Raw genomic sequence first — 57,671 nt, forward strand, 5'->3', positions numbered from 1 at the left:
TCTGCTGGGGTGGATACGGCTACTGTGATGAAGTTACAGCCTTCTAAATAAGAAGATGCTAAACCGTGGGTGTACCATGACGTGACGAAGGTTGTGCCTGTCAGCCAACCGCCTAGTGCTAGGAAAGCGCAGGGGAATAATAAAATTCCTGACCAACCAACAAACACGAAGCGATCGCGCTTCAACCAGTCGTCTAGAACGTCAAACCACCCTCTACTGGGGGCGCGCCCAACTGCGATGGTCATTGAACTAAAATCCTCTTTTTTACTAAAATTTCAGCGTTTCTGAGGAATTAACGTTTTTTTTGACAATTTTCAGCAGCCTGAAAACTACTGATATTCTGAGAATTCACAGCTTATTCAGTCTGTCTTTCTCAGGGTTATGCCATTACCCGTACCATTAGCTAGTAATCTAGTTTGTGGTAACTTAATGATTCTTAACTTATCACATTCCTCCGGGTTTTTGACCGATCCACGCAAGTGAATCAGGTGATTTAACACGAAGCTATTAAATATTATGAATATCAGAAATTTTACAATCTGACACAAGTTTTCTCAGAAATCTAAACAATTAGTATTGGAAATTGGGTATTGGGCATGGGGTATGGGGCATGGGGCATTGGGCATTGGGCATTGGGCATTGGGCATTGGATATAAAGCCTAGAGATAATCACACAGAACCTGGAAACAACTGACAACTTGCAATAGATACTGCTCCAATGGCAGACTTTTAAAGGGTATATGTCACAGGCCAAGGTAGTTCTATGACGGCATCAACAATTAACAAAGGCGATTCATCTAATGGCGATCGCTCTAAGGCACTGGTTCTGCATCAAAAAGTTTTGGGTTCTCGTCGGTTAAGCAACTACTGGTGGGCAACGGTCGTTACCCTAGGAGCCACAGGCTTTGTATTAGCTTCTGTCTCCAGTTACCTCAACGTTAATTTACTCATAGTTACCGACCCCACACAACTGGTTTTTGTCCCCCAAGGTCTAGTTATGGGGCTATACGGAGCAGCTGGCTTACTTTTGGCTATTTATCAGTGGTTAGTAATTTTATTGGATGTAGGCGGCGGATATAACGAGTTTAATCAGGAAACAGGCACAGTCAAAATCTTCCGTAATGGATTTCCTGGAAAAAATCGGCGGATCGAGGTAGAAAATCGTATTCAAGATGTACAATCTGTACAACTCACCGTGAAAGAAGGGCTTAATCCTCGTCGCGCACTCTACCTCCGCGTTAAAGGACGGAGAGATATTCCTTTGACCAGAGTCGGTCAACCTCTACCTTTAAAAGATTTAGAAATTCAAGGTGCAGAGTTAGCTCGATTTTTGGGCGTACCTCTAGAAGGACTGTAAAGAATTTTAACGATTGACAATTGTTAATGGTCAATTGTTCAGTTGTCAGTTGCCCAGAAGCTAATAGGCAATAGTTATTTGCAGTCTTCTTCCCTGCGGGTTAATCAAGTCCTCAACGAGTAAATTCAAAATCTATAATCGTGGGGTAACGATAAGATACTCTGGTTGAGTCAGTAATTGGTAATGCGGTTAAGATTTCCACGATTTTTGGTTGTATTTGTAATTGTTGGAGCGTTGGTTTTAGGTGGATGTTCAACACAACAAGCTGTTTCTCCGGCTTCTTCTCCATCTGAAACAACTACTTCAACAGCAACCGAGGCAAGCAGGACAAGCACTGAAGCAACGTCCGTATCAGAAACTACTAGTGAGAGTATTCCGGGAATGAAAGATTTACCACGCCTCGAAGGTCAAGCTACTGTGGTGATGACGGTGAAAGGCTCAGAAATTACTATCGAGTTAGACGGCACTAATGCTCCAATTACAGCTGGTAATTTCGTAGATTTAGTCCAACGGGGTGTGTACGATGGTACAGCTTTTCATCGCGTAGTCCGCGATCCCCAACCATTTGTAGTTCAAGGGGGAGATCCCCAAAGTAAAGACCCAAAAGTTCCAGCAAACAGGTTAGGAACAGGTGGCTTTATTGACCCTAAAACTCAGAATGAGCGATACATACCTTTAGAAATTAAAGCTAAAGGTTCAGATACACCGATTTACAATAAAACTTTTGATGCTAGTGCTCAAGCTGTTGTCTTACCCCATAAACAGGGTGTAATCGCAATGGCGCGATCGCAACAACCAGACTCTGCATCTTCTCAGTTTTACTTTGCTCTAGCAGATCTGAGCTTTTTAGATGGAAACTATGCTGTATTTGGCAAAGTTACCCAAGGCTTTGATGTTATCAATAAGATTCAGCAAGGCGATCGCATTGATTCTGCTAAAGTCACCAAAGGCGTAGAAAACTTAAAAACCTCCGGTCAATAGTTAGCAATTGGGTAATGGGTAATAGTTTTTTCTGATTACCCATGACCAATCTCAAATCCCACATTCCTAAGTCCAAATTGGTTAAGGTTGTTGTCACTGGTATCGGTTTAATTTCAGCTTTAGGAGAAAACTTAGAAACTAGCTGGCAAAGGTTGATAGCAGGTAAGTCTGGCATTAAGCTACATCAACTGTTTCCAGAACTGTCACCCTGTCCTTTAGGATTGATTGGTCAAAAACCAGCTTCATTAAAAATGCTGACAGAGTTGGTAGTTGCTGATGCATTAAAAGATGCTGGGTTATCGCCGCCTTTACCTGATTGTGCTGTAGCGATCGGCTCAAGTCGCAGCTATCAGGCTGAGTGGGAAATGCTAGCAAGAAAAATTTACAGTTGCGATCGCCTTTCATCCCCTCTCCCAAACGGGGAAATGGAGAACTGGTTAGAAACATTACCCCATATGAATGCGATCGCCGCCGCTAGACAAATTGGGGCAATTGGCAGCGTTTTAGCACCCATGACAGCCTGTGCTACAGGAATTTGGGCGATCGCTCAGGCTACAAGTTTAGTGCAAACTGGACAATATCAACGAGCGATCGCCGGTGCAGTGGAAGCCCCAATTACACCCTTGACTTTGGCAGGATTTCAACAAATGGGTGCTTTGGCGAAAACAGGGGCTTATCCCTTTGATTTACACCGTGAAGGCTTGGTGTTAGGGGAAGGCGCAGCTATATTTGTGATCGAATCAGCAGAGTTAGCCAAACAGCGACAAGCAAAGATTTATGGTGAAATTCTTGGTTTTGGCTTACTTAACGACGCCTATCATCAAAATGCCCCCGATCCGGAGGGTAGAAGTGCGATCGCATCTATTAAGCAATGCTTAGAACGTAGTTACCTCACACCAGCCGAGATTGATTATATTCATGCTCATGGTACAGCCACACAACTCAACGACTCTGTGGAAAGCATGGCGATTGAGCATTTGTTTAACCAAAAAGTAGCAGTCAGTTCCACCAAAGGAGCTACAGGCCATACTCTCGGTGCATCAGGGGCTTTAGGTGTAGCTTTTTCCCTGCTAGCCTTGCAACAGCAAATTTTGCCACCATGCGTAGGGTTACAACAACCAGAGTTTGATTTAAATTTAGTCAAAGTAGCGCAGCAACAAAAGATTCAGTATGCTCTTTGTTTGAGTTTTGGCTTTGGTGGGCAAAATGCAGTTATAGCCTTAGGTAAAGAGTTTAATGAAGAAAATAATTAAATATTTACCCATCTAAGGACTAAATTGCTGTTAGGGAGAGCTAAAGCTCTCCTTAATTTATTCGACTTCAACGGAGTTTAGTTCCACACTGGTGTAGTAGTTAACGGGAACAATACTAATATGTTTTCGACTGATATCACAGGTAAAACCTGTCTTCAGGTAATACTATATTTTATTTAGCTTCCCAATAATCCAGTACTTTTATAGTCTATTGATTGTTTCGATTAATAGCTGCCAGACTCTTAGTTGAGCAAAAACTAAGGCAGTTCTATGGTTATATAACTAATTGAGAGGAGATTCAGACATGAAATGGATCGCGCAGTCTATCAGTTTAGTAGCATTTTCCATACCGATGTTTTTGGAACTGGCTACTATTCCTAGTTTAGCGGCACAAGCACAAGCCCAGGTTGACCCAACATTGCTGACTCAACAGCAAAAACAGCCTTGGTTAATTAGTCAAGCATTTAAACCACCCCAGCGAGGAACAGCACCACCTAGTGCGGGTGGTGCTACCCGTGGCTCTTATTGCGTCCAAAAAAATCAGTTATTAACCCCTTTACTACCTAAAGAGAATATCGGCTTAACCTTTTCAGAACGTCCCACCTTTTTCTGGCATGTGCCTGCAAATACTGTGAAAACTGCTCAGTTTTCTATCTTGGCGGAAGGAGATGAGAATAGCATAGAGGACGATGTAGTTTATGAAGCAACTTTAAATGTACCCAATAAAGCCGGAATTATGAAATTTACTCTGCCAGAGGGTAGCTCTCCTTTAAAAGTAGGTAAGCGCTACCACTGGTATCTGACATTAATTTGCGATCGCCAAAATCCTCCGAGAAATCCAAGTACAGAAGGATGGGTTGAACGTACACAACCAGAAGCAACTTTATCAAAAGCTTTAGAACAAGCAGACATACGCAAACGCCCAGCTCTTTATGCAGAAGCAGGAATTTGGCATGAAGCACTAACTAGTTTAGTGGAGTTACGTTGTGCTGAACCAAATAATTTCAAGGTTACATCTGATTGGAGAAGATTCTTTCTCTCAGTTAACTTGAGTCAGTTTGCATCTGAACCCATTCTTGATTGTTGTAGCAATAAGCAATAATTGTTTGCACAGTGCTGGTTAATTTGCCAGTGAAATAGATATAATCCTGGGGGCACAAGATATTGTGCCCCTATCTATGTAATTTATAATCGCAATAGAGGCTGTTATTAATAGATATGTCTTTTCAATACAGCCATTCACTCTATGTTTTAGCATAACCCAGGATAACAATCTCTCTTCCCTCGCCCCTAGTCTAAGCGCCCCTATTCTCAAGACAGAAATATAGCCGTAGCCAGATAGATTAGGAAATTAAGCTAAGATAAAATCTTGACAATAAAAGCCTTTCGAGTCAGTCAACAGTCAATAATCAACAGTCAACAGTCAACAGCTATTAATAAGCTTTGCAAAGAAAGCAGAGATAAAATACAACAACTGGTGACTCTAAGTTTTTTTTGATGCAAAATAGTGTTCCCTAGTTTTAAGTATATTGGTGTTAATATTTCAAATTAATTTATATTTCTTAATATAAATTGACATTTCGAGTCGTTTTCCGGCGAAATTTTCGCGCTGGCTTACTTGGATAAACTAAAATCAACTCAGATAATTTCTCCTTCAAATTTCAACAGTAATTGGCTGCAATTACTTTGAAGATGAATTTAGTAACTTAATAAATGAGTTTTGGTCGAATAGTTAATATTAAAGACTTAGGATTTAATATGATGCGGGCGAAGCTAAAACAGCTAATATGGCAATGGCGGGGAGTTTTTCTAGCAGTGCCCAATGTAACAGCTATTGTGATTGCGCTGCGGTTTACTGGCTTGCTGCAATTATTAGAATTAGCAGCATTAGATCAGTTTTTTATTTTACGTCCCAAAGAAACTGTTGATGAACGCATTGTTATAGTTGAGATTAATGAACCAGACATTACCAAGCTAGGTCAGTGGCCGATATCTGATGGTGTACTTGCTAAAGTTTTGGATAATATCAAACAACAAAAACCTCAAGCAATTGGTCTTGATATTTATCGAGATTTACCTGTAAATCCTGGTCATGAAAAATTAGTAAGAATATTTCAAACCACACCCAACTTGATTGGCGTACAAAAAATATCACATACAGCTGATAGTTTTCATGTGGAAGCGCCTCCAGAATTGAAAAAGCGACAACAAGTGGGAGCAAATGACTTACCTATAGATGGGGATGGTAAAATCCGTCGTGGTTTGTTATATGTAGGTTTGAACGATCAGGGCATTTTAGAAAGCTTTGCTTTAAAACTAGCATTGTTATACTTAAAAGACGAAGGTATTACCGAAAAACCAGCAAAAAATAATCCAAACTTCTTGCAACTTGGTAAAGGTATTTTCCCCAGTTTTGAATCTAATGATGGTGGCTATATGGGGGCTAATGCTAGTAGTTATCAAGTACTCTTAAACTATAGAGGAGCAATAAATCATTTCCACAAAATATCTATTACTGATGTTTTGGAAAACCGGATTCCTGCTGGGTTAATGCCAGGTAAAATTGTTTTAATTGGTTCCACTGCTGAGAGTTTAAAAGATTTATTCTGGACACCCTATAGTAGTAATTTATTTACCTCTCCTGAACGCATGGCTGGGGTAGCAATTCATGCTAATTTAATTAGTCAAATCTTGAGTTCTGCTTTGCAAGGAAGACCAGAAATCAAAACTTTGCCGGAACAGTTAGAGTGGTTGTGGATTTTATTTTGGTCAATTTTTGGTGCTACTTTGTGTTGGCAACAAAGACATAGTAGTACTGAGAAAAGACATTTACCCTTCATTGCTAATGGTACTGGTAGTGTCTTTATTGTCGGCAGCTGTTTGCTGGGTGGAAGTTATCTGGCGTTTATTTTTTCTTGGTGGATTCCTGTAGTACCTTCACTGTTAGCTTTAACTGGTTCAGCGATCGCTGTTACCCAGTATATCGCTCGTAGTGCAGCCGAAATGCGCCGCACTTTTGGGCGCTATGTCACAGATGAAGTAGTGGCCAATTTACTCGAAACTCCTTCTGGGCTAAAGCTAGGCGGAGAAAGAAGAAAAGTTACTGTTTTAATGTCTGATTTAAGAGGTTTTTCTGCCGTATCAGAACGATTAGCGCCAGAACAGGTAGTAGCGATTCTCAACGTGTATCTGGGAGCGATGGCAGACGTAATTAATCATTACAATGGAACGATTAATGAATTTATTGGCGATGGCATCTTTGTCATGTTTGGTGCGCCAGTCAGCCGCGAAGATGATTCTCAAAGAGCGATCGCTTGTGCTATTGCAATGCAATTAGCCATGAAGCCTGTCAATGAGCATAATCAGCAGATGAATTTACCACTTCTAGAAATGGGAATTGGGATTCATACAGGTGAGGTTGTAGCTGGAAATGTCGGCTCACAAAAACGTGCTAAATATTCAGTAGTTGGTAGTCATGTGAATCTTACCGCCCGGATTGAATCTTATACAGTAGGCGGTCAAATTTTAATTTCTGAAGAAACCATTAAAGATGCCAACATTGACTTAAAAATTAATGGAGAACTACGGGTAGAACCTAAGGGAATTAAAGCACCGATTACTATCTACGATATAGGTGGGATTGGCGGTAAGTATAATCTGCATTTGCCTCAATCTGAGGATAATATGCTGCAATTAACGGAGGAAATTTTCCTAGAGTTTACAATTTTAGAAGGTAAACATGCAGTAGGAACTATATTTAAAGGTGAGCTAGTTTATCTCTCAGAAAATGGCGGGCAATTGCGATCGCAACATTCACTGGAGCCTTTAAGTAACCTGAAGATGAAATTGTTAAATGCACCAGAAATTGCTCCCGGAGATGGCGATCTCTATGCTAAAGTGCTGAAAAAATCTCTGGATGAGCACCATTTTCTGATTCGGTTTACAGCTGTCCCCCCCAAAGTGGCTGCCATACTTGATACATCACGGCAATCTGCATCTTTAGGGCATGGTGCATAGGGCATTGGGCATTGGGCTTATTGCATCAGTGGGGAAAAGGTAAGGGGTAAAGGCTAAGAAAAAATCCTTTGCCTTTGGGCTTTCCCCCATCTTGTCAAGAGATTTGTGCCAGAGGTCTATTGATGAAGAGCAATTTTCATTTATCTTTCTTGCTTCCCTCTGCTCTACAGGACTGAATTTGTGAAGTTAATAAAGTATTAAAAAAATAAGTAATATAAGTGATTTTACAGATATTCTATTCCCAGAAACGTGTTTAATCTCTCTTGAAAGATCTGTCATGATGAATGGAATGGAGTGCCAGTAAATGCAACGGCGATTTTTGCCAGGTTTTACCGATCGCACTCTCACTTTATTACTCACTCTGATGTGCTTCTCAGAGTCTGTGGCTTTAGCTAGGGTAAATAGCCGCCAACTAGCTCAAAATAACCCACCTGCAACACAAAATACTAATTCCGAACAACAAAAAGCTGATCAACGAGTTAAACAACTCTTTGATGAAGCGGAGCAACTCCGTAAACAGCAAACCCCAGACTCGCTCAAACAGGCAATGCAAAAGTATGAAGAAATACTGCAAATTGCCCGAAAATTAGGCGATCGCTTCTTAGAACATAACACCCTCTATGTGATTGGTAGCGCTTACTCAGAGCGCAGCAACCACGAGAAAGCGCTGACATATTATCAGCAAGCGCTCAATATTATTCAAGAACTGAAAAAACCCATACCGCAAGCGAGGACTCTGTGGTCAATTGCTAGCAGCTATTCCTATTTGTGGTCAAAACAAAAAGCCCTGGAATATTATAACCAAGCACTATCAATATTTAAAGCCGAGAAAGCAACTGATATGGTTGCGATCGCGCTTTTAACTATGGGTATAGTTTATGAAGATGTGGGTGAAAGCGCCAAAGCATTAGATTATGTCAATCAAGCTTTAACAATTCAGCGCGAGCAAAACGATCCTCAGGCTCAAACTACAACCCTTTCAGTGTTAGCAGGAATTCACAACTCTCTAGGGGAAAAACAAAAAGCACTCTCTTTCTTAAATCAAGCTTTAGATATCCACCGTCAAAGCAATAATATAGATGGTCAAGCCGAAATTTTCACTAATATGAGTACTGTTTATGTCTCCTTGGGTGATTATCTCAAAGCCAGAGAATTATTAAACCAAGCACTGAAACTTAGTCAACAAGGCTCGCAAACTGACTTTGTAAATCAAGTAAGAATTTTCATCAGCTTAGGTGGAACCTATTTTGTCGAAGGTAATTATCAGCAGGCTCTAGATTACTATAATCAAGCGCGATCGCTCTCGCAAAAGATAGTTAGACCAGATTTAGAAGCTACTATACTTTCCCAAATCAAACATATTTATGAAGCCTTAGGACAAATAGATAAAGCCCTAGCTTATTTACAAGCTGCACAAAATTTACAGCGTAAAATTAATAATCTTTCCGCCGAAGCCAACACGTTAAATTCAATTGCCAATCTCTATCAATCTCAAGGTGAATATCAACAAGCACTGAATATATATCACCAAGCTTTAGAGATTCAACGTCAAATTAAAGACCTACCGCAGGAAGCAGAAACCTTAGGTAATATAGCTTACCTCTATAGACTACTTGGTGACTATCAGTTGAGTTTAGACACCTATAACCAGGTGTTGAAAATCTATCAAAAAATTGACAATAATAGTAATATAGCCCAAATTTTAACAGAAATAGGCTTGACTTATTTAACAGCTAAAAATTATGCCAATGCTCTTAAATATTACAATCAAGCCCTGACTTTGTGGCGGCAACAAGGGCAAGTTGATGGCGAAATTCTAACTTTAGTTGGCATCACTAAAACCTATGATTACTTAAAGGATTATCCCCAAGCATTAGCAGCAGCTAACCAAGGCTTGTCTATAGCCAGAGAAAAAAATAATCTTTCCTTTGAGGTGACTATGCTTGGTTATCAAGCGATGGCTTACCGAGGATTGGGAGATTATCAAAAAGCTCTGTCTTTAGCTCAAGCAGCTTTAACGAAATCCCAAAATATAGGTGCGCGTCAAGTCAAAGCAAACACTTTATATGGTTTAGGTGATGCCTATAAGGATTTAAAACAATATGAGCAAGCAATTAATGCTTATAAACAAGAACTAACAATTAGACAAGAAATAGGCGATCGCAATGGACAAGCCCATACACTATATAGAATTGCAGTGACTGAACGCGATCGCCAGCAGCTAGAATCTGCCCGCAGCCAAATAGAAGCAGCAATTGCGATTCTCGAAAATATTCGCACTAAAGTTACCAGCCAAGACTTACGCACCTCATACTTTGCCTCAGTCCAGAGATATTATGAGTTCTACATTGACCTATTGATGAGGTTGCACAAACAGCAACCATCTCAAGGCTATGACGCCCTAGCATTACAAGCTAGCGAACGCGCCCGCGCCCGCACCCTTTTGGAATTGCTGAAAGAAGCAAATGCAGATATTCGTCAAGGTGTCGATCCTCAGCTACTAGCAGCAGAACAAAATTTGCAACAACAGCTTGATGCTTTAGAAAAGCGAAGGCTGAAATTACTCAGCGGTAAACATACTCCCAGCCAGGCGCAAAACCTGGAACAGGAAACCGCCGCAGTTCTGGCACAGTATCGCCAACTGCAAGCCCAAATTAGAGCCACCAGTCCCCGTTATGCTGCGCTCACCCAACCGCAAACCCTCTCACTTGCACAAATTCAGTCTTCCGTACTCGATGACAACACCTTACTACTAGAGTATGCCCTGGGGGAAGAACGCAGCTATCTCTGGGCTGTAACCAAAAACAGCATTACCAGTTACGAACTGCCCAAACGTGCCGAAATTGAAGCCGCAGTGCAAGCATTCCTGAATATTTTAAACGCACCCATTCCCAGGAAACCAGACAAAACAGCGATCGCTTTATCACAGTTAATACTTGCACCAGTCGCCCAGCAATTAGGACAGCGTCGTTTAGTTATCGTTGCTGATGGGGCTTTGCAGTACGTACCCTTTGCTGCTTTAAACGCACCTCGTTCCGCTAACAGCAGATATGAACCATTAGTAGTCCATCACGAAATTATCACCCTCCCATCAGCCTCGACAATTGCCGTAATCAGACAAGAAACCAGGGGACGCAAACCCGCCCCGAAAGCATTAGCTGTAATTGCTGACCCCATTTTTTCCACTAGCGACGAAAGAGTCAAGGTTAGAACTGCAAATCAACAAAATAGCAGCCAAAACCTAGATTTACAACTTTTGAGAAAGTCTGCAAGAACTGCAAACATCGAATTTGAGCGCTTACCATTTACCCGCCAAGAAGCCGACACGATTCTCTCCCTCGTACCAGAAAAACAGCGCCGACAAGCCTTTGACTTTGCTGCTAATCGAGCTGCGGCTATCGATCCCCAATTAAGTCAGTATCGTATAGTACATTTTGCTACTCATGGCATTCTCAACAGTCAACATCCTGAATTATCGGGGATAGTGCTGTCGTTGTTTGATGAAAATGGCAAACCCCAAAATGGCTTTTTACGTTTACATGATATTTTTAACCTCAAACTACCCGCCGAACTAGTTGTACTCAGTGCTTGTGACACTGGCTTAGGAGAGGAAGTCAAAGGTGAAGGATTAATCGGCTTAACTAGAGGATTTATGTATGCAGGTAGTCCGAGAGTTGTAGTCAGTTTGTGGAGCGTCAATGATGAGGCTACCGCAGAACTGATGAAAAAGTTTTATAAATTTATGTTGCAAAATCAGTTAAAACCTGCTGCGGCGCTAAGAGCCGCACAAATAGAAATGTGGCGCGATCGCAATTATAATTCACCATTTTTCTGGGCTGCTTTTACTCTCCAGGGAGAGTGGCAATAAGCAAAATTTAATTTTTAAGTTCGTGGCAAATTACAGTAGGTTTAATGTTTTGTTTTCTTATTTATTATCAAATATAAACATGTGTTTAATTTATTTTAAAATCGCTATATTATAGATATCTATTTTATCAACCGCAGAGATTGTAAATCTTACTCCGCAAAGGTAAATTCATCGATGTGATCAGAGTTAGGGGCATTTATCAAATTGAAAATATAGCTAAAATAATGCCTGCTGGAGATTTCCAGGAAAAGTTGCTGGCAAAGATGATGCTTGCGCCAAATTATATTAATAAACCCCAAAAGGAACCGAAAACTCATGCAAAGGCGACTTGGATTAAATTTTAGCCAACAGACTTTTGTTGTCTTTGCCAACATAATTTTATTGTCTGAATCTGTAGGGATGACAGCCAAGGCAATAAATGTAGAAATAGTGCAAAAACCAACAATTAATAGCCAAAATCTTAGCCCTGCTCAACAAAGAGCTGACGCACAAGCAAAGGAACTATTACAAGCAGCAGAGAAACTCATCCAACAGGGAACACCAGCCTCTAGACAGCAGGCCCTAGAAAAATATTTGCAAGCGTTAAAAATTAGGCAAGAAATAGGCGATCGCTCTGGAGAAGCGACTGCGCTTTTAGCTATCGGCACACTCTATTATCTCCAAGGCGAAAACCCCAAAGCTTTAGAATATTACAATCAAGCTCTATCTATTAGGCGGGAACTCAAAGACAAGCTAGGAGAAGCTGTCATGCTTCAGTCTATTGCTGGAGCCTATTCTAGTTTGGGAGAAAAGCCCAAAGCCTTAGAATATTACAATCAAGCTCTGTCTATATTTCAATCTGCCAAACAATCCTATTTTGTTGCAGCTGCTTTAGTGGGGATTGGCAGAATTTATTTTAGTTCCGGTGAGACGAGCAAGGCACTAGCAGCCTACAATCAAGCTCTAGAGATTCATCGTGCTAGTGGTAATCTAGATGGGGAAGCTGACATTTTAGGAACAATCGGTCAAGCTTACACCTCTTTAGGTGAATCGCAAAAGGCTTTAGCAGCTTTCAATCAAGCATTAAAGATTCAGCGAACAACAAAGAATCTAGCCGGTCAAGTTGAGACTCTGACAATCATCGCCACCCTCTACAGTTCCTTGGGCGATAATCAAAAGGCTAGAGAATCCTTAACCCAAGTATTAGAACTACAAAAACAGTTACCGCAACCAGACTCTGGCAGACAAGCGATCGCTGCTATGGGGATAGGTACAATTTATGTAGCGAGCAGCGATTATCCACAGGCACTAGCATATTTTAACCAAGCGCGATCGCTGTTTCAACAAGCTGGCAATCCCAATCTAGAAGCCGAAGTTCTGACACAAATCAGCTTTATCTACAATCAATTAGGACAACAACAAAAGTCTCTGGATGCATTAAACCAAGTCTTACGTATCCAGCGTGCCCAAAAAGACAGATCCAAACAAGCCTCCACACTCAACAATATTGCGGGAATGCAAGCAGCAGTAGGAAATTATCAACAAGCCTTGGATTCTTACAACCAAGCGATCGCCCTACAACGTCAGGTAAAAGACCTACCAGGAGAAGCAGCTACAATCATTAATATCGCTAAACTGTATCAGTCATTAGGCGATTATCAGTTAAGTATTGATACATATACTCAGGCGCTAGATAAATTCCAAACTATAGGCGATCGCGCTCAAATCGGCCAAATCCTCGATAATATGGCTAGCGTTTATCGTACAGCACAACAGTATCAAAAAGCCTTGGAATATTACGACCGAGCAATTAAGTTGTGGCGCGAACAGGGGGGATTATTCCAAGAATTTAGTACCCTCACCGGTATGATTCGCGCTTATGAGTCCTTAAAAGCATATCCCCAAGCATTAGATACCGCTAACCAAGCGTTAACCTTGGCGAAAAAACAACAAAGTCCTCTTAGCGAAGCTTCGGCGCTGGGTTTATTGGGTAGGGTGTACTTAGCCGCCGGAGATTATCAAAAATCCCTAGATTTTTCTACCCAAGCAAACGCACAATTTCGCGCTTTAAGCATTCCCCTTGGTGAAGCCAATACACTACGTAATATCGGTAAAGCTTATAATTCTCTCAAGCAGCACCAGCAAGCAATTGCTAGTTACGAACAAGAACTGAAACTGTTGCGGCAATTAGGCGATCGCACTGGGGAAGCAGAGACTCTATATAATATGGCAGTGAGCGATCGCGATCGTCGCAATTTAGAGGCTGCTCAAAGGCAAATCGAATCAACAATTAAAATTGTCGAAGATATTCGCACCAGAGTTACCAGTCAAGATTTACGTACCTCTTACTTCGCCTCAGTCCAGAAATATTATGAATTCTACATCGACCTTTTGATGCAGTTGCACAAACAGCAACCATCCCAAGGTTACAATGCTCTAGCCCTCCAAGCCAACGAACGCGCCCGCGCCCGCAGTCTCTTGGATTTGCTCAACGAAGCTCGTGCAGATATTCGTCAAGGTGTAGAGCCGCAGTTACTAGCAAGCGAACGCAACCTACAACAACAACTTGATGCTTTAGAAAAAAGGCGGCTGAAATTACTCAGTGACGAATCGAGCAAAGCCCAAGCAGAAAAATTTGAACAAGAAACCGCAGCCATTCTCGAACAGTATCGCCAACTGCAAGCCCAAATCAGAGCCACTAGCCCTCGTTATGCAGCCCTAACACAGCCGCAAACCCTCTCCCTCGCCCAAATTCAATCTGACCTATTAGATGATAATACTTTGCTATTAGAATATGCACTGGGAGAAGAACGCAGCTACCTCTGGGCAGTGACTAAAAATAACATTACTAGTTACGAACTGCCCAAAAGTGCAGAAATTGCGGCAGCAGTGCAACAATTCCGGCAGGTTTTAACCTCCCCAATTTCTAGAAGCAAACCAGGTGCAAGCGCCAATGTTCTCACAAAGATGATACTTGCACCAGTAGCCCAGCAATTAGGACAACGTCGCCTAGTTATCATAGCTGATGGAGCTTTGCAATATGTACCCTTTGCCGCTTTGAACACGCCTCGTTCCACTGACAGCAGATATGAGCCATTAGCAGTCAATCACGAAATCGTTACCTTACCATCAGCCTCGACAATTGCCGTACTCAGACAAGAAACTTCTAAACGCAAAACTGCGCCGAAAGCATTAGCTGTGATTGCCGATCCGATATTTTCTCCTAACGACGAGCGAGTTAAAGTCAGAGGGAGAAATTCCCAGAATCACAATCTGAATCTAGATTTACAACAACTCAATCGATCTGCTAGAGTTGCCAACATTAGTTTCGATCGGTTACCATTCACTCGCAAAGAAGCCGAAACCATTCTTTCTTTAGTACCGGCGAAAGAGCGCAAACAAGCCTTTGACTTTGCAGCTAATCGTTATGCGGCGACTAATACAGACTTAAGTCAGTATCGGATAGTACATTTTGCTACTCATGGCATCCTCAACAGTCAACATCCAGAGTTGTCAGGTGTGGTGCTATCCTTGTTTGATGAAAATGGTAAACCCCAAAATGGCTTTTTACGTTTACATGATATTTTTAACCTCAAACTACCCGCTGAACTAGTCGTACTCAGTGCTTGTGACACTGGTTTGGGTGAGGAAGTTAAAGGCGAAGGATTAATTGGCTTGACAAGAGGGTTTATGTATGCAGGTAGTCCGAGAGTCGTAGTCAGTTTGTGGAGTGTCGATGACGAGGCTACTTCCGAACTGATGAAGAAGTTTTACGCTTTCATGTTACAAAATAACATGAAACCCGCAGCGGCGCTGAGAGCAGCACAAACCCAAATGTGGCGCAATCCCAACTATCAATCACCCTATTTCTGGGCAGCTTTTACACTCCAAGGTGAGTGGAGGTAAATAATTCATTTATTTGGAATTTTCTTCAAATAATTGCCAACTAAGTAGTATTCCCATTGGCAATTTATTGAACTATATGTGTCCCCCTTTAAGAGGATGTATTAAAAATTTTTGGTATTGTATTTAAAGCTTGTAGATCACCATAAATCCCCTTTATTAAAGGGGAATTATAGATAATTTATCCCTCCTTAAAAGGAGGTAATCAGCAAAAATATTTAATAATTCAAGAGACATTCTCTAAACTAAACTGTGCTCTATTCGGAACACAACATCATTAAAATCTCTATCACCACCGCCTAATAAATCCTCAAAACCGAAAACATTATCTCCTAGCTTACGAATATGTCCCACACCATCAGGATTAACACCTAAGTAAGAAAAATAGGCTGCTGGATTACTGGGATTATTATCAAAGAAATCTTGGATTTGACCATTAGCAATCAAAACAGGTGCATACAGATATCCACCTGTTAATGTTGTTTCAAAACCTTGGACTTTTTGCATATCTTGACTGCTAGTATTAAACCCTGACCCAGATGCTTGAATCAGACGCAGAGCAGCTTCAACATATGCTTGCCGATTTTCGGCTTTTGCTTCTATCAGTTGACCTGTCAACGGATCGCGTACACTCCCTGATAGATTTTCAATGCGGTAAAAACCAAAAACATTATTGTAAACAGCTTCTCTATTTACAATTGGTAATACAGTTTTTACAATGCGTCCTTGCAAATTATTGCCCTGCAAATCGGAGCGCAAATCAACCAGCCCTAAATGTTGCTGTTGTTCAGATCCTTTAAAAGTGCCTAAAGGAGATTGAGAGTTAGTAATTTTAACATTCAATTCAATATCATTAAAGTCACTATTACCCAAGAAATCTTCAAATTTAATGCCGATAGAACCATCGGTTACGGCTTGCATTTGCAAAGATTGGTTCTTACCCGTGTTAAAGGCAGAACCAAATAATACTTGTGATGATAAGTTTCCATTATTCAGTACATCCTGAATTGTGGCCTTTTGAATTAAGACAAAAGCTAGCTTATTTCCTTTAAAACCCTGACTAATGGCATTTTGTCCTTCAACTGCTTTAAATGTATCAGGAATAACAGAAAAAATTAGTTTAGCCGATCTCAGCGCAGCTTGTAAATAACCTGCTTCTGTTGGCAGAATCCCATCGACTGCACCATTGTCATCAACAGCAAATACTCCTATTTCATGTACGTGGCCTTTGCCAAGATTTTTATTAGTAACTTGGAATTGAAGCTTAGTAGTGTTAGCATTACCATTAATTACTAGCAAATTTCTTTGACTATCGATGGAAAGAAACGGCGAATTGTTTGCGCCACCGTCATCGTCACCATTACCAGCATTACTATCCGGATCGAATGTATCTGCAAAAGAAAAGTTTTTCTGGGATAGGTCAGATAATTTAACATTTTCTAGAATACCTATAAGCTGATTCTGACCACGGATGATCACATTTTGTTGATCTTGCTGGAATTGTAGATCGCCATAGGTTAGGCCTAATCCACTAATAATTAATATTTCTCTTTCTGGATCGAAATCCTTAACAATATTTGTACCTTCAGGAAATGCTCCGGCCGCTAATACAAAGTTATCTATGCCTTCATTACCTGTAAGATTAGCACCACCTATACCAGCAACTAAAATATCATTGTCTTCGCCACCAAATAATTGATCAGTACTACCTGCAATCAGGACATCTTTTCCTAAACCGCCATAGAGAAAATTACCACCTCCACCTGTACTCGCATCGAGGGTATCATTACCACCCTCCCCAAAAGCGCGATCGCTAATGCCAACAATTAATTCATCATTTCCCTCACCACCATAAAGTTCATTACCACCGCCATCGTCGATTTCTGTACCTTGAAAGGTATCAATAATATCATTACCAGCCTCGCCATATAAGCGATCGCCTTTTGCTCCATATAGCTCATCATCTCCATTACCACCATAGACCTGATTGCTACCTGGTTCACTTTCGGAGATATCGACAATATCATTGCCATCGCCAGCAGAAATTGAATAAGATTTGTCTGGTTCTGTGAGATTATCAATATTAATTTCATCATCTCCAGGAGTACCGGAAAACACTGGTTTATCCACGAATTTAAATGCTCCAATATCAAATTTAATTTTTTGAGGACAATTCAGTCTTAATTACTGCACCATTGCGATTAAAAATAATTTCACTGCTGATGGAAGGTAGACTGTTTTTCATCAGTGGTGTTATCTAGAATCTACTAAATTATAGATTAGATTACTAGTTAAATTGATAACATCTAAACCCAGATTTTTGTTAGCAGTTTTAATTGCAAGAATTAATTCTTTAACAGTTGTTGCAAGTAACTCAGCCATTTTCAGATTCTATTTTGTTGAAATTTTGAAGGATTTAGACGTTGCTGATTGTTGGTATAAATTAAATCAGTTCTAGATGTATTCAGGCAAGTAAATTTTTTTAAAGTTAAGCTATTCTACTTTTAAGTTGCATAATAAATCGTGAAGGATGTTAACTGTTGACCGTTGACCGTTGACTGTCAACAATTAACATCCCTGATTAGTAGTTATGCAATTTAGACGCGCATTAGCTTACAACATGACTGCTGTACCTTTAACAGGACTATTGACCTCTCGAAAAGCAATTAGTAGACGGCAAGTAAAATCTGAGCAGCCGCACTGGGGCTACCGTCGGGAAGACCCAAATTACCTTGAGCCATATCAGCCATCCAGAAGTCTTCAAACTGGGCACCGATACCATCTCGGTCGAAGAACATCCGTCCAGCGTTGGGGCTGTAGTAAAAAGTTGGCTGGAGATCGTCGTCAGCAGGGCCATCGCTGGTAGGTACAGTACTGGTTGCAACTTTTAACTGACCGTTTTTGCCGGCAGCAGGCCCAGTTCCATCTCCAGTAATAATGGTGCCTGGTTTGAGGAAACCTATATTTTGACCGTTGAAATTACCATCATTAATACCTCGGTTAAATGCTTCGGAATTAATGAAGAAAATATCAGGCCCAGTTTTACTAGTAAAGGGATTTTCTGCTCCAGTTAAAGGATCTACTAATGGAGTACCATAAGCTTCTTCTTCGCGAATATAACCGATGCGAGCATCAGGAACGGCATTACTGATAGCATCTTCTTCAACTTTATCGCGATCGCGGAAGTCCAAAATCGAGTCAAAGATGATGTAATCGACTCCTTGGCGACCAACTACAATATCTTGACCAATTCCCGCCCAGATCAAGTCTGTACCAGGGCCGCCAACCACAATATCATTACCTGGCCCAGTAATGATAAAGTCATTACCTGGCCCACCAATGGCGGTATCATCACCCGTTGTGGTTGGTACAGGGCTACGAGTAAATTTACTTAAATCGACTTCTCCCTGCTCATTAAAGGCAAAACTGAAAGCGTTTTGTGGTAGCAAAGCTGTCGGAATTGTCCCAATGATTTTCTTGGCTTCTAGTTCTGCACGTTTTTCTGGTGTGAGGTTGGGATCGTCAGTACCGGGGAGTGTAATTCCATTGGGGAAAGCCTGAGCAATTTTTTTCAAGGTTGCGGCGATTTTTTCATTGGAGACAAAGTCGCCTGTAATCAAATTGTTCTCAATGGGGACATTTGGCTGACCGAAATTCAAATCGCCAAGTACAAAGTTACCGACACTTCCACCTGGTCTGACTGGGAAGTTACTATTCAAACCACCGACTACGTAGTCATAGGCACCAAATTGAGGTATTTTGGTTAAACCCTGAGTTGTTTCATTGAGTGGCTGACCGTTAACTTCTATTTGACCTTGGGTCATTAAGGCCCCAGGAGTAATACCTTTGAGGGTGATGGTTTGCAGGGTTTTAGGTACAAAGGTTCCATTGCCAGAAGCACCAGTACCGGGTTCAACATTGATGCGATCGCTAATAGTAATGACTGTATCTCCAGTCTGAGTCCCGTTGATGGCAATACCAGTACCATTATCGAGATTTCTCAACCTGATAATATCTCCAGAACCAGCTCGGGCCTGGAAATCTTCAATCACATCATTACCACCGTAGCCACCAATTGTCAGATTATTACCCTTAACTGTGACCGCAAATTCTTTTTGAAAGACAAAGGCATCATTACCATCGCCACCATTGAAGGTATCATTGCCTAAACCGGCGACAAGCACATCTGCTCCAGGGCCACCTTTGGCTGTATCTCCACCTTTACCTGCGTACAGGTTATCATCGCCATTTTTGCCGTCAAAGGTGTTTCCACCACCAGTATTACCGTAAAGGTTATCTGCTCCTAATGTTCCTGTTAATGTTTGACCTCCCTGTGCTGATGCTACTTGCTCGCTACTGGCGGGGGTTTGACCACCATTATTGTTACCGCCACCATTATTGTTACCACTACCTGTACCACCACCACCAGAGGTTTCCTCAAAGGAGAAGTTTGTAGCTTTGAGGTCGGCTACTTTCAGATTTTTGATGACGCCAAGAGATTTACCATCAGCTGTAATGACAACATCTTTGCCATCTTGAGTTAAATCTAAATCTTCCAAGGTTAAATCTAAGCCAGCAATGACTAAAACCTCGGTTGCGCTATCAAAGTCTTTAACATTATTGGCTTGTTCTGGTAGTTCTGCTTGAGTGAGTACGAAGGTATCTACACCCCCGCCACCTACGAGAGTAGCACCACCACGACCAGCAATTAGGGTATCATTGCCATCTCCACCGAATAATTGGTCATCACTACCAGCAGTTAGCTCATCGTCTCCGTCCCCACCATAAAGACGATTTTGACCTTCACCTTGGCTCGCATCGATAGTATCATTGCCTTTGCCGCCAAAAGCCCGATCTTTGAATCCGACATAAATCTCGTCGTCGCCATCGCCGCCATAGGAACGATTTTTACCACCGCCAGAGCTTCCAGTCCCTTGGGTGGTATCGATGATATCTTTGTCTGCACCACCAAATAAGCGATCGCTCTTACCACCTGTCAATTCATCTTCGCCTTTTGCACCATAAAGCCGATTACCGCCAAATTTACTTTGGGATGCATCAACAATATCGTTTCCATTACCAGCAAACACAATATCTGCGCCGTTCGCTTCTATTGCTGAATTTACAGTACTATCGTCATCATTTTTGCTACCAAACCTCAGCAGAAAATCTGGCTCTTGATAAGTGAGTAAATCCAGAGAAACAGTGTACTCCCGATGATCGGCATCGTAAACAATACTGTATTTTTGGGGATATAAACCCGCTTTAGCAAATCTTTCTGGTTGCTTGATGTCGAAGGTGATTTTCTTTGTTGTCTTGGTTCCATCTTGAGCTAAACCAAGCTCAGCTAGGAACTCTTGGGTAATCATCGGTTCCCAGAAGTTAACTTTGCCAGCATAACTGCCAAAAATAAATGTCTGACCAAATTCTCCACCATTCAATTCTGGAGTATTCTTATCTACCCAGTGAACTCCTTGGAGCGCATCAGCAGTCGCCGGAATATTGCTATTGGGAATGGTCGGTGCGAGATAGTCTGAATTTAAAAATCCCTCTGGTGGTAAGTTGGCGTATTCAGAATTGGTACCTCCTGGTGCGCCTACAGGATAGCCAGTGATTTGATTACGTTCTTCTAAGGGAATGGTGAAGAAGTGAACATCAAGATGGGGGGTGTCATATATATGTGTCGGCGCATGTCCCTCTGAGTTGGCGTAAAAACCCATGTGGTTAAATGGGGTTTTTTTCGACACTTCATTGGGAAATACTAGGTCAAATACCCGAGATGGATCGTATTGATTATTATCATTGGGAGGCTGACCATCTTTAGTACCCAGGTGAGGTACTAAACGCGGAAATCCATTTGCACCTGCTGCTGCTGAGAAGACATCATTTAAAGCTTCTTCTGTGAAGCTGATACCAATAGACAAGGGTTGTTGACTATCATTAAATGCACCCCATGTGTAAATCCAAGCGCTGGGGTCATTACCTATTTGTTGAGGATTGGTGGAAATGATCTTGCCTTGAGTATACTCATTACCATTGAGGATACTGGCAGGAAAATCATTCTTATAACCTGCATACAAATCGACATACAAGTCATCAAAATACTCGCCTATTTTTGGTACATAGTTATTTTTGGTTTGTGATTCGATGCCTGTCACTTTCGTGTCTCCAAAATTTTTGATAGAGAATTCTTGACCTGGTGAAATATACACAAAAGTATCCGGTGTTGCCAGTTCTGGTTTACCGTCTATCAGTAGTGATAACTTTCCTTCCGTAACATATATGGTTTGATGATCAGAGCTAACTATGGGTGCGGCAAAGTCCTTGCTAGTGGCAACAATCTTACCTGCAATTTCTCCACTGGGTTTACCAACAGTATGAACATCCACAGACAGTTCTGTAGACTCTCCGGGTAAGCGGTTAGTGAATACGTCAGGTAGAGGTGCATCTGTCGGATTCCACACACCGCTAACTGTGGTGGAGTTATCCGAATTCTTGGTAATTTTTAAGTCCGGATCTTGAAGAATATTAAAGACTCCTGAACTTTGATGAATTTGGACAGATGTCACATCATCTTGAGTATCAGGAGTTTGGGGAGCATTACTCAAAACACCAAAGTCAAGCCCTGTCACTTTCAGGCTGTATTCTAAGGATGTGCTAGTTGGTTTGAATGTGAAGTTACCTAAACCTTTAGCTGTTGAAGTATTAGGTGCTATTGCCTCTAAGTTAGCTAAAAATAAATTAGGAGTAGAATTGACTGTTTTATCGAGGGAAAACTTCGAGTAGGCAAGAATTCCATTAGTCTCGCTGAAATCGACTAAAGAAGTATTTTGTGTGCCAAATGCTCCTGTAAATTTGCGACGTTCACTCTCTTCATATACCTTCACACCTGGTACTGCTTCTAAGGCCTCTAATTCACTATCAGGTACAGAATTATCTGGTACAACTACGACTCTATCCAGTAATCCTGGTGTTGGTGGTGTGGGGACTCCAGGAATGACTAATTTACCACCATAAGTTTGATTAATTTGTGCAACTTTTCCTAAATCGACTTGTGCTTGTAAAGTTGCTAAATCAGCATCTGGAGGAGCAATTCTATTTCCTTGAGCATCAATTAAGGGCACACCTGCTAATTGATAGTAATTTGCCCCTGGTATTGCTGAAACCAGCATTCTTGCAGGTTCATTTTCTGCGGTAAATCCCATTTGTGTACCAATGGCATAATAGACAAAGGTGCCCGTTGGTGCATCAAAATTAGCAGTGCCAAATTGAAAATTGACCTTTCCTTTTAGAAGATATTTAGCTTCTGCTTCATTGGCATGAATATGCTGAGGGAAAACATCATGAGGCGGCACATAAAAGTCTAGAACTGCTAGCGGGCCTCCAGTATTTTGTGCAGAAGCTAATACTGTGTATATATCACCCCCAACATAATAAGACGGATTATCAGGATAGTAAGCATCACCTTCTTTTTTAACTATTAAGTATTTGGCTCTATTGGCAGCTACTGGTGGAGGGGTGTTTCCATGTGAATGTTCTCCACTTCCGTGTGAATGATCTCCACTCATAATTAATATCCTTAAATCAGATAAATTGAACTGGGTGAATTAAATGAAACTAAGATGAATATGGCAATGCCCTTTAGGGTATCGCCATATCATCAACACTTACAGGGTATTTCAGGTAAATGAATTACATTGCCAGGACGCATCTTCCCTATAGTTGATGATGATCTGTAGTTCACTCCTTTGCAATCTGTTGTTGTATGTACAGATGTAACGATATGAAGTAGCCTTTTTTATCTATATAGCAACAGTTCCATTCTGTAGGCGGTTCACAAACTTGGTGGAGTAATTGCTAAGACTAGGCATTTTAATTCAATGATTTTGCCACGCTTTCTTGCTCAGTTATTTATAGTAAATATACCAATCAAATCAAGGCTGATAATATGAAATTTTTATGAAATTTTTCCATTACTTAAGTGATGATACTTAGTGATCAAAAACAACTGTTAGCCCGTTGCTATTACTTCCATAAAATAAAAATCCGAGGGTTTATTTTATGAGCTTTTGATCAAGCAGATATCTGATATATCAAGTATACATGTATAAGCACCACAATCTTCTCCCCAGAAACTCATTTCGACATCACTTTTTGGCAATCTGCGGTAAATTTTAGGAGAGAGGCGCAAAAAACTCCAGTATGTAACGAAAAATCAAGCTACAATTCTTGATTTCGCTTAAGCAAGCTTGGCTGAAAATTAGTTAAGAAATTCTGTTATGAATAACTGTTGATCTTACATCCCTGTTAACCTATCGGTAAGTTTTATCAGAACCTATTAAGATAAAAAAGGAGACAAACTATATTGATTGTCTCTCATTTTCCCAATTTATTCAGTGAGATGTTCACGAATAAAAATGATGTTGACTTTTTGTGAATAAATTTAAAGCCACTGTGGCTAGACAAGCAGCAGCAACTAGGGCAATTAAAACTATAGGGGGTAAACTCATCCCAGCAATAGCCAGGAATAAAATAAATCCTCCCGACCCCAAAAGATAGAGGCTGAAAATTCTTCCTTGTCGAGTTCTTTCTAAAATACCAGTTGTAAAGTTAATCAAAGCTAAAATTATCAAACACAGAGTCACAGCACCACACAAAAGCCAACGTTCGGTTGCTGGCAGAATATTAGCTGCACTTTTGGTAATGATGTGTTCTACTCCCACCCCTGTGGCTGCTAGACCAATAGCGAGAAACAGGTGAGAATAAAGCCAAGTAATAAAAATGTTGATTTTCCCAGCTTTCATAGTCTCTAGTGGCGATTTATCTACACTTTCAAAGTAAAGCCACCACAAGCTAAAAGCTATAGTCATTCCTAATAAAGCAGCTAAGACTGATGCGGTATCCCATTCTTTACCAGCTACGCCTTTAACTACTGCTGCGACTGACTCACCTAAAACAATGATTGTAAATAGCCCCAAACGTTCTGGAACGTGAGAAACATTGGGTGGTATTCGCGCTGCTATGTGACCTGTACCTAGAGGAGTAAGCAATTCTAAAATCAAAGCTATACCCCAAATTGCAAAACGCCAGTCACCTTGTACCAGCAGCGATACTAACCACAAGGCTGCGCCTAAACTAAAACCTCTAGCGTACCAATTAGTTAAGGGACGAGCTTCGGGGACAAAATAGCCCGCAATCAAAAACTGTAGGATGAGAATGCTACGAGCAGCTATATAGGCGATCGCAAAACCATGAGACGATGTACTCATTCCATGATGTACATTGACTGTCAGCCCTGCCACAATAGTCATTTGTACTAAAGTTAACAAGCGATCGCTCAGATCATCAGTATCAAAAAGCGTGGCGTAGAATGTAGCACCTAGCCAGCACCACCAAATTGGTATAAATAGCACAATAAAGCCGATAAATCCTTGCAAAGTTACATCCTTGCTCAGATTGTGTGCTAATTCAGCGATCGCTACCACAAATATCAAATCATAAAAAAGTTCGAGCCAAGTGGCACGTCTTTCTTCCTCTTCTTCAGCAACCCTTAATTTAGGCGCTTGCCACAAACTTTTTTTCATTCGATCAGCTACTAAAAATTACTAACCGAAAACTATTTTACGAGCTTGCAGATACATTTTACCTAAAAGCTAGACTTTGAGCTAAGATGTCCCTGTATCAAAAAAATTCCCAATCAATACCCACAGCAGACAAGTTTAATTGTTACAGAATATACTATATATTTACCCAATTCTTATCAGTATACAAAGTAAATTATTTTACAAATTGTCCAATTAATAGCATCTGTGGTTGATAGTCTCATCAAGACGAGTCATTGCTTTTTCGTTCTCATTATTTCAAACGCTATTGTTGCTAGGAGATGATTGAAACATGACTGAGATTCCTAATAATCTGTTAGATAAGTACATTATTGGTGCAGATAACTTAAACGCCTGGAGTAGCAATTTTGATAAATCCGGCTATTTAAAAGTTTTACCCCAGCATAAAACTCCTGTTATCTTTAAAGACCCTTTTAGTGATTGGCAAAAAGGTTTACAAACCAATACCTATTACTCTAGTTGGGGTCATGGTTCAGATACTTTAGACATCACACTGACAATGACCGACCTAAGCCAAATCACAATTGATGGCTTCGGGACGCTCAAATCAGGAGATGGTATAGTTCCCTGGTTGAATAATGCAGAAACTCCCTACGAATTTTTAAGAGCTTATAATGGCTTGATTCCCGGGCCTTTCATCATTACTGAACCTGGGGACACCATAAACATCAAGCTCATCAATGATTTAACCAAGGAAGTACAAGGTAAAAAACAAGTAAGTAACTTACATACTCACGGACTACATGTTTCACCTGTAGGACATGGAGATAATGTACTGCTAGCCATCGAACCGAAGAAAGAAAGTACAGAATCGGATCATCACAGTACTGAAGCGGATAATAGCTGGCAGTACAGTATTAAAATCCCAGACAACCATGCAATTGGCACCAATTGGTATCACCCACACCTGCATGGATTAACAAATGAACAAGTTGCTTCCGGTTTAGCAGGTCAGTTACTAGTATTAGCTCCGGAAACTCTACCAGATATCAATCTCTGGAATCCCAAAGAACAGCCCATGCATTTCATGGCGTTGAACACTTTTGGTATTCAGCAAATCAACAGACCAGGTAGCACTAGCGATCCTCTCAATCAAAGTAACGCTCCATTGCCTGCGGGTACACCCTTAGCAGTAGAACTAGATGCTAACGGCAATCCCATTTACACTCTATCAGATGCCGTTTTTACGGGTTACAATGCCTTACCAGCAGTTTATAGTCCGGCAAATCCACTGGGCAATCCTCCGCCTAACTTAACCTTTCCTTATGGCGGTGGTATATTAGCAGAACCTGTGGAAAACGTAATTCACACGGTTAACGGTCAATACAATCCTACCCTGGAACTAGAAACTGGTGAGTGGAATGTGTTCGGCTTCACCAACATGAATACCAATGCTTTCCACAATATTCAGTTGGTAAAACTGGAAGCCGATGGGTCATTGACTCCGCAAGAAGTTAGACTAATTGGGACAGATGGAGATTTAACTGGAGCAGTAGCTTCTAACACCGAAATAGTTACTGAAATACCGATTTTAGGGCCAGGACAGAGATATACTATTCAACACTGGTTTGAGGAAACAGGTACTTACTACTTTTTATCGAATGGGACAAAAGAAATTTTAGGGGATAAGGCACCCACTGCCATTGGCAACCAAAAAGGTTTTAATGATGGTCACTTAATTTGGGGGCCACAAGTCTTAGCCACTGTTACAGTTACAGGTGATACTGTCACTACTGGAGCAGCGCCCGAAGCATATCAGCGCCTCAAAGATAAAGCCCAACAACTCGATCAACTCATTGCTGAAGCGCAACAAGGCAAATTCCGGGAACGTACATATGTCTGGTCAACTAACATTGCTGCCGCCTTGGCAGCACCCCCATTTGTACCTCTGAGTGATTTAGATCCTAAGAGTTTCCAAGGTGCTTTTCTCATTGATGGGCAGTATTTCTCGGAAAACTTTACAGATGCTATGGTACCCCTGACAATGCCGATGTTAGGTACTAAAGAGATCTGGAATATCCGCAACACATCTACAGAATGGCATCCTTTTCACATTCACCAAAATGAATTTACCATCTTAGACATTAATGGTATCCCTGTTAACCAAATCGCAGGTTACCTTGATGGTGTGTTAAATGATACTGTTAATCTACCGCCAGCTTACGCCGCCAATACTCCACCTACTCCAGAAAACCCCTATGGTTCACCACCACCTAATCCAACTATAGCCAGTACACCTTCTGAAGTCAGCGTTTTGATGCCCTTCGATGACTACCCAGGTACTTTTGTTAACCATTGTCATATTCTGTTCCATGAAGATGCAGGGATGATGGCCCCTGTACGGGTAATTCTGAACACAGCAGATACCTGGATAGGTTTGGCAGCAACTGAGGAGAGTCGGGGAGAATTAACACTCATTAGAGCCAATAATCTTAAGCAAGACATCAATCTGGCTGCCTATGGAAATAACTTCCGCAAAGGCATAGATGTGGCGATCGCAGATGTGAATTATAAAACAAAAAATAATAAAAATGTCACAGACAATGTCACTGATGTTGTTACTATTCAGCGTTCCTTAGATAATTCTGGCGGTCAATTCATAGTTAAAGTCTTTGATGGCAAAGCACTAATCGATCAGCAAAATGCAGGTAAGAAAAAACTTGATGGTTCAGATGCAACTCTACTACTTAAAGAGTTTAAACCTTTCGAGGATAATAGTGTTTCATTAGAAACACAGCAAAAGCAAACGACATCAATAGCAGTTGGGGACATTAATGCCGATGGCTTTGCAGATATTGTTGTGGGTGTAGGTGGAACAATCGCCCCCAAAGTGAAAATTTTTAGTGGTAAAGATTATACTTTGTTGGCTAATCTTGACCCTTTTCATCACGGTTATCAAGGCAAAATCAACCTAGCAACAGGAGATATAGACGGCGATAACTTTGACGATATCCTTGTTGGTCAAGGTAGTGGGGGCGGCATAGAAATCTATAGCGGCAAATCAATTGAAGCTATGGGTACTAGTGCGATCGCAAATGGCAAAGATACTGCACATGATACAGCTTTGTTAACCGATTACAAACCTTATGGTGAAACTTATACAGGGGAAATTGAGGTTACTTCTGGTTATATACTCCAAAGACCAAAATTACCCAATAGCAAGGCTGTTCAAAGCTATCGTGCCAATATCACCACTCTCGCTAAGGATGTGCCTAATGGTGAGCAGCAAAAGGTCAAGGTATTGACTTATGTGGGTGGAGGCGGACACCACGGAGGAAGTGAACAATCTACTGGCGATCCACTTCGCTTAGATGCAGAATTAACTTTTGATGATGAAGACAAGATTAATGACTTTTTAGGCAGTTTTGCCGATCTCACATCAGCTCAAGGGGAACCAGTTCTCTATACACGTAAACAAGAGGGTGATTACGAATTAGTTCACCTCAAGGATGAAAACATCCCAGAATACCTAAATTTTCCCAAACTCTTCAAAGAATCGAATAATGATATCTTCACCTTCAAAAATTACAGTGGTAAGACCAAGCTCAAAGTCACGCTCACAGAAAAAAGTTCTTCGGTTGTCAGTGAAGTAGGAGTATTTATTACCGACAATGAGCAAGGAGATATCAATGGTATTGCTCCAGGAGCCTCTGGTTATACACAAGCAGCTCTCAAACGCAGTCAGGTAGTTTTTTCCTCCATTGCCAATACTCCTAACGGTTTCAGTCCCCAAAACTTGATACGCTTGTTGGAATTTAACTCTAATGTCAATCTGAAATTTTTCTTAGTAAAAAGTGGCAGTATAGATTCTGTTCAAGCTGGATTGATTTCAACCCAAGAAGTCTTGTTTTCGGATTCCTTAAAAATTACAGACTTGGCATCTAATGAATTCTCTCTCTCTTGGAAGGATAATTCAGGCAATAACGCTAATGCTTTTCAAAGTTTGATTGTCAAAGTTCAAGTAACAAATACTGAGATATCTTTAGGGTCAAAACTTCAAGGAAATGCCCAAAGCGAAATTGTTGATTTGAGTGGTTTGACTGGTCAGGTTAATGCTGAATTTCAGGTCAACAGTGAAGCCGCTTATCGTAACTTTGTCGGTTTCTATCAGATTGTCTCTTCAGATGGTGGGATTGATACCACTGGCGATGGTCAAGCTGATTTACGTCCTGGTGACCCAGGGTATGCCCAACAAGCAGTTCGCAGACGAGTTGAAGGCATTGATTTGACCGTAGGAAATCAAGTTACAGCAAACCACCGAGGAACTTTCCAGGCAGGTTCTTTATTTGCACCATTTATTATTGCTAATGGTCGTCCAGAGGCAGTTTTAGCAGGAAATAATCCTCCGCAAGTTTATTTTGCCTTCTTGGGAGCTAACTCAGATCGGATGGATCACATTCGCCTCTTAGGTGATAATGTTTTTGGTTTTGAAGATTTAGCCAATAATGGTGATGCCGACTTCAATGATATGATTGTGCAAATTAATTTGAATGTAGCTTAGTTATAGTAAATTAAAAAGCCGCTAAGTAGCGGCTTTTTAATAGCAATGTTATTTAAATAAAGATGAAAATTTCAATCAACAGTCAAATATTTCATTTAAGGCACCAAAACAACCAGCAGCTTTATTAAAACCTGCATAAACACAGGTAAATAAAAGTAGTTCTTCAATTTCCTCTCTGGTTGCTCCTTGCTGAAGAGCCATATTCACATGGGCTTTAAAAGGATTACCTGGCCCTACATGATCTTGGTTGACAACATCAATAGCAATTGTAATCAAAGCCTTGGTTTTTTGATCTATTAATGGTTGACCCCACGCTTCTCCAGCTACCCGAGTCACAAAATCACCAAACTTGGGATTGATTTTTTTTAAAGCTGCTTGAAGTTCCTTATCATCTAAAACTGCGTTTTTGTATGCCATAAACTGCTAACTCTCTTGTCTATTGTTTTAACTTATGGACTATTCTATACTCCCAAGCTCCATAACATGTATGGGAACCAGGTTTTATCGTGTGTAATACCAAGTTATTTGTCAACTTAGTTTTATATATATTAATAACTAAATAGTAAGTAAATTTTCCTCAAACCTAAGAATTACAGATTTTATATTTACTTAAGACTATCAAAGTTTAAATAAATATGTACTTATTACATACTAAACTTTTCTTAACTTTACCTTAAATAATTTAATTAGAGGATTTGCAAGTTCACAATCTTAGCATAAAATTATAGATTTGTTAATCAAAACTAATTCGGGTTTTCCTAGTACAGGAGTGTAGAAACAAGCATAGCATTTGCAGTTGGTGAAGTGCCTAAACTATAGATGACTTTCTGATTTGAGGTTGTGATAATAGTTAGCCATTTTTCTATATTTGATTCTTCATCATACTTTCTGTGATGATGAATCGGGAGAATATAAAAAAATGTTAATTTTTTTGGTATAAATTTTACTATTCTCGCTTCGGTAGAGTAAAATCACTGAGCGTGTGGTGTGAGAGAAATAAAGATGTCTCAGTTGAGAAAGTTAGTATCTAGTCAGATGGCGATAGTTGTGGCGATCGCAATTTCGTCAATCATCACCAATAGTCATGTTAGGGCAGAAATCACTGACAATTTAACCGTTAACTCCAATCTAGAGGCACTACCGCCCCTTGACCCTAACAATCCCACTGATACTGACGATAGCATGGGACAAATTACTAATGTCTCCCAACTGCAAGATGTCGCACCTGGAGACTGGGCTTTTGAAGCACTACGTAATCTTGTCGAACGCTATGGTTGTATCGCTGGCTACCCTGATAGTACGTTTCGCGGTAACCGTGCCCTCACCCGCTATGAATTTGCAGCTGGTTTAAACGCTTGCTTAGACCAAATTCAACAGTTGATTGCCACCTCAACTAGTGAGCTGGTAACAAAAGAAGATTTAGGTAGTCTGCAAAAACTACAAGAAGAATTTGCTGCTGAACTTGCTACGTTGCGCGGTAGAGTAGATGCTTTAGAAGCACGTACCAGCGAATTAGAAGCCAATCAATTTTCGACAACTACTAAGCTCAATGGCTTTGTCTGGTTCAATCTCACAGGTGCCACCGCAGGTGATACTGTTCTGGCCGAAGGAACCCAAGCTCTCGGTTTTAGTCAAGCTGGCCCTAGCGCTCTTCGAGATCCGGCTACTGGCTTCACTCAACCTCTGGTCAGGCAAGTAACGAGAGACCCTAACATTACTTTTAGTACATTAACTTGGTTAAATTTAAATACCTCTTTTTCTGGTAGAGATGCCCTAGTGACTACCTTAGCCGCAGGTAATGGTAACTCTCCCGTGAATGAATTTGGCTCTGCGGGAACATTCAACAATTTTGCCGTTCCCTTTACCGATCAAACTCCTAGACCGGAAAGAGGCAGTACTGAGCTAATCATATCGGAATTATATTATAGATTCCCTCTTAATGATTCTTTGCAACTAGCAGTTGGCCCAGCAGTCAATTACTATAACTTTTTTGACTTTAACCGTTTCACCCTCTTCTTTAATGGTGCTAGTAGCTATCAATCAATTGAGCATCCTTTAATCGCTAACGTCAAACGTGGTGCTGGTGCTATCGCTTCATGGAAAATTAACGACCAATTCAAATTAAATTTGGCTTATTTAGCTCAAAGTACCGAATTTTTACCAAGTTTTTTACGCACTGCTAGCGATCCATCTAAAGGCCTATTTGGAGGTACAAATTCTAGTATTGCTGAGTTAACCTTTTCTCCGAATCAAAATGCCAATATTCGCTTCATCTACGGTTATTCCAACATTATGCCCAACCCAGTTGGACAAGTTCAGCCTTTATGGTCACTGCATGGTGTAGCTGATGATGGGCCTGGTGGTGCGCCTCAAGGAGGATTAGGCTATTCCCAAGTCCATGCTTTTGGTGTGAGTTTCGATTGGCTACTTAATCCTAAATTTGGCATTTTTGGCCGCTACAATTACGCTATTACCCAAATTAATCCTAACTCTGGGGTTCCTGATGATGAGATTACAGCCCAAGCTTTTCAGTTAGGGGCAGCTTTTCCGGATTTGGGTAAGCGAGGAGCAATGGGAACTGTATCCTTTGTAGTGCCTTTTGATGTCACATCTGGGCGTCAATATCTAGTTTCTGGAGCTGGGAATGGCGGCACTCAATATAATATTGAAGCAACTTATTTTTATCCCTTAACTAGGAATATTGCTATAGTTCCAGCATTCTATGCCATTATGAATCCAAATAACTTTGATAGTAATCCGGCAATTTTTGTAGGTAATCTCCGAACTCAGATTAATTTTTAGATTTTTTGAGCCTTTGAAACCTCAAGTTACAGAATTATACGTATTTCCAGACCAATAGCGCCAGAAATACTGTCTCCTGATTGTCAGTCCCCACTTTCGGTATAGGGTTGTCCCCTCTACCCCCAGATCCTTGTCCTCTTCTTTGACAGCAGTGACAGGCTCTATAGATGGTAATTGGATAGATATAGCTCAAAAAAACTCTACAGTGAGTTGTGAGCTAATTATTAGCTTAGTATTTCTATGAATATTGTGGCTATCAAGCGATCGCTCAGATTCATCTGCAAGAGACTTGCAAAGGACAGGATTCTTGCAATTCATAACTGAAATACTAACCTTAACCTTATACGCAATATTTAACAGCAACCAAGAAATATCACACTTTGTATAATTCTTGAGGAGAAATTACTGATTGATGAGATAATCTGGAAAGCTCTTTACTCACTTAGAACGAAGAGTATCAAAGAGTCATCTATATAGCTATATAGTTGTAATCCACAAAAGAAATCTAAAATTTTTTAGATTTCTTTGACCATATTCTAGACAGGGTTGCCCGTTTTCAAGAAATACGAAAGAAAATCTAAATTTTTTTGGATATCTTGACAATACCTACGTTTTATAGCACAAACAGACTTAAATATTTTTCAGCAATAAGCTAATATCCAAAAGAGTTAACAGTGGAACAAGATATCACACTATATCTAAGTAAGCGGTCGGGAGCATTTCTCAGTATGTAACGAAAAATTAATGAGAGCAATTTACGAAAAATTAGCAAAAGCTATTGTAGTTTAATTTCAGCAGTTGCAGATTGTGATTACTTATTTCTCTGGTGGTTGGGAAACCATCAATAAGGAAATAGATAGGCTCTGGCACGTTTTTATATATACTTTGATGATTTCACGTCAACTTACTAAATAGAGGGGTAAAGCTGTGAATGATGAAATTTGATGAGTCTCTTGTAATACATAAAGTGAGAGCGTTATACTCTCACGCGTATGGTAAATATAATTGTAATTTGCCAGGGGAAGTAAAAGATTTAGACACATCTTTTACTTTTAAGCACCCTTTGAGCAAACCATAAGACGTGAGGTTAAAACGAGGATAAATTTCTCTTATGAACAACCATCAAAACGCTAGATCGGGCTTGGGTCATTATCTTCAAGGCATACAACACTTCGGTATTACCGTGGATAACATGGAAAAATCCATGGAGTTTTATATAGACGTTTTAGGAGGCAAAGTTGCGATTGCAGGTGATGGATTTGTAGGCGAATTTTTACATAATAATCTCTTTCAAAAAGAAGAGATTGATGCCTATAGTCAAGGCATAGATTCTCGAAGATTGGGTGTTCCTGATATTAGAGATGGTACGAAAGAATCTTTAGATGTGAGATTTGTTTCCTTTGGCAATACAGTACTAGAACTTATTCATTTTCGGGATGCGAAGCTGACACCAAATGCTCCCAATGTGATGGATAAGTTACCAAGTTGTGTGGGGTATGGTAATGTGCCTCATATTTCTTTTCATGTCAAAGATGATGTCACTTTAAATGAGTTTGCATTGATCTTGGAAGAAGAATGCGAAAAGCGCGGCATTCATGTTGCTTGTAATCGAATTATTACGGTTAAAAGCGAGGAAGAAAGGAAAAAAGCTGCTGCTAAATATGCAGCATTCAAATTTTGGAATGACCCAGAGTATTTTGTAGATGGCTTGTCAGACTCAGATTTTGGCAGCTTTCATGGTTGGTCTTTATTCTATTGTAAAGGGCCCAACGGAGAGCAACTAGAATTTAACCAAGTAACTCGCACCGCCAAAGAGAGTTTTATGCGGGCGCAGCAAGAATACAACGAAGCTAACGGCACTAAATACGTTTGGAATCCGGTAACCTTAGAAGGCTTTCTCAAAGGAGAATAAAATTATGGTCGCACAGACAGAGCAAATTACCTGGGATTGGCCTCATGCCAAAAAATGGCCGAAATTTTCTGGAGAAAAGATAGATATCATCAAAAAAATGTTCTTGGCTGGGGAAGCCATGAATGTCCACAACTTTACAAAGTTTTATACCGATGATGCTCTATATCAATTTAGCAATTATCCGGTAGTATACGGGCCAGATGCGATCGCCGCAGCCTCCGCAGGATTTATCGCTACTGTAGAGGGATTACATCACCACATCACAAATATTTGGGAAACCGCAGACGGAACGATCATTTGTGAAATGGAAGTTACCTATGTTCGGTTTGATGGCAAGGTATTTACACTACCTTGTTGTGACACTATCCGTTTTGAAGGTAATAAAGTTAAGGAACTGAGAATCTACATGGATATCTCGCCTGTATTTGCTGATTATAACCCTGCATAGCTAGCCTAACTCAGTCTTAGCAGTACATAACGACCTCTAGGTTGAGCAATCAAAACCTGAAAAATAAGGATTAACTATTCCAATGGTTTCTGGAACAAACGCAGAAAAAACTAGGCATCTGATTGGCTTATTTGAGCAGATGAAAGTTGATGAATTCCTCAACTATCTCAACGAAGATGCTCTCTATCAGTTCGGTAACTATCCTCCTGCTATTGGTAAAGGCGCAATTGAACAAACCGTCAAAGCCAGCCACCTTGATCAAATCAAAGGCATTAAATTTGATATCCAAAATATCTGGGAAGCAGGAGACAATGTCGTATGTGAAATGCTAATTCACTATACACGCATTGATGATTCCATCTTGACCTTACCCTGTACTGATGTGTTCCTATTCAAAAATGGACTAGTTCAGGAAATGAAGGTTTTTATGGATGCAACTCCTCTGTTTGCTCCCCCTCCAGAACCAGTGGATCGTTTGGGAATATTAAAACAAGCATTAACAGCAGTTGAAACCAATGATGTAGATACCTATATCACTTTGTTTACTGAGGATGCTGTATACAAAATTGGCAACTATGAGCCTGTGATTGGGCGTGAAGGAATTAAAGCCTTTGCTCTTCCCGTGATGCAAATGTTTAAGAGTGTGGTTCATGAAGCAAAAAACATTTGGGAACTGGGAAATACGATTGTCAGCGAAATGAATGTCATCTATACCCGACAAGATGACAAGGTGTTTGCAATTCCTTGCCTGAACATCATTACCTTTAAAGGCGATAAAATCCAGAAATATCAAGCCTTTATTGATGCTTCTCCTGCCTTTTCCTAAGAGGGTGTTTGTTAAGTAGTAAAGGTAACGTAAAACCTCTTTTTCCATCTCTACTGCTAGGAAATCTTCGCAAATCTGACTTTCCTTAATCCTTCCATATTAGGAAGGAGTTGAGATTTGGAGGTTAAAGTTAAATTTAATACATTTCAAACAACCGCTAAATTTATCAATGGAGACAATGTTGGGAATGTGATTAATTGAGCATTCCCAGCTAATCAAAAAATCAGAGGTTTTGTAGATGGTAAACTTTTTATTTGTTTACTAGGGAGAATATCACCGATAAAAAGGCAATCCTAGTTATTAGTAATAGTCATAAGATTGATTGAGCAAAATTATCAATTAGCCTAATAACTTCATCATATCAATGCAAATTGGCGATCGCCTGAACTGCAATCTCCTGGTTTCTGAGGCTGCTGTTGATGAATGCGCTCTCATCGGCAATGCTGTTTCATGACTGGTGCTAGATAATTGTGTGAGCAATTATTAAGTTCAAGTTCACATAAAAGTGGTATCAGATAACATCTTAAATGTAGGATGATAATCCTGACGAATTTAAGTTAAATTTACTACATATTTTGTAATAAAAACGTAAGGTAAAGATTCATGGCAGAAATTACTCTCGGTTCTAAAGCAGAGATTGTTAAGCGTTTTTTGACAGAAACAAGGTCAGCTGAGCAATTTGCTTCTTACTTTACCGCAGACGCTTTCTATCGTGTTGGTAATAATGAGCCGATAATTGGACGCGATCGCATTCAAGAATCATCAGTACGGTTTCGCCAAATGCTCAAAAGCATAGCTCACGACATTCAACATCTTTGGCAACTAGGAGATACTGTCGTGTGCGAAATGGTAGTCACATATACACGTAATGATGATAAAGTTGTGACTCTTCCTTGTATGGACGTAATTCATCTAGAGGGTGATAAATTCCGGGAAATGCATATCTATATAGATATTTCTCCCGTATTTGCTCCTTAAAAACCACAGCAAAAGCCTAAAAAGTAGTTTATGTCCAACCAAGATTATTCTGTCTTCGATCCGAGTCTGAGGCTGCAAGGCGATCGCACTATTTATCCCGGTAAAGAAATCGAAGTTTGGTACGATCGCAAACGCTGTATTCATGCTGCTGAATGTGGACGAGGACTCAAGGAAGTTTTCAATGGCAAAAAAACTCCTTGGATCGATCCCGATCAAGCAACTGCTGAACAAGTTGCTAAAGTAGTTACCCGTTGTCCCGCAGGTGCATTGAACTATAAGCGTGTTGATGGTGCCGGGCAAGAAAGCATACCCTCAGAGAATACGGTGATGGTATCACCAGATGGGCCGCTTTATGTTCGCGGTGAAATTGTCGTCCAAGATGCTGAAGGCCATAACGAAGCTACTCAAACAAGGGTAGCCCTATGCCGTTGTGGAGCCTCTGCTAATAAACCATATTGCGATGGTGCCCATACAAAAGTCGGTTTTCAAGATGCGGGGCCTGTTAATAGTGATGCTGAAGGCAATCTGGAAGAGAAAGGAGCTTTGAGAGTCAAACTCCTGCCAGATGGCCCCTTAGAATGCTCTGGGGCATTAACAATTCGCGCCGCAGGCGGCAGAGACGCATTTCAAGGAACCTCAGCATATCTTTGTCGTTGCGGAGCCTCAGCCAATAAACCATTTTGTGATGGTGCCCATACCAACATCGGCTTTCGAGATCCTGGATTAGTAAAATAATCCAGCCATCCTAGTTCAGGAGTAAAACAACTTTTTGGGCAATCAGACAAAAAATTATTGCTCATGCAAAACGATTATATAGAATGTAAAATTCTGTGAATTGTAGGTAAAGATTGATTCTTGCTAACAGACCATGAAAAAAATCAAATACTTTATTAATGTTTTGGCAGTGCTGTTGTTGGTAGTAAGTTCCTGCCTTTGGTATCCACAAACAGCGATCGCAGATACTAAAACCATCGTCGGCGAGCAGAAATCAATTGGCAATGGCTCTGTTCGTACTTGGATCAAAGTAGATGAAAAAACTGGGATTCCTGATAGCATCGGTGTCACACTGACAGAAGCCGCCTTAGAAGGGTTACCCCAAGAGAAAGATCCCGCCCAAAAAGGTTCAATCAAGCTCAAGCTGATCGATGGTAGTCCCTATCATACCTATGAGTATGAATTAATGTTTCCACCCAAGGAAGTAGATAGGACAGCCTTCACTCATATGGGTTTTAATTGGAACCCTGAAGGACATGGGCCATTACCCAACGTCTTTTTCCGTCCTCACTTTGACGTACATTTTTATATGGCGACTCCTGATTATCGCCACCAAGTTAAAAATGAAGACTTACTCGATTTAAAAATCTTAAATATAGAACCTCCCAAAGAATTTATCCCCGTCTCATATGAACGCGCTCCCAATACTTCTGAGCCACGTATGGGCACTCATTACGCAGATATGAAATCTGAGCAATTGCAACCAGGAAAATTCACAAATATTTTCCTGTTTGGGGGACATGATGGCAATATTCTGTTTTGGGAACCAATGATTACCAGGGATTATCTCACAACCAAACCGAATTTTCATGCAGAAATTCCCCAACCAGCAGCATACCCAGTTAGTGGTTACTATCCAACTGCTTATACTGTAGTTTACGATCAAGAGCGTAAAGAATTTGACATTTCTCTAGATAATTTAACTCTGCGTACTGCTTCTTATCCCGGAAACGTCTATGGAGTTCAATCTTGTTTAGACTCCCGGATGGTAAATATCATCTTCAAATACAGAGAAGAAAAGCCAGAACACGTTCAAATCCCCAAAGAATGTCAAGATTTAGTGCCGATTATTCAGCAAGCATTAAAGTAGGAGAAAATTAAATGGTCACTCATAATTATGCCGAGCGCGATCGCGATGGACAAGTAACCTTTTACGTACCTTTATGGAAGAGAAAAGGAATTACTCTGGAGTTATACGATGATTATTGGCGCAACGTTCACGGCCCAGTTTGCGCTAGACTTCCTGGTCAATATCAATACTGGCAATTTCATGTAGCCCATAATCAAGGTGGAGTCTTTCCAGAAATTCCCGGTGTTTCTCAAACTTTACCAGAAGAAGATCAATTTGATGGCATTGCAGAATTAACCTTTAAGTCCCCCGAAGAGCGGCAAATTTGGTTTCAAGCAGCTGCCATTCTCATGGATGACGAACACAACTTATTTAGCAAAGCCATTGGCTATAACACTAGTCCAGGTAACTCTATCACCTATGTAGATGGTATTGAAAATGGTAGCCCTAACGGCGTAGTTGGTGTTGAAAAATTTCATGTTCTATTGCGCAAAGCTGATGGCGTAAGTGTAGAAGAGTTTCGTCAATATTTAAAAGAAGTTTTCGCTAGCAAAATTAGCCATAATCCACATCTTTTAAAATTGCGCTTGCATTTATTTGATGAAGTTGATAATTCCCGTCCCGATGCAGCGGGAGTATCGCATTACGAAGCACCAGAAAGGCAATACCAAGCTGCATTTGAAATTGCCTTTGCTACCCGTTTAGACATGGAAATTTTCTTTGCTTCAGTTGACTATCAAGCTGCTACCAAAGAACAAGCTAAGTATGTCAGACAAATTAGTCCCTTCCCCGAAAGAACAGCTTATACATTTGTTTATGACGGCAAAATGACTTTGGCTGGACAAAGAAGTTCTACTGTTGCCGAACTAATTACTAATATCGGTGCAGTTAATCAATTGCAGGACGACATAGTTGAGCTGATGAGCAAGGTTCGTTAATAGTTTTTTCATCTAATAGAAAAACACATGAGATCTCATAACTATGCCGAGCGCGATCGACCAGGAAAGGTAAGCTTTTACGTACTGTTGTGGAAGAGACAGGGAATTACTGTAGAGTTATTTGACGACCCGTTTAGACATGGAAATATTCTTTGCTTCAGTTGAATATCAAGCTGCTACCAAAGAACAAGCTAAGTATGTCAGACAAATTAGCCCGTTTCCCGAAAGAACAGCCTATGTATTTGTATATGACAGCAAGATGACTTTAGCTGGACAAAGAAGTTCTACTGTTGCCAAACTAATTACCGACATCGGCGCAGTTAATCAATTGCAAGACAATATAGTTGACCTCATGAGTAAGGTTCGTTAATGTTTTGGATGTCGATCACTACTAAATAAATCGATCAAGTACAGGAGATATTAAAACATGAAAAAGCGCATCAACTACTACCAAGATTTATCTGCTGATTATTCCAGACCAGGACTTGTATCTAAAGAACAGCAAGATAAACTTATAGAAGATGCTTGGAAATTTATTAGTTTAAAAGAAGAAAAATTGCCCCAAATTGGGACAGACTATACTCCAGAGCAAATTGAAAAAGAAAACAAAGAATGGTGGCCAACTCACTGTGAAGCTTTGCGTCAAGGCAGAGGAGATATTTTAACAGGAGAATATCGCAGCGATTTAGTTTATTTATGTCAGGACGGCCCCTACTACGGGTTAGATGAGCAAAAAGAAAGAGAGCAACATTGGTGGGCTTTAATTGCTCAACCAGGCGTAACAATGACCTGGCCTATAGTCCAGTTTTGGAGCGAATTTGTGCATTTTGAATGGCAGTGTTTAGATGATGCAACTGGTGAAACATTAGCCAAAGGTAGCGTTTGTTGGGTAAGACGGGGACATAGAGGAGCTTGCTACTTCAAGAGTGAACAATTAACCTTCTACCGTGATGTGTTCGCAGCTCCAGAACTGTTGAAATTAATTAAAGTATAGTTGGAGGTTTGAAAAACTATTTTGTCAGAGGTAATAACATGACTGCTAGTAAAGGTAAAATCGCTGTACTGATTGAAGAACATTTTGATGCCACAGAGTTTCGCCGCTTCAATGAGTATTTTCCTGAAAAAGGTTATGAAGTAGAGTATGTATCTCATTTATGGGGTAATAAAGAGTTACACTTTGGTTCTAATCCAGAAAACGATCAAATAGAACTTCATGTTACAGTTAGCACCGAAGTTCAAGATATTGACCCTGCTGATTATAAAGGCATAATTTGCATTGGTGCCTATGCGATGGATCGCCTGAGATATCAAGTTAATGTCAAGAAAGGGCAAAAAAACCAAGCTCCTGCGGTGGCTTTTTTGCGCAGAGCGGTGGCCACAGATAATGTGAAATTAGGAACTATTTGTCATAGTTTGTGGCTATTTTGTGCCGATCCAGATTTAATTCAAGGTCGGAAAGTAACTTGTGCCCATAACATTATTTGTGATGTTGAAAATGCTGGTGCAGAGGTTGTTTATGACAACGATGTCACAGCTGATTTAGTGATTGATGGCAATCTGATTACAGGTAAACACCCAGGAGTTGTAGACCAATTCATGGAAGAGTTTGTCAAAGAAATCGAAAAAACCAACTCTCGGAATCAAGAAGTTGTCCAGACTATTTGAGGGTAAGGCGATCTAATGAATACGGTTGTGTTAGTGCACAACCGTATTCCTAACCATAGTACTTTTCAGCGATCAAAGTAAGTCTGGTTTGCCAGCAACAGCGATCGCTCTAAAGCCAAAATTCAGCATGAATTTGTGTAACTGGTTGCTATTCAGGTGTATACATATCAAGTTATTCTGATGAAATTTAGGATGATCAATATTCCGTAGCTATGACTTAAGTAAAATTACTATCATATATTGTTTTTTTACTACTATATCCAGGTAAAAGGGGATAAAATAACTCTTGTCCTGTTGGTAGTGTTTTCTAGGCTCATTGTTCCCAGGGGAATAAAAACTCAAGCTACCCTGTCCAGCAGGAAAAAAATTACGTTGGTTGTATTCAATTCTCAAGACTACTTGAGAGCAAGAGTAGCACTTCACTACCTCAAGCACTATTACAAACAATTACTCCAGCGTAGCGATCGCTAACAAATCTGCCAAATTGAACTAAAGGGCTACATAAACTCGAGATTTAGATTTAGCAACAATATCTACCCTTCTATTTCCTTAACAGTAAAAGATGAACAAACTAAACTTCTCAATCTCAGACACAATCACTGGTTACGTCACTGACTTTAACCCCAGTGATAAGTCTTTTGGTATTAAAACCTCAGGTGAGCAAGAATACAGAGCATATCTCACTCCAACTGTTTATGCCAGAATTGCCCAAAACCTAGAAGAGCCTTACAGAGATTGCACTGGACAAATTGAACAACTGCTAGTACCAGGTCAGCACGTATTTGCTTACGGTGTTTTTTATCCCCAGGGAGATGGCTATAAATTTGAAGCTAAGTCCCTAGTATTCCCCAATGATAAACCAGGTTCCTATCGCCACGAAGAACCAGACTGGTGGATTAAACAGATACGTTCGATTGCTGACAGCTACCTAAAATGGCAATTTAATTATCCCGATCGCGAAATTGATTACCACGAATACCGCACTTATCTACACTTAGCCGGAGGTAAAAAGCGCGATGATTTTTTACAAGAAACTGATACCATTTCTCGTCTCGTCTATGGTTTCGCTTCAGCGTTTCTCTTAACCGGTGAAGACCGCTTTCTGGAAGCAGCAGAAAGAGGCACAGAATATCTGCGCGAACACATGCGCTTCTACGATCCTGATGAAAACCTAATTTACTGGTATCACGGGGTTAAAGTTACTGGTCGTCGGGAACAAAAGCTATTGACTTCCGAGTTTAGTGACGACTACGACGCTATCCCCGCCTACGAACAAATTTACGCTTTAGCTGGCCCGATTCAAACCTACCGGATTACAGGCGATCCGCGCATTCTCAAAGACGCAGAGATGACCGTGGATTTATTTGATAAATTCTTCCTGGATAAAGACGGTGGTGGCTATTTCTCCCACATTGACCCGATTACCCTCGATCCCCGTGCCGAATCTTTAGGTCGCAACCGCGCACGCAAAAACTGGAACTCAGTCGGTGACCATGCACCTGCCTACCTAATCAACTTGTGGTTAGCTACAGGCGAGAAAAAATACGCTGATTTCCTTGAATACACCTTTGACACCATCGCCAAATATTTCCCTGACTACGACAACAGCCCCTTTGTCCAAGAGAAATTCTTTGAAGACTGGAGCAAAGACCAAGAATGGGGTTGGCAGCAAAACCGCGCCGTTGTCGGTCACAACTTGAAAATTGCTTGGAACTTGATGCGGATGAATTCCCTCAAGTCTAAAGAAGAATATGTACAACTAGCAGAAAAAATCGCTCACCTGATGCCCAAAGTTGGTAGCGACCAACAAAGAGGCGGCTGGTATGACGTAGTTGAACGGGTTCTTGCTGAAGGTGAAGAACAGCACCGCTTCGTTTGGCACGATCGCAAAGCTTGGTGGCAACAAGAACAAGCTATTCTCGCTTACCTCATTCTCTACGGTATCTTGAATAAGCCAGAATACAAAGTTCAAGCCCATGAAGCCGCTGCCTTCTACAATGCTTTCTTCCTGGATCATGATGACGGTGCAGTTTACTTCAACGTTTTAGCTAACGGCTTACCTTACCTGTTGGGTAACGAACGCTTCAAAGGCTCTCACTCCATGAGTGCTTACCACTCAACAGAACTATGTTATTTATCAGTAGTCTACACTAACCTACTGATTACCAAGCAACCACTAGACCTATACTTTAAACCCCAACCAGGTGCATTCAAGGACAACATCCTGCGGGTGCAGCCTGATATCTTACCTCCTGGTAGCATCAAGATAGGTGCTTGTTGGATCGATGACCAACCATACACCGATTTTGACGCTGATGGCTTAACTGTGAAACTACCAGACACCAAAGCCCAACTCAAAGTCAAAGTTACAATTGTCCCTACCGCTTAGTCTGCTGGAAGTAATTAATTATGGAGATTATTGTCAACAAAATCCAAGTAACTGCAATCAACACAAGCGATGCAGCTTCAGCAGTACAAGAGGAAGTCACTGTAGTCGAGCTAGATGGTGATGTAGATGGCAAAACCGCGCCAGAAGTGCAAACTCAAGTTTTACCTTTGGTGCAACCAAAAAGTAAATTGCTGCTGGATTTAACAAAAGTTCCTTATATGTCCAGTGCTGGCTTACGTGCATTGCTATCCCTACATCGCAAATTTGCCGATCAAGAAGGACAACTGGTACTGGTAGGAGTTGCACCAGAGATTCAAGATACGATGGAGGTTACTGGGTTTCTTAATTTCTTCACTATTAGCAACACCATAGAATCGGGCTTAAAATCTCTCCAAGTTAAAGTTCATCCTCTACCTGCTTAATCAACTCCAGAAGATTGAGTCCCCAAGGAACAGACGCGGTCAAGCAATGCTTTAGCAATGCTTTTTGTACCGCGTCCCTGTTTCCCCCATCGGCCGAGCTGAATGCCATTCCACTCACTAGCAAAGAATAATGGAGCGCATCGACGTTAATCCCACCCATATCTACGACGGCTTTAAACTCCGTCGGGGTAAACCTTTCCCTTTTGGAGCCACACTAGTTCCAGGCGGGGTGAACTTTTCTATTTTTTCCAGTCACGCCAAATCCTGTTCTTTAGTGCTGTTTAAGAAACACCAGCCCGAACCTTTTGCAGAAATTCCTTTTCCCGAAGAGTTTCGGATTGGGAACGTTTTTTGCATGGTGGTGTTTGACTTGGATTATGAAGAAATCGAGTATGGCTATCGTATGGATGGCCCCTTCGATCCCAAAGCCGGACACTGGTTTGATAAGAGCAAAATTCTCTTAGATCCCTATGCCAAAATTATTGGCGGTCGGGATGTTTGGGGCGTAACGCCAGATTGGAGCGATATTTACCATCACCGCGCCCGGATTGCCTTTGATGACTTTGACTGGGAATCAGAGCGACCTCTGGAAATTCCGCCAGAAGACTTGATTATTTACGAAATGCATGTCCGCAGCTTTACCCGCCATCCGTCCTCTGGGGTAAAGCATCCAGGAACCTTTGCGGCGATTCGTGAGAAGATCCCCTACTTAAAAGAATTGGGTGTAAACTGCATCGAACTCATGCCTGTATATGAGTTTGACGAGTTTGAAAACTCTCGTCCTAATCCCCAAACAGGTGAAACATTACTTAACTACTGGGGATACAGTACTGTGGGTTTCTTTGCACCCAAAGCAGGGTATGCAGCCACAGGTAAGTTTGGGATGCAGGTCGATGAGTTGAAGACACTGGTGAAAGAACTTCATGCTAACGGCATTGAAGTCATTCTAGATGTGGTCTTTAACCATACCGCCGAAGGTAATGAAAACGGCCCAGTGATTTCCTTCCGGGGTATTGACAATAAGACATATTATATGCTTACTCCAGAGGGATACTATTACAACTTTAGTGGTTGCGGTAACACCCTCAATTGTAATAACCCCATTGTGCGCAGTATTGTGCTTGACTGTTTGCGTTACTGGGCATCGGAGTATCACATCGACGGCTTCCGGTTTGACTTGGCATCAATTCTCGGACGCGATCCTTGGGGCGCACCCCTAGCCAATCCACCGTTGTTGGAAACATTAGCCTTTGACCCAATTTTGGCAAGATGTAAATTGATTGCTGAAGCTTGGGATGCTGGCGGTTTGTACCAAGTCGGTTCTTTCCCAGCTTTTGGTCGCTGGGCGGAGTGGAATGGTAAATACCGCGATGGTATTCGCAAGTTCCTCAAAGGCGAACCGGGAAGAGTTGGCGATATGGCGCAAAGGTTGCAAGGTTCACCAGATTTGTATGCTTGGGCGGGACGCGCACCTGCAACTTCGATTAATTTCATCACCGCCCATGATGGTTTTACCTTAGCTGACTTAGTTTCTTATAACGGTAAGCATAACGAAGCCAACGGAGAAAACAACAACGACGGTACCAACGATAACGATAGTTGGAACTGTGGCGCAGAAGGCTGGACAGACGATCCAGGTATTAATGCTTTGCGTCAACGGCAGATGAAAAATGCGATCGCTCTGTTGCTAGTCAGCCAAGGTGTACCGATGATCCTCATGGGTGATGAAGTCGGACGCTCTCAAAACGGTAACAACAATACTTACTGCCACGATAACGAGCTGAACTGGTTGAATTGGGAACTGTTAAAGTCTAACGCCGACCTATTCAACTTTGCTAAACATTGCATCGCTTTTCGCAAAGCCCACCCCGTACTGAGAAATCACTGGCACTTCCAAAATCGCGACTACGTTGGTAGTGGCTATGCTGATATTACCTGGCATGGTACTAAAGCTTGGAATGCAGACTGGTCAGACGCTAGTCGTACCCTAGCTTTTATGCTTTGTGGCAAACACGCTAAAGGTGGCACAGTCAACGATAACTATATTTACGTTGCCATGAATATGCACTGGGAAGCTCACTGGTTTGAAATTCCCCAACCGCCAGCGGGTATGAAATGGCATATCTTTGCCAACACCGGTGCGCCTGCTGGGGAAGCAAGCTGGGAGCAGGGTAAAGAACCAGAACTAGAAAATCAGCAGGGAATTTTACTAGGCGATCGCTCATTAGTTATTCTAGTAGGCAAATAAATCTTCGGGTTTCGTCCGTTAACAATGACGAAATATCAATCAACAACCAAAACCTTAGCAAAACGGAGAATGAAATTATGACTTTTAGTGCAACCCTGGAAATTAAAGACGATACCGCTAAAATTACTTTAACTGGCGAACTAGATGCTAGTTCCGCAGGCATTTTTAAAGCAGAGGTGGAAAATGCCCTCAAAGCCGGAGTGAAGCGTCTAGTGTTGTTCATCCAAGATCTTGAATATATCGCCAGTGCTGGATTGCGCGTCCTCATTTTTGCTAAACAAAAAATGGGTGCTGATGCTGATATTCATGTAGTCGGTGGACAAGAACAAGTGCTAGACACCCTAGAAAAAACTGGTTTCGATCAAGGCGTGATTATCCAAGATACCTACGAAGTAGCCTAATTCTGGTAGTAGAGAATTAGGAACAAGTTTGAAGTATGAAGGCTAAAGTTGTTTAGCCTTTAGCTTTTCTTAGATTGTGAGCAAAATTTTCAAGTATAATGAAAAACATCTTTAATTTCCTTACTTAAAAATACACTGCCAAGGTGACTCTTAAATTTTGTCACTGGTGCGCCATGTTAACTAATATTCTTCAGAGAATTTAGGTCACAGTAGCGCAAAACGGCTCCTAAGATCTACCTCCTCATAAAATTTATGGATACTCACAAACCTTTGAGAGAAGACCAATATTACGAAGAATTGGAGTCGTTGCGCCAAGAAGTGGCTGCACTGAGAAATGCACAAGCTGCTTTTGAAGCTCAAAGAGAACTGTTGGCAAAGGTAGTGGCGATGGCACGTTCTCCCGAACAGGAGGAAATGCTCAAAATTACTTTAGAAGAAGCATTACATGTTTGTTGCAAACTCACAGGGGCGGAAACAGGTAGTCTATTTTTGCTCAATAGTCAGGGAGTAGTTACTGACAGTATTCTCACGCAAAAGACCACCGCAAAAGATACCCGTTCCAAGTTAATTGGTAGCGTTTTAGACAAAGGTCTGGCAGGTTGGGTAAACCGTCATCGCGAAATTGGATTGATTACCGACACCATAGAAGATGATCGCTGGTTACAACTGCCGAATCAGCCATATACTGTGCGTTCAGCATTAGCTGTGCCAATTCTCAAAGAAGAGGTTTTGTTAGGTATTCTTACCTTGCTACATAGCGAGCCTCATTGCTTTAATTGGGAAATAGCCAACTTAATGCAGAAAACGGCTAATGAAATCGCATTAGTCTTAGAAAATGCTGAATTATACGCCAAATTAGAGGAATCTTACAATTTTCTAGATCAAGCCAAACAAGAGATAGAAGCTTATTCTCAAGCTCTGGACTATGAATTAGAAAAAGGTAGGCAGATTCAGCGAGATTTTTTGCCAGAAGATCTACCAAAACTCTCTGATTGGGAGATTGCAGCTTGTTTTTATCCCGCACGCCAAGTAGCAGGAGATTTCTATGACTCTTTCATGCTTCCTGGTGGGTATGTAGGTTTAGTGATCGCAGATGTGTGCGACAAGGGTGTAGGTGCAGCTTTATTTATGGCTTTGTTCCGCAGTCTGATTCGGATTTTTTCCGGACAGACTAATTTGTGTAGCGTGACAATTCTCGGTGATGAGGAGGTATTAAATGGTGTAACAGATGTGCAGATGAGCAGTAATCTGGAACAGGCTCAAGCTCTCAAAGCTGTAGGGCTGATTAATAACTATATTGCTCAACAGCACGCACAGATGAGCATGTTTGCAACGCTGTTCTTTGGAGTTTTAGATCCGAAAACGGGCATAGTTAACTATGTTAATGGTGGACATGAGCCATTATTTATTATTGATTCCCAAGGTGTGAAAGCGACTCTCAAGCCAACAGGCCCGGCAGTGGGAATGATGCCCCATATGAAATTTAAAGTGCAGCAGGTGCAACTTGCTCCGGGTGACATCTTGATTGGTTATACAGATGGTGTCACAGAAGCTCGTGCTCCAGATAACAAATTGTTTACCAGTCAGAGACTGCTTTCACTGTTTCAACCACCGCCAGCTTCAGCAAGTCAACTTCTAGAGTGGATCAAAACCAACTTATTTGCCTACATGGATAATGCTCCGCAGTTTGATGATATTACCATGCTGGCTGTGCAGCGATTAGAAAATAATCAATGAGAGAGAAATTAAGTAATTTCTCTGGGCTATTTAGTAAAAAAATTACTGGCAATCAATGAGATAATTTATGGAACCTTTAACGGTCGAAGGAACGCTTGACTCTTTGAGCGATATTGCAAAATATGTCTTAGCAGCCGCAGCTACTGCAAACTTAGACAAAAAGACTTCTTATAAACTCCGGCTGGCAGTAGACGAAATAGCAACCAATATCATCGTACATGGTTATGAAGAAGCTGGCCGCGAGGGTATAGTCATCTGCCAAGCTATACTTACCGATGATTCTTTAACCATTACCTTGGAAGACACAGGCGAATTCTACGATCCCACCAAGCAAGCTCTTCCAGATGATATGGATTTGCCTATGGAGCAACGAAAGATAGGGGGATTAGGCGTTTACCTCACTATTCAAGGTGTGGACAAGTTTACTTATGAAAGAGTAGGTAACAAGAATCGCAATATATTTGTTGTAAATCGAATTTCTTCTACAACCGCAGAAACACTACCTAGTTCTAGTTCTAAATAATTATTAAGACACTGAACTTTGATCCTTGCCAGCGATCGCTTCTCAAGAAATTTTAGCTGGTTAAACTTGCGTAAAGCATTGCCATACCTTGAGGTTCGTGGCTGTATTTTCCACTGTGCAATGGGTGATAAGTCTCATTGTATAAGCACAGGCTGCGGGGATTTTTCATCACAAACTGCATCATCTGGCGATGTGCTTCACCTCGAAAGAACTGTTTGAGGTCTAGTTGCGATCGCCAATAACTTACCATAATTACCTCATTGGGTGCGCAAATACCAGCTTTGACTTGCACGCAACCTTCAGCCTGAATAGTTGCATTCTTAATCCATAGGAGATTTTTCCACATCCAGAAAAATCCCGCGCGATCGCGTGCTAAAAAACCGTTAACAAAAACTACCGCTTCTGGTTGTTCGGGTAAATCAATTTGGTAAACGGAATACATAATTGCACTTATCCTCTTGAGTTAAAACTATCTATTCAACAATCTTATTATTCAATTAGTTGAATATATTTTTTAGTGTATATTCAACTAATTGAATATGTCAACTCATCGCCCATGTCTCTTACCTATGCCATTCTGTCAGCCTTAGTCAGCGCCCCCAGTAGTGGTTACGATCTAGCCAAGCGTTTCAAGCCTTCTGTAGAAGGTTCCGTTGGTTTTTTCTGGAGTGCGAGTTTTCAACAGATTTATCGAGAACTGAACCGCTTAGAAGAAAAGGAATGGCTGCAAGCCGAATCTGTACAACAAGAAAATCGACCGGACAAAAAAATTTATGCCGTGACAGGATTGGGTAAACAGCAATTGTGTCAGTGGATTGCTGAAGCAGAGGACATGGTAGCTATCAAAGATGATTTAGTCGTGAAACTTTATGCAGGTCATTTGGTTTCATCTGAAATACTCATAGCAAAACTGTCAGCCCACCGTCAGCAACATCAGCAGCGACTAGCGATTTATCAAGAAATTCAGAGTCAGTACTTCCAAAATCCCCAAGAATTGTCAGAAAGTTTAAAATTTCAGTACATGACATTATTGCGGGGAATCTACTACGAAACAGGTTGGTTAGCTTGGTGTGATGAAATTATGCCCTTGCTGAATTGACAAGGGGGACAAGGTAGAGGGGCTAGGGACTAGGGGCTAGGGGCTAGAAATAAAAGGGTGACAGAATACCCAATGCCCAATGCCCGATGCCCAGGTTCATAGATTATGGATATGATAGAAAAGTAGATAAAACTTAAAAAATATTCATCAAATGCTGATTCAATCCTCTGGCTTATCCAAGGTCAAAGACTCAGTAACAGCAAAAATTTTCTTCGGTCATGAACCAAGTACCGAGTTAATCGCCATTCTTACTGTTTACTTTGTCCAAGGTATCTTAGGGTTGGCACGTTTAGCTGTCAGCTTTTTCCTCAAAGATGAACTGCTACTGAGTCCGACGCAAGTATCAGCGCTCTTAGGTATAGTCGCCTTACCTTGGATTGTCAAGCCGCTATTTGGCTTCATCTCCGACGGTTTGCCTATATTTGGCTATCGTAGACGACCATATTTAATTTTATCGGGAATCTTGGGAACAGTTTCCTGGGTGAGTTTAGCAACAATAGTTCATACTACCTGGGCTGCTACCTTAGCGATCGCTTTAGGCTCACTTTCCGTTGCAGTTAGTGATGTGATCGTTGACTCTTTAGTAGTTGAACGCGCCAGAGGAGAATCCCAAGCCGATGCCGGTTCATTACAATCTATTTGCTGGGGTGCTTCCGCCGTTGGTGGTTTACTCACAGCTTATTTAAGCGGTTGGCTCCTACAACATTTCTCTACACACACTGTATTTGGAATTACCGCTATCTTCCCGCTATTAGTTTCAGCTGTAGCTTGGCTAATTGCTGAATCTCCAGTTAACAAAGATCCTGAAAATCCCGAGCAAAATAACTTTGTCAGCGTCAAGCATCAACTTGTACAACTGCGCCAAGCTATTACCCAAAAAGCAATTTGGCTACCTACCGCCTTTGTCTTTATTTGGCAAGCTACCCCAACAGCTGATGCAGCATTTTTCTTTTTTAGCACCAATGAATTGCACTTTGCACCAGAATTTTTGGGACGGGTACGCCTAGTTACAAATTTTGCATCTTTACTAGGTATTTGGGTTTTCCAACGTTTTCTGAAAACCGTACCTTTTCGCGTCATTTTTGGTTGGAGTACAGTACTTTCCTCTGCTTTAGGAATGACGATGCTGCTATTAGTAACTCACACTAACCGGGCTTTAGGTATAGATGACCACTGGTTTAGTTTAGGTGATAGCTTGATTCTTACCGTTATGGGGCAAATTGCCTATATGCCTGTGTTGGTATTAGCGGCGAGAATCTGTCCTCCGGGAGTAGAAGCCACATTATTTGCTTTGTTAATGTCAGTATCTAACCTTGCAGGAATGGTGTCCTATGAATTTGGGGCGATCGCTATGCATTGGTTAGGAATCACCGAAACTAACTTTGAATTGCTGTGGCTGCTAGTAGTAATTACTAACCTCAGCACACTTTTACCATTACCATTTCTCAGCTGGCTACCAGCCGCAGAAGAGCAAACTCAGATTTCCTCATTGCAACCAGCCTCTGCAAATGAGCCGTTTTTACCTGAGTTGATATCTGAGGTAGAAGCGACAAACAGCCAAATTCAAAGTCGATAATAAACAATTATTTTGCTCAAAGACAAGGAAATTCAAATTATTTCGTAGTAAGCACTTTAGTGCTTGATTTTTAAAGAAATTAAGCCCTAACTACGTTGAAATTTCCTGTGTGTCTTTGTGCAAGATAACAAGAGGATATTAAGGGTATGCAGAGTTCAAAAATTTCAGAAAACTCCATTTTAGAACCATCTTATACTCGCGCTGATTGGCAAAGAGGGTATGAATCTTTATATGAAGAATTTGATTATTGGATTGATGATATCGAAGGAGAAATTCCCCCAGAACTGCAAGGTACATTGTTTAGAAACGGCCCTGGTTTATTAGATGTAAACGGTCAACGGATTCATCACCCTTTTGATGGTGATGGGATGATTAGCCGCATTAGCTTTGTTAATGGCCGTGCCCATTATCGCAATCGCTATGTGCAGACTGAAGAATATATTGCAGAACAAAAATCTGGAAAAATTCTTTATCGCGGTGCATTTGGTACGCAAAAACCAGGTGGTTGGTTAGCTAATTTTCTCGATTTCAAAATTAAAACAATTGCTAATACCAACGTTATTTATTGGGGTGGAAAATTATTAGCACTGTGGGAAGCTGCTGAACCTCATCGCCTAGATCCACATACCTTAGAAACTTTAGGAAAGGAATATTTTAATGGTGCGTTGTCAACAGGTGAACCTTTTAGTGCCCATCCTCGGATAGACCCCAGTTGTCAACAAGATAATGGCGCACCTTGCTTGGTTAACTTTTCCATTCAACCAAAATTCTCTACTAAAATAACCATTTTTGAGTTGAATCTAGCAGGGGAGATAGTGAGAAAATATGACCATAGTGTACCTGGTTTCTGTTTTATTCATGACTTTGTAATTACGCCTAATTACTGCATCTTTTTCCAAAATCCCGTTACCTTCAATCCCATACCGATGGTTTTAGGAATCCGTTCGGCTGGGGAATGTATCAAATTTCATCTGGATCGACCTACTCAGATCATCGTGATTCCTCGTAACCCCAAAGCCGGGAAACAAGACATCAAAATTTTAGAAACACAAGCAGGTTTTATCTTTCATCACGTTAATGCTTTTGAAGTAGGTGATGAAATTGTCATTGACTCAATATGCTACGATTCCTTACCAGAAGTTGAACCTAAGAGCGATTTTCGCCAAGTAAATTTTGAAGCCAATACACCAGGAAAACTCTGGCGATTTGCATTGCAACTGCAAAATACAACAGTGGAACGCAAGTTAATTGAAAGTCGTTGTTGTGAGTTTCCTACCATTCATCCTAATAACGTCGGACGCCAATATCGTTATCTATATATAGGTGCAACTCATGCAGAGACAGGTAATGCTCCTTTGCAAGCAATTTTGAAAATTGATTTAGATTCGGGAGAGAAACAACTTTGGAGTGCTGCACCTCGTGGGTTTATGGGCGAGCCGGTTTTCGTTCCCCGTCTAGGTGGAGAAACAGAAGATGATGGTTGGTTGTTGGCTTTAGTTTATGATGCAGCTCATCATCGGTCAGATGTGGTAATTTTGGATGCAAGAGATTTAAATCAAGGTGCGATCGCGCGTTTGCATCTCAAGCATCATATACCCTACGGTCTACATGGAAGTTTCACCCCTGAAGTGTTTGTCTCACCTTAATTGATATCATCCCCACACTCTAAAAAGCGGTGTGGGGTATGGGGTTATTAAACAGCAGTATATACAGATACTTTTTCTTCTGGATTCAAAGAGCGAAAACTTACCTTCATACCATCACGGGGTTTAGGTGTAGGTACCATCACCAAATCTAAATCTTGTTCTGGTAAAAGTTCCCAATTATACCCACGAATTAAAAGTGCAGCGAATAGTTTCATTTCTAACTTGGCAAACTCTTTACCTAAACATTCCCTAACTCCCCCACCAAAGGGTACATAACTAAAAGGTTTCGGTTTATCCTCTGCTTGTTCTGGTGCAAATCGCTGGGGATTAAATTGTTTTGGCTCAGTATAAACACTGTTATCATGATGTGTTTTACCGATTTGGTAGAGAACCGACCAGCCTTGAGGAATGCGCCAGCCATTAAACTCACAGGATTGAATTACTTCCCGGAAACCTCCACCGACTGGGGGAATAATTCGCAGTACTTCCTTGAGGATTAAGTCTAGATATTGCATCTGTTGTAAATGCGCCATCGTTAGCGGTTCATCTTTAGCCAATTGCTGTTGTTCTGCACGGGCTTGTGCTAAAACTGCTGGATTCTGCGCTAATAATAAACATAGAGACGCGATCGCAGATGTTAATGTCTCATGACCAGCAAAAAGTAATAGTAGCACCTGGTCTTTTAGTTCTGGCAAACTCAAGCTATTACCCTCTTCATCCCGTGCTTGCAAAAGCAACCCTAAAGCATCTTCAGAAGAATCAGGTTGTTGTTGACGCTGAAGTATAATTTCCTCAATTTTCTCTAGCAACTGCTGACGACAACGCAACGCCCGACTAAACCTAGTTCCAGGTAACCTGATAGGAAGAGTAAATAAACCACCGCACCATTCCTCAAACAACTCAGCAAAATGACTATCAGCAGCTGCATCTGTACCAATCAGCAATTTACAGGCAACATCAAAAGTATACTTTCTTAACTCCGGATACCATGTCAATTCACCTATCTTTTCCCAGTTATGCAGATAAGCTTGGGTAATTTCCGCCATTTTACCGACATATCCCGCCAGCGCTCTAGGTTGAAAGGCTTGGGATAGTAGCTTACGCCGCTTTTGATGTATACCACCCGTTTGTATAGACAGAGATGCTGGGCCTAGTAAAGTTTTAGTGCTATCCGGCCAGCTAATCGAAAAATATTGATTTTCGTTGGTTAATAAAAAGCGATTAGCATCAGCGCCAATCATTACTACTGTAGGACGACCAAACAGATGGGTTTTGAAAATCGATCCATATTTTTGATACCGCTTATGAGTAAAGTCGGGATCGTTTAAAAAGCTAATTGTTTCGCCAATTAACGGTAACCCGAAGTTACCCGGAGGTAAAGGTAGAGTAGATTTTACCTCAGTAACAGTAGTTTTCATAGCATTAAACCTAACAGATTCACAGCAGTATCTCGATCCTAAAGCATTTACCGAAAATATGAACTTTTGTTGAGAACGCCCTAATTTTAGCGATCGCGTAGTCAGCACTTTAGCCGTATGCATAAAACTTGAATAAAATTGTAACAAAAACTACAAAAATGCTAATTTTCTTTAAAAGAAAGGATAAGCTAGGCATATATATATTTCCGGTTCGCAAAGATACCGCGATTAGGAGAAAATTTTATGGTTGCAACACCTGTATTACCACTGGAACCTGCGACTCCAGCGCATATTTGTCCATTCGATCAAGCTTGTAGCTACCTAGAAGCAGCAGCTAAAGAATTAAAATTAGATGCAGGAATTTTAGAAATCCTTAGTCATCCACGTAAAGTAGTTACAGTTTCTATTCCAGTCAGACTGGATAATGGAGAAATCAGGGTATTTGCCGGACATCGGGTACAACACTCTGATATTTTAGGCCCTTATAAAGGCGGTACTCGTTACCATCCAGCTGTGACACTGCGAGAAGTTTCTGCTTTAGCAATGCTGATGACTTGGAAATGTGCGTTGTTAGGAATTCCCTACGGTGGTGCAAAGGGTGGTATTGCTATAGATCCAAAACAATATAGTGTTACTGAATTAGAAAGAATTACCCGCCGTTACACCAGCGAATTAATTAAAGATATCGGCCCCTCTGTAGATATTCCCGCACCAGATGTAGGTACTTCCGCCAGAGAAATGGCTTGGATGATGGACACTTATTCTATGAACGTCGGTCATGCTGTACCAGGGGTTGTCACAGGTAAACCAATTTCCGTTGGTGGTTCCAGAGGACGAGAAATGGCGACTGGACGCGGAACCATGATTATTGTCCGGGAAGCATTGGCGGATAGAGGTAAATCCTTAGAAGGTGTGCGAGTTGCGATTCAGGGTTTTGGTAATGTGGGTATGGCAGCAGCTGAATTGCTGCATGAAGCTGGAGCAATTATTATTGCTGTGTCTAACAGTAGCGGGGGAATATATTCGGAAATCGGTTTAGATATTCCGGCTTTAAAAGCATACGCTGCAAAGAATCACCGCAGTGTTGTTGGTTTCCCGCAAACCGTACCCATTAGCAACGCAGATTTACTAACTTTACCTTGCGATGTTTTGATTCCCGCAGCTTTGGAAAATCAAATCACCCAAGAGAATGTAAATCAAATTCAAGCGCATATTGTAGCCGAAGCAGCCAACGGCCCAGTAACTTTAGAAGCTAACCAAGCACTAGAAGCGCGGGGTGTAGTAGTGTTACCTGATATTTTGGCGAATGCTGGTGGTGTTGTAGTTAGTTATTTGGAATGGGTACAAGGACTTTCTTATTTGTTCTGGGATGAAGAACGGGTGAATCGCGAAATGGAACATTTGATGGTACATGCTTACCGTCAAGTTATGGAACAATCTCAGCAAAGACAGATTACTATGCGGTTAGCAGCTTACACTTTAGGCGTGGGTAGAGTTGCACAAGCATTGAGCGATCGCGGTCTTTATCCTTAGTCATTTGTCATTGGTCATTTGTTGTCAGCAATTAAATAGCTAGTTACATTACTAATTTCATGATAGAGGCGGATGATTTATCTGCCTCTTTTTTTGGTTATCCTCTATCTATGAAAACAGCTATTCAAAATAGGCTGAATCACAATATTCGCTGAAGCCAAACAGTTATTGATTTTGCACTTAAAGAAGCTGGCAAAATTTGATGATTTACTAATCAATTGTCTATTGAAATCATAGCGCACTTTAAATTTGTTCTGAGTACTGTAAGATGCGATCGCTTATTATTCCATACCCCTATGGGGAAGCAACTTTTGTGCATCTGCTGCGTCAACAAATTTAACCGCAGACCTCGCTTCTATCAATGCGAATCATCTGCACTCAGGCTGAAGTTGACTTGTCGTATTCCATCATTGACAATTACACTTAACTTCATCAGGTTTCTGGGGGTTGACAGTCATCTTGAACACACTGGCTGGACGCTACGAAATCATTCGGCAACTAGGCGGCGGTGGTTTTGCTGTAACATTTCTGGCTAGGGATAATTTGCAACCTAGCAAACCTTTATGTGTCGTCAAGCAATTGCGTCCCAATCAATCCCATCCGCGTGTGGTGGAATTCTTTGAAAAAGAAGCGGCTGTTCTGGAAAAATTAGGACAACATACGCAAATTCCCCAATTACTTGCACATTTTAGCGAGGATGAAATTCTCTACATAGTTCAGGACTTTATCGAAGGACAAGACCTGAGTCAAGAAATTATCCCCGGTAGGCGATTGAGTGAGGATTATGCAACTAAGTTGTTGCAAGATGCGCTAGAAGTTCTGTCCTTTATTCATAGTAAAGGAGTAGTACATCGCGATATTAAACCGCAGAATTTAATGCGCCGACATGAAGATGGGCGAATTTTTTTGATTGATTTTGGCGCAGTTAAAGAACTTGGTTCTTTAATGGTAAATTCTCAAGGTGAAGTCTATTCCAGCGTTGTCATCGGGACTTCGGGGTATATGGCGTCAGAACAAAAAAATGGCAGACCTTGCTTGGGTAGTGATGTTTATGCTTTAGGGATGACCATCATTCAAGCGTTAACTGGTATTTTACCCTCCCAATTACCAGAAGATCCATTAACAGGGGAAATTATCTGGCGCAATCAAGTACAAATTAACGATCATTTGGCGGAAGTATTAAATAATATGGTGCGGCGTCACTTTAGTTTACGCTATTCCCATGCTGGCGAAGCATTGCAAGCGTTAAAAGTACCGCCAACACTTTTGCTAAATCCTTCTGCGGAGCAAGTCTACCGTCAAGAGGCGAGAAATCGCGCACAACAGGGACAGGGTAATTTTTCCGTTTTTGCGTTGAAAATATTGGAAGCTAAACGGATTGAGTTAGGGTTATCTGAAGAGAAAACACAAGAAATTCACGAACAAGTTCTGCAACCATATCGCGAATATCAAAAGAAGTTACAGGAATACGAACAAGTTTTAATTGATGCAGTTAAACAGCATTATCCTTTTAATGAGACGACGCAAAAAGATTTGCAAGATTATCAGCAACATTTAGGATTACGAGATGAAGACATCGCGGTGATAGAAGCCAGAGTCCTTCCTGAAAAACCACAACATGGAAAAGTGGAAGTAAAAACTCAACTGTTTGAATTTGAATTTGCTACTCTAACTGTGAAATCTGAATTAGCAAAGAAAAGCAACAGTTTGATAATTAATCGCATTCGCGGACGAGCAAAGTTTTTTGCTGAAAAGTTGGGTAATAGTGGCATAGTTTTAGAGATG

37 protein-coding genes and 1 pseudogene (1 of these 38 running past the window's edge) are annotated in these 57,671 nt (G+C 41.0%); 31 read left to right on the forward strand and 7 right to left on the reverse strand.

What is annotated here, in order from left to right; all coding sequences use genetic code 11:
• Positions 1 to 245, reverse strand: a pseudogene (locus H6G41_RS23630) (photosystem II D2 protein (photosystem q(a) protein)); the annotation flags it as partial.
• Positions 246 to 763: 518 nt separating this feature from the next.
• Between H6G41_RS23630 and H6G41_RS23635 the strand changes: the two are divergent.
• From H6G41_RS23635 to H6G41_RS23665, 7 genes are all read left to right on the forward strand, one after another.
• Complete coding sequence (locus H6G41_RS23635) at positions 764 to 1,357, forward strand: photosystem I assembly protein Ycf4 (RefSeq protein WP_190749202.1); 594 nt, start codon at positions 764 to 766, stop codon at positions 1,355 to 1,357.
• A 183-nt stretch (positions 1,358 to 1,540) separates the two neighbouring features.
• Complete coding sequence (locus H6G41_RS23640; protein WP_190749204.1) at positions 1,541 to 2,338, forward strand: peptidylprolyl isomerase; 798 nt, start codon at positions 1,541 to 1,543, stop codon at positions 2,336 to 2,338.
• 41 nt (positions 2,339 to 2,379) lie between these two features.
• The gene (locus H6G41_RS23645; protein ID WP_190749206.1) at positions 2,380 to 3,591 is read left to right on the forward strand and encodes a beta-ketoacyl-ACP synthase; all 1,212 of its coding nucleotides are present in this window, start codon (positions 2,380 to 2,382) and stop codon (positions 3,589 to 3,591) included.
• Positions 3,592 to 3,895: 304 nt separating this feature from the next.
• Positions 3,896 to 4,693: a DUF928 domain-containing protein gene (locus H6G41_RS23650; protein ID WP_190749208.1), complete on the forward strand. Its 798-nt coding sequence runs from the start codon at positions 3,896 to 3,898 to the stop codon at positions 4,691 to 4,693.
• 659 nt (positions 4,694 to 5,352) lie between these two features.
• Positions 5,353 to 7,608: a CHASE2 domain-containing protein gene (locus tag H6G41_RS23655; RefSeq protein WP_190749301.1), complete on the forward strand. Its 2,256-nt coding sequence runs from the start codon at positions 5,353 to 5,355 to the stop codon at positions 7,606 to 7,608.
• Positions 7,609 to 7,912: 304 nt separating this feature from the next.
• Positions 7,913 to 11,476, forward strand: a complete 3,564-nt coding sequence (locus H6G41_RS23660; RefSeq protein WP_190749210.1) for a tetratricopeptide repeat protein — start codon at positions 7,913 to 7,915, stop codon at positions 11,474 to 11,476.
• A 315-nt stretch (positions 11,477 to 11,791) separates the two neighbouring features.
• Positions 11,792 to 15,361 (forward strand): tetratricopeptide repeat protein, encoded by a 3,570-nt coding sequence (locus H6G41_RS23665; RefSeq protein ID WP_190749212.1) that lies wholly within the window; start codon positions 11,792 to 11,794, stop codon positions 15,359 to 15,361.
• A gap of 237 nt (positions 15,362 to 15,598) precedes the next feature.
• Here H6G41_RS23665 and H6G41_RS36100 read toward each other — a convergent pair whose 3' ends face one another.
• The 3 genes from H6G41_RS36100 to H6G41_RS23680 all read right to left on the reverse strand — a co-directional run bounded on the left by H6G41_RS36100 (position 15,599) and on the right by H6G41_RS23680 (position 24,942).
• Complete coding sequence (locus H6G41_RS36100; RefSeq protein WP_190749215.1) at positions 15,599 to 17,488, reverse strand: DUF4114 domain-containing protein; 1,890 nt, start codon at positions 17,486 to 17,488, stop codon at positions 15,599 to 15,601.
• Positions 17,489 to 18,024: 536 nt separating this feature from the next.
• The gene (locus H6G41_RS23675; protein ID WP_190749217.1) at positions 18,025 to 22,926 is read right to left on the reverse strand and encodes a CHRD domain-containing protein; all 4,902 of its coding nucleotides are present in this window, start codon (positions 22,924 to 22,926) and stop codon (positions 18,025 to 18,027) included.
• 837 nt (positions 22,927 to 23,763) lie between these two features.
• Positions 23,764 to 24,942 (reverse strand): low temperature requirement protein A, encoded by a 1,179-nt coding sequence (locus H6G41_RS23680; RefSeq protein ID WP_190749219.1) that lies wholly within the window; start codon positions 24,940 to 24,942, stop codon positions 23,764 to 23,766.
• 310 nt (positions 24,943 to 25,252) lie between these two features.
• Here H6G41_RS23680 and H6G41_RS23685 point away from each other — a divergent pair, with 310 nt between their 5' ends.
• The gene (locus H6G41_RS23685) at positions 25,253 to 29,482 is read left to right on the forward strand and encodes a DUF4114 domain-containing protein (protein WP_190749221.1); all 4,230 of its coding nucleotides are present in this window, start codon (positions 25,253 to 25,255) and stop codon (positions 29,480 to 29,482) included.
• A 75-nt stretch (positions 29,483 to 29,557) separates the two neighbouring features.
• Here the strand turns inward: H6G41_RS23685 and H6G41_RS23690 are convergent, their stop codons facing one another.
• Complete coding sequence (locus H6G41_RS23690) at positions 29,558 to 29,899, reverse strand: carboxymuconolactone decarboxylase family protein (protein WP_190749224.1); 342 nt, start codon at positions 29,897 to 29,899, stop codon at positions 29,558 to 29,560.
• 585 nt (positions 29,900 to 30,484) lie between these two features.
• On the opposite strand from H6G41_RS23690, the gene H6G41_RS23695 reads away from it, so the two are divergent.
• From H6G41_RS23695 to H6G41_RS23785, 18 genes are all read left to right on the forward strand, one after another.
• On the forward strand, positions 30,485 to 32,284 hold the full coding sequence (locus H6G41_RS23695) for an iron uptake porin (protein WP_190749226.1): 1,800 nt from the start codon (positions 30,485 to 30,487) through the stop codon (positions 32,282 to 32,284).
• A 1,111-nt stretch (positions 32,285 to 33,395) separates the two neighbouring features.
• Entirely contained in the window at positions 33,396 to 34,196 is an 801-nt protein-coding gene (locus H6G41_RS23700; RefSeq protein WP_190749228.1) for a VOC family protein, read from the forward strand.
• Positions 34,197 to 34,200: 4 nt separating this feature from the next.
• Positions 34,201 to 34,644 carry a nuclear transport factor 2 family protein gene (locus tag H6G41_RS23705; protein ID WP_190749229.1) on the forward strand — a complete coding sequence of 148 codons (444 nt, stop codon included), beginning with the start codon at positions 34,201 to 34,203 and terminating at the stop codon, positions 34,642 to 34,644.
• Between the two features lie 82 nt (positions 34,645 to 34,726).
• Positions 34,727 to 35,470, forward strand: coding sequence for a nuclear transport factor 2 family protein (locus H6G41_RS34665; RefSeq protein WP_199316270.1), 744 nt, complete (start codon positions 34,727 to 34,729; stop codon positions 35,468 to 35,470).
• A 603-nt stretch (positions 35,471 to 36,073) separates the two neighbouring features.
• On the forward strand, positions 36,074 to 36,448 hold the full coding sequence (locus H6G41_RS23720) for a nuclear transport factor 2 family protein (protein WP_190749231.1): 375 nt from the start codon (positions 36,074 to 36,076) through the stop codon (positions 36,446 to 36,448).
• Between the two features lie 30 nt (positions 36,449 to 36,478).
• The gene (locus H6G41_RS23725; protein WP_190749233.1) at positions 36,479 to 37,183 is read left to right on the forward strand and encodes a CDGSH iron-sulfur domain-containing protein; all 705 of its coding nucleotides are present in this window, start codon (positions 36,479 to 36,481) and stop codon (positions 37,181 to 37,183) included.
• A gap of 133 nt (positions 37,184 to 37,316) precedes the next feature.
• Positions 37,317 to 38,312 (forward strand): DUF5602 domain-containing protein, encoded by a 996-nt coding sequence (locus H6G41_RS23730; RefSeq protein WP_190749235.1) that lies wholly within the window; start codon positions 37,317 to 37,319, stop codon positions 38,310 to 38,312.
• 11 nt (positions 38,313 to 38,323) lie between these two features.
• On the forward strand, positions 38,324 to 39,229 hold the full coding sequence (locus H6G41_RS23735) for an EthD domain-containing protein (RefSeq protein ID WP_190749237.1): 906 nt from the start codon (positions 38,324 to 38,326) through the stop codon (positions 39,227 to 39,229).
• Positions 39,230 to 39,256: 27 nt separating this feature from the next.
• Complete coding sequence (locus H6G41_RS23740; RefSeq protein ID WP_190749239.1) at positions 39,257 to 39,394, forward strand: hypothetical protein; 138 nt, start codon at positions 39,257 to 39,259, stop codon at positions 39,392 to 39,394.
• Complete coding sequence (locus H6G41_RS23745; RefSeq protein ID WP_190749241.1) at positions 39,369 to 39,599, forward strand: hypothetical protein; 231 nt, start codon at positions 39,369 to 39,371, stop codon at positions 39,597 to 39,599. Before H6G41_RS23740 ends, H6G41_RS23745 begins: the two co-directional genes overlap by 26 nt.
• Positions 39,600 to 39,656: 57 nt before the next feature.
• Positions 39,657 to 40,223, forward strand: coding sequence for a hypothetical protein (locus H6G41_RS23750; RefSeq protein ID WP_190749243.1), 567 nt, complete (start codon positions 39,657 to 39,659; stop codon positions 40,221 to 40,223).
• 38 nt (positions 40,224 to 40,261) lie between these two features.
• Positions 40,262 to 40,894 (forward strand): DJ-1/PfpI family protein, encoded by a 633-nt coding sequence (locus H6G41_RS23755; protein WP_190749245.1) that lies wholly within the window; start codon positions 40,262 to 40,264, stop codon positions 40,892 to 40,894.
• Positions 40,895 to 41,456: 562 nt separating this feature from the next.
• Positions 41,457 to 43,283 (forward strand): AGE family epimerase/isomerase, encoded by a 1,827-nt coding sequence (locus H6G41_RS23760; protein WP_190749247.1) that lies wholly within the window; start codon positions 41,457 to 41,459, stop codon positions 43,281 to 43,283.
• A gap of 20 nt (positions 43,284 to 43,303) precedes the next feature.
• Complete coding sequence (locus H6G41_RS23765; RefSeq protein ID WP_190749249.1) at positions 43,304 to 43,705, forward strand: STAS domain-containing protein; 402 nt, start codon at positions 43,304 to 43,306, stop codon at positions 43,703 to 43,705.
• 130 nt (positions 43,706 to 43,835) lie between these two features.
• A complete protein-coding gene (gene glgX / locus H6G41_RS23770) occupies positions 43,836 to 45,953 on the forward strand; it encodes a glycogen debranching protein GlgX (protein WP_190749251.1) in 2,118 nt (705 codons plus the stop codon).
• A 38-nt stretch (positions 45,954 to 45,991) separates the two neighbouring features.
• Positions 45,992 to 46,354 carry an STAS domain-containing protein gene (locus tag H6G41_RS23775; protein WP_308796353.1) on the forward strand — a complete coding sequence of 121 codons (363 nt, stop codon included), beginning with the start codon at positions 45,992 to 45,994 and terminating at the stop codon, positions 46,352 to 46,354.
• Between the two features lie 252 nt (positions 46,355 to 46,606).
• Positions 46,607 to 48,091: a PP2C family protein-serine/threonine phosphatase gene (locus H6G41_RS23780; protein WP_190749254.1), complete on the forward strand. Its 1,485-nt coding sequence runs from the start codon at positions 46,607 to 46,609 to the stop codon at positions 48,089 to 48,091.
• Positions 48,092 to 48,158: 67 nt separating this feature from the next.
• Positions 48,159 to 48,614: an anti-sigma regulatory factor gene (locus H6G41_RS23785; RefSeq protein WP_190749256.1), complete on the forward strand. Its 456-nt coding sequence runs from the start codon at positions 48,159 to 48,161 to the stop codon at positions 48,612 to 48,614.
• Positions 48,615 to 48,666: 52 nt separating this feature from the next.
• On the opposite strand, the gene H6G41_RS23790 is transcribed toward H6G41_RS23785, so the two are convergent.
• Positions 48,667 to 49,056, reverse strand: a complete 390-nt coding sequence (locus H6G41_RS23790) for a monooxygenase family protein (protein ID WP_190749258.1) — start codon at positions 49,054 to 49,056, stop codon at positions 48,667 to 48,669.
• Positions 49,057 to 49,170: 114 nt separating this feature from the next.
• Between H6G41_RS23790 and H6G41_RS23795 the strand changes: the two genes are divergently transcribed.
• The 3 genes from H6G41_RS23795 to H6G41_RS23805 all read left to right on the forward strand — a co-directional run bounded on the left by H6G41_RS23795 (position 49,171) and on the right by H6G41_RS23805 (position 52,935).
• Entirely contained in the window at positions 49,171 to 49,713 is a 543-nt protein-coding gene (locus H6G41_RS23795) for a PadR family transcriptional regulator (RefSeq protein ID WP_190749260.1), read from the forward strand.
• 151 nt (positions 49,714 to 49,864) lie between these two features.
• The gene (locus H6G41_RS23800; protein WP_190749262.1) at positions 49,865 to 51,289 is read left to right on the forward strand and encodes a folate/biopterin family MFS transporter; all 1,425 of its coding nucleotides are present in this window, start codon (positions 49,865 to 49,867) and stop codon (positions 51,287 to 51,289) included.
• A gap of 146 nt (positions 51,290 to 51,435) precedes the next feature.
• Positions 51,436 to 52,935 carry a carotenoid oxygenase family protein gene (locus H6G41_RS23805; protein ID WP_190749264.1) on the forward strand — a complete coding sequence of 500 codons (1,500 nt, stop codon included), beginning with the start codon at positions 51,436 to 51,438 and terminating at the stop codon, positions 52,933 to 52,935.
• A gap of 47 nt (positions 52,936 to 52,982) precedes the next feature.
• Here H6G41_RS23805 and H6G41_RS23810 read toward each other — a convergent pair whose 3' ends face one another.
• On the reverse strand, positions 52,983 to 54,353 hold the full coding sequence (locus tag H6G41_RS23810; protein ID WP_190749266.1) for a cytochrome P450: 1,371 nt from the start codon (positions 54,351 to 54,353) through the stop codon (positions 52,983 to 52,985).
• 243 nt (positions 54,354 to 54,596) lie between these two features.
• Here H6G41_RS23810 and H6G41_RS23815 point away from each other — a divergent pair, with 243 nt between their 5' ends.
• Entirely contained in the window at positions 54,597 to 55,886 is a 1,290-nt protein-coding gene (locus tag H6G41_RS23815) for a Glu/Leu/Phe/Val dehydrogenase (protein WP_190749268.1), read from the forward strand.
• 459 nt (positions 55,887 to 56,345) lie between these two features.
• Positions 56,346 to 57,671, forward strand: partial view of a bifunctional serine/threonine-protein kinase/formylglycine-generating enzyme family protein gene (locus H6G41_RS23820; RefSeq protein ID WP_190749270.1) — the 5' portion only. It continues 717 nt past the right edge of the window; only the first 1,326 of its 2,043 coding nucleotides appear in the window; the start codon lies at positions 56,346 to 56,348; its stop codon lies off the right edge, out of view.

The sequence above is a fragment of the Tolypothrix sp. FACHB-123 genome, assembly GCF_014697075.1.
In the GTDB taxonomy this organism is placed as follows: domain Bacteria; phylum Cyanobacteriota; class Cyanobacteriia; order Cyanobacteriales; family Nostocaceae; genus Aulosira.

Coding starts and splice junctions, on each gene's coding strand:
- H6G41_RS23810 (WP_190749266.1), bottom strand. CDS start 54,353: ATGAAAACTACTGTTACTGAGGTAAAATCTACTCTACCTTTACCTCCG.
- H6G41_RS23675 (WP_190749217.1), bottom strand. CDS start 22,926: ATGAGTGGAGATCATTCACACGGAAGTGGAGAACATTCACATGGAAAC.
- H6G41_RS23695 (WP_190749226.1), top strand. CDS start 30,485: ATGTCTCAGTTGAGAAAGTTAGTATCTAGTCAGATGGCGATAGTTGTG.
- H6G41_RS23750 (WP_190749243.1), top strand. CDS start 39,657: ATGAAAAAGCGCATCAACTACTACCAAGATTTATCTGCTGATTATTCC.
- H6G41_RS23700 (WP_190749228.1), top strand. CDS start 33,396: ATGAACAACCATCAAAACGCTAGATCGGGCTTGGGTCATTATCTTCAA.
- H6G41_RS23790 (WP_190749258.1), bottom strand. CDS start 49,056: ATGTATTCCGTTTACCAAATTGATTTACCCGAACAACCAGAAGCGGTA.
- H6G41_RS23795 (WP_190749260.1), top strand. CDS start 49,171: ATGTCTCTTACCTATGCCATTCTGTCAGCCTTAGTCAGCGCCCCCAGT.
- H6G41_RS23690 (WP_190749224.1), bottom strand. CDS start 29,899: ATGGCATACAAAAACGCAGTTTTAGATGATAAGGAACTTCAAGCAGCT.
- H6G41_RS23730 (WP_190749235.1), top strand. CDS start 37,317: ATGAAAAAAATCAAATACTTTATTAATGTTTTGGCAGTGCTGTTGTTG.
- H6G41_RS23725 (WP_190749233.1), top strand. CDS start 36,479: ATGTCCAACCAAGATTATTCTGTCTTCGATCCGAGTCTGAGGCTGCAA.
- H6G41_RS23650 (WP_190749208.1), top strand. CDS start 3,896: ATGAAATGGATCGCGCAGTCTATCAGTTTAGTAGCATTTTCCATACCG.
- H6G41_RS23785 (WP_190749256.1), top strand. CDS start 48,159: ATGGAACCTTTAACGGTCGAAGGAACGCTTGACTCTTTGAGCGATATT.
- H6G41_RS23760 (WP_190749247.1), top strand. CDS start 41,457: ATGAACAAACTAAACTTCTCAATCTCAGACACAATCACTGGTTACGTC.
- H6G41_RS23680 (WP_190749219.1), bottom strand. CDS start 24,942: ATGAAAAAAAGTTTGTGGCAAGCGCCTAAATTAAGGGTTGCTGAAGAA.
- H6G41_RS23655 (WP_190749301.1), top strand. CDS start 5,353: ATGCGGGCGAAGCTAAAACAGCTAATATGGCAATGGCGGGGAGTTTTT.
- H6G41_RS23805 (WP_190749264.1), top strand. CDS start 51,436: ATGCAGAGTTCAAAAATTTCAGAAAACTCCATTTTAGAACCATCTTAT.
- H6G41_RS23720 (WP_190749231.1), top strand. CDS start 36,074: ATGGCAGAAATTACTCTCGGTTCTAAAGCAGAGATTGTTAAGCGTTTT.
- H6G41_RS34665 (WP_199316270.1), top strand. CDS start 34,727: ATGGTTTCTGGAACAAACGCAGAAAAAACTAGGCATCTGATTGGCTTA.
- H6G41_RS23635 (WP_190749202.1), top strand. CDS start 764: ATGACGGCATCAACAATTAACAAAGGCGATTCATCTAATGGCGATCGC.
- H6G41_RS23780 (WP_190749254.1), top strand. CDS start 46,607: ATGGATACTCACAAACCTTTGAGAGAAGACCAATATTACGAAGAATTG.
- H6G41_RS23705 (WP_190749229.1), top strand. CDS start 34,201: ATGGTCGCACAGACAGAGCAAATTACCTGGGATTGGCCTCATGCCAAA.
- H6G41_RS23665 (WP_190749212.1), top strand. CDS start 11,792: ATGCAAAGGCGACTTGGATTAAATTTTAGCCAACAGACTTTTGTTGTC.
- H6G41_RS23755 (WP_190749245.1), top strand. CDS start 40,262: ATGACTGCTAGTAAAGGTAAAATCGCTGTACTGATTGAAGAACATTTT.
- H6G41_RS23765 (WP_190749249.1), top strand. CDS start 43,304: ATGGAGATTATTGTCAACAAAATCCAAGTAACTGCAATCAACACAAGC.
- glgX (WP_190749251.1), top strand. CDS start 43,836: ATGGAGCGCATCGACGTTAATCCCACCCATATCTACGACGGCTTTAAA.
- H6G41_RS23800 (WP_190749262.1), top strand. CDS start 49,865: ATGCTGATTCAATCCTCTGGCTTATCCAAGGTCAAAGACTCAGTAACA.
- H6G41_RS23745 (WP_190749241.1), top strand. CDS start 39,369: ATGGAAATATTCTTTGCTTCAGTTGAATATCAAGCTGCTACCAAAGAA.
- H6G41_RS23640 (WP_190749204.1), top strand. CDS start 1,541: ATGCGGTTAAGATTTCCACGATTTTTGGTTGTATTTGTAATTGTTGGA.
- H6G41_RS23735 (WP_190749237.1), top strand. CDS start 38,324: ATGGTCACTCATAATTATGCCGAGCGCGATCGCGATGGACAAGTAACC.
- H6G41_RS23685 (WP_190749221.1), top strand. CDS start 25,253: ATGACTGAGATTCCTAATAATCTGTTAGATAAGTACATTATTGGTGCA.
- H6G41_RS23815 (WP_190749268.1), top strand. CDS start 54,597: ATGGTTGCAACACCTGTATTACCACTGGAACCTGCGACTCCAGCGCAT.
- H6G41_RS23645 (WP_190749206.1), top strand. CDS start 2,380: ATGACCAATCTCAAATCCCACATTCCTAAGTCCAAATTGGTTAAGGTT.
- H6G41_RS23660 (WP_190749210.1), top strand. CDS start 7,913: ATGCAACGGCGATTTTTGCCAGGTTTTACCGATCGCACTCTCACTTTA.
- H6G41_RS23740 (WP_190749239.1), top strand. CDS start 39,257: ATGAGATCTCATAACTATGCCGAGCGCGATCGACCAGGAAAGGTAAGC.